Annotated in this window: 44 protein-coding genes and 1 pseudogene (2 of these 45 running past the window's edge); 20 read left to right on the forward strand and 25 right to left on the reverse strand. The window is 67.1% G+C overall.

The window, feature by feature from the left end; all coding sequences use genetic code 11:
* Nucleotides 1–153 carry the start of a GTPase Era gene (gene era, locus O5O53_RS07800; protein ID WP_269511018.1) on the reverse strand. 831 nt of this gene lie to the left of the window's left edge, so the window shows 153 of its 984 coding nt (coding positions 1–153); the start codon lies at nucleotides 151–153; its stop codon lies beyond the left edge, outside the window.
* 139 nt (nucleotides 154–292) lie between these two features.
* Here era and O5O53_RS07805 point away from each other — a divergent pair, with 139 nt between their 5' ends.
* The gene (locus O5O53_RS07805; protein ID WP_269511020.1) at nucleotides 293–1,330 is read left to right on the forward strand and encodes an HNH endonuclease signature motif containing protein; all 1,038 of its coding nucleotides are present in this window, start codon (nucleotides 293–295) and stop codon (nucleotides 1,328–1,330) included.
* Between the two features lie 59 nt (nucleotides 1,331–1,389).
* Here O5O53_RS07805 and pdxY read toward each other — a convergent pair whose 3' ends face one another.
* The 11 genes from pdxY to O5O53_RS07860 all read right to left on the reverse strand — a co-directional run bounded on the left by pdxY (nucleotide 1,390) and on the right by O5O53_RS07860 (nucleotide 12,881).
* Nucleotides 1,390–2,241, reverse strand: a complete 852-nt coding sequence (gene pdxY, locus O5O53_RS07810; protein WP_269511022.1) for a pyridoxal kinase PdxY — start codon at nucleotides 2,239–2,241, stop codon at nucleotides 1,390–1,392.
* 9 nt (nucleotides 2,242–2,250) lie between these two features.
* A complete protein-coding gene (locus O5O53_RS07815; RefSeq protein WP_269511024.1) occupies nucleotides 2,251–3,315 on the reverse strand; it encodes a 2,3-butanediol dehydrogenase in 1,065 nt (354 codons plus the stop codon).
* Between the two features lie 58 nt (nucleotides 3,316–3,373).
* A complete protein-coding gene (locus tag O5O53_RS07820) occupies nucleotides 3,374–4,690 on the reverse strand; it encodes a hemolysin family protein (protein WP_269511027.1) in 1,317 nt (438 codons plus the stop codon).
* The gene (gene ybeY, locus O5O53_RS07825) at nucleotides 4,687–5,265 is read right to left on the reverse strand and encodes an rRNA maturation RNase YbeY (protein WP_269511030.1); all 579 of its coding nucleotides are present in this window, start codon (nucleotides 5,263–5,265) and stop codon (nucleotides 4,687–4,689) included. The genes O5O53_RS07820 and ybeY overlap by 4 nt, the downstream gene beginning before the upstream one ends.
* Nucleotides 5,262–6,284 (reverse strand): PhoH family protein, encoded by a 1,023-nt coding sequence (locus O5O53_RS07830; RefSeq protein ID WP_269511033.1) that lies wholly within the window; start codon nucleotides 6,282–6,284, stop codon nucleotides 5,262–5,264. Before O5O53_RS07830 ends, ybeY begins: the two co-directional genes overlap by 4 nt.
* Before the next feature lie 11 nt (nucleotides 6,285–6,295).
* On the reverse strand, nucleotides 6,296–6,994 hold the full coding sequence (locus O5O53_RS07835) for a 16S rRNA (uracil(1498)-N(3))-methyltransferase (RefSeq protein WP_269511036.1): 699 nt from the start codon (nucleotides 6,992–6,994) through the stop codon (nucleotides 6,296–6,298).
* On the reverse strand, nucleotides 6,991–8,124 hold the full coding sequence (gene dnaJ, locus O5O53_RS07840) for a molecular chaperone DnaJ (protein ID WP_269511038.1): 1,134 nt from the start codon (nucleotides 8,122–8,124) through the stop codon (nucleotides 6,991–6,993). The genes O5O53_RS07835 and dnaJ overlap by 4 nt, the downstream gene beginning before the upstream one ends.
* A 10-nt stretch (nucleotides 8,125–8,134) precedes the next feature.
* Nucleotides 8,135–9,148, reverse strand: coding sequence for a heat-inducible transcriptional repressor HrcA (gene hrcA, locus O5O53_RS07845; protein ID WP_269511041.1), 1,014 nt, complete (start codon nucleotides 9,146–9,148; stop codon nucleotides 8,135–8,137).
* Between the two features lie 9 nt (nucleotides 9,149–9,157).
* A complete protein-coding gene (hemW, locus tag O5O53_RS07850) occupies nucleotides 9,158–10,276 on the reverse strand; it encodes a radical SAM family heme chaperone HemW (protein ID WP_269511044.1) in 1,119 nt (372 codons plus the stop codon).
* Nucleotides 10,277–10,286: 10 nt separating this feature from the next.
* Nucleotides 10,287–10,955: a hypothetical protein gene (locus O5O53_RS07855; protein ID WP_269511047.1), complete on the reverse strand. Its 669-nt coding sequence runs from the start codon at nucleotides 10,953–10,955 to the stop codon at nucleotides 10,287–10,289.
* Between the two features lie 87 nt (nucleotides 10,956–11,042).
* Nucleotides 11,043–12,881 (reverse strand): AMP-dependent synthetase/ligase, encoded by a 1,839-nt coding sequence (locus O5O53_RS07860; protein WP_269511050.1) that lies wholly within the window; start codon nucleotides 12,879–12,881, stop codon nucleotides 11,043–11,045.
* 53 nt (nucleotides 12,882–12,934) lie between these two features.
* On the opposite strand from O5O53_RS07860, the gene malQ reads away from it, so the two are divergent.
* On the forward strand, nucleotides 12,935–15,079 hold the full coding sequence (malQ, locus tag O5O53_RS07865; RefSeq protein WP_269511053.1) for a 4-alpha-glucanotransferase: 2,145 nt from the start codon (nucleotides 12,935–12,937) through the stop codon (nucleotides 15,077–15,079).
* On the opposite strand, the gene O5O53_RS07870 is transcribed toward malQ, so the two are convergent.
* The 4 genes from O5O53_RS07870 to O5O53_RS07885 form a co-directional block, all read right to left on the reverse strand.
* A complete protein-coding gene (locus tag O5O53_RS07870; protein ID WP_269511055.1) occupies nucleotides 15,076–15,216 on the reverse strand; it encodes a hypothetical protein in 141 nt (46 codons plus the stop codon). The genes malQ and O5O53_RS07870 overlap by 4 nt on opposite strands.
* Before the next feature lie 24 nt (nucleotides 15,217–15,240).
* Nucleotides 15,241–15,405 carry a hypothetical protein gene (locus O5O53_RS07875; protein ID WP_269511057.1) on the reverse strand — a complete coding sequence of 55 codons (165 nt, stop codon included), beginning with the start codon at nucleotides 15,403–15,405 and terminating at the stop codon, nucleotides 15,241–15,243.
* A complete protein-coding gene (locus tag O5O53_RS07880) occupies nucleotides 15,405–16,631 on the reverse strand; it encodes a chymotrypsin family serine protease (protein WP_269511061.1) in 1,227 nt (408 codons plus the stop codon). Before O5O53_RS07880 ends, O5O53_RS07875 begins: the two co-directional genes overlap by 1 nt.
* A gap of 63 nt (nucleotides 16,632–16,694) precedes the next feature.
* Nucleotides 16,695–18,650, reverse strand: coding sequence for a M3 family metallopeptidase (locus O5O53_RS07885; protein ID WP_269511064.1), 1,956 nt, complete (start codon nucleotides 18,648–18,650; stop codon nucleotides 16,695–16,697).
* A 32-nt stretch (nucleotides 18,651–18,682) separates the two neighbouring features.
* Between O5O53_RS07885 and O5O53_RS07890 the strand changes: the two genes are divergently transcribed.
* The gene (locus tag O5O53_RS07890; protein ID WP_269511067.1) at nucleotides 18,683–19,456 is read left to right on the forward strand and encodes a carboxylesterase family protein; all 774 of its coding nucleotides are present in this window, start codon (nucleotides 18,683–18,685) and stop codon (nucleotides 19,454–19,456) included.
* Here the strand turns inward: O5O53_RS07890 and O5O53_RS07895 are convergent.
* Nucleotides 19,453–20,049 (reverse strand): hypothetical protein, encoded by a 597-nt coding sequence (locus tag O5O53_RS07895; RefSeq protein WP_269511070.1) that lies wholly within the window; start codon nucleotides 20,047–20,049, stop codon nucleotides 19,453–19,455. The two genes, O5O53_RS07890 and O5O53_RS07895, sit on opposite strands and share 4 nt — an antisense overlap.
* A gap of 86 nt (nucleotides 20,050–20,135) precedes the next feature.
* Here O5O53_RS07895 and O5O53_RS07900 point away from each other — a divergent pair.
* From O5O53_RS07900 to O5O53_RS07950, 11 genes and pseudogenes are all read left to right on the forward strand, one after another.
* Nucleotides 20,136–21,683 (forward strand): annotated as a pseudogene (locus O5O53_RS07900) (ABC transporter ATP-binding protein); the annotation flags it as partial.
* 360 nt (nucleotides 21,684–22,043) lie between these two features.
* Nucleotides 22,044–24,560 (forward strand): glycosyltransferase 87 family protein, encoded by a 2,517-nt coding sequence (locus tag O5O53_RS07905; RefSeq protein WP_269511075.1) that lies wholly within the window; start codon nucleotides 22,044–22,046, stop codon nucleotides 24,558–24,560.
* The gene (locus tag O5O53_RS07910) at nucleotides 24,493–25,614 is read left to right on the forward strand and encodes a MalY/PatB family protein (protein WP_269511078.1); all 1,122 of its coding nucleotides are present in this window, start codon (nucleotides 24,493–24,495) and stop codon (nucleotides 25,612–25,614) included. Before O5O53_RS07905 ends, O5O53_RS07910 begins: the two co-directional genes overlap by 68 nt.
* 87 nt (nucleotides 25,615–25,701) lie before the next feature.
* The gene (gene brnQ / locus O5O53_RS07915; RefSeq protein WP_269511081.1) at nucleotides 25,702–27,132 is read left to right on the forward strand and encodes a branched-chain amino acid transport system II carrier protein; all 1,431 of its coding nucleotides are present in this window, start codon (nucleotides 25,702–25,704) and stop codon (nucleotides 27,130–27,132) included.
* Between the two features lie 13 nt (nucleotides 27,133–27,145).
* A complete protein-coding gene (locus tag O5O53_RS07920) occupies nucleotides 27,146–28,129 on the forward strand; it encodes an LLM class flavin-dependent oxidoreductase (protein ID WP_269511084.1) in 984 nt (327 codons plus the stop codon).
* Nucleotides 28,130–28,226: 97 nt separating this feature from the next.
* Nucleotides 28,227–29,006, forward strand: coding sequence for a GntR family transcriptional regulator (locus tag O5O53_RS07925; protein ID WP_269511088.1), 780 nt, complete (start codon nucleotides 28,227–28,229; stop codon nucleotides 29,004–29,006).
* A gap of 10 nt (nucleotides 29,007–29,016) precedes the next feature.
* Nucleotides 29,017–30,444 carry an ABC transporter substrate-binding protein gene (locus tag O5O53_RS07930; protein WP_269511090.1) on the forward strand — a complete coding sequence of 476 codons (1,428 nt, stop codon included), beginning with the start codon at nucleotides 29,017–29,019 and terminating at the stop codon, nucleotides 30,442–30,444.
* Entirely contained in the window at nucleotides 30,441–31,364 is a 924-nt protein-coding gene (locus O5O53_RS07935; RefSeq protein ID WP_269511093.1) for an ABC transporter permease, read from the forward strand. Before O5O53_RS07930 ends, O5O53_RS07935 begins: the two co-directional genes overlap by 4 nt.
* Nucleotides 31,361–32,140, forward strand: coding sequence for an ABC transporter permease (locus O5O53_RS07940; protein ID WP_269511096.1), 780 nt, complete (start codon nucleotides 31,361–31,363; stop codon nucleotides 32,138–32,140). The genes O5O53_RS07935 and O5O53_RS07940 overlap by 4 nt, the downstream gene beginning before the upstream one ends.
* On the forward strand, nucleotides 32,127–33,458 hold the full coding sequence (locus O5O53_RS07945; RefSeq protein ID WP_269511099.1) for an ATP-binding cassette domain-containing protein: 1,332 nt from the start codon (nucleotides 32,127–32,129) through the stop codon (nucleotides 33,456–33,458). Before O5O53_RS07940 ends, O5O53_RS07945 begins: the two co-directional genes overlap by 14 nt.
* A gap of 23 nt (nucleotides 33,459–33,481) precedes the next feature.
* Complete coding sequence (locus O5O53_RS07950) at nucleotides 33,482–34,378, forward strand: ribokinase (RefSeq protein WP_269511102.1); 897 nt, start codon at nucleotides 33,482–33,484, stop codon at nucleotides 34,376–34,378.
* A gap of 10 nt (nucleotides 34,379–34,388) precedes the next feature.
* Here O5O53_RS07950 and O5O53_RS07955 read toward each other — a convergent pair whose 3' ends face one another.
* The 5 genes from O5O53_RS07955 to O5O53_RS07975 form a co-directional block, all read right to left on the reverse strand.
* Nucleotides 34,389–35,570, reverse strand: a complete 1,182-nt coding sequence (locus O5O53_RS07955; RefSeq protein ID WP_269511104.1) for an alpha/beta fold hydrolase — start codon at nucleotides 35,568–35,570, stop codon at nucleotides 34,389–34,391.
* Entirely contained in the window at nucleotides 35,567–36,811 is a 1,245-nt protein-coding gene (gene efeB, locus O5O53_RS07960) for an iron uptake transporter deferrochelatase/peroxidase subunit (protein ID WP_269511107.1), read from the reverse strand. The genes O5O53_RS07955 and efeB overlap by 4 nt, the downstream gene beginning before the upstream one ends.
* Nucleotides 36,811–37,953 carry an EfeM/EfeO family lipoprotein gene (locus O5O53_RS07965; protein WP_269511110.1) on the reverse strand — a complete coding sequence of 381 codons (1,143 nt, stop codon included), beginning with the start codon at nucleotides 37,951–37,953 and terminating at the stop codon, nucleotides 36,811–36,813. Before O5O53_RS07965 ends, efeB begins: the two co-directional genes overlap by 1 nt.
* A gap of 10 nt (nucleotides 37,954–37,963) precedes the next feature.
* Complete coding sequence (locus tag O5O53_RS07970) at nucleotides 37,964–39,904, reverse strand: alkaline phosphatase family protein (RefSeq protein ID WP_269511113.1); 1,941 nt, start codon at nucleotides 39,902–39,904, stop codon at nucleotides 37,964–37,966.
* Nucleotides 39,905–40,166: 262 nt separating this feature from the next.
* Nucleotides 40,167–41,384 carry an alpha/beta fold hydrolase gene (locus tag O5O53_RS07975; protein WP_269511116.1) on the reverse strand — a complete coding sequence of 406 codons (1,218 nt, stop codon included), beginning with the start codon at nucleotides 41,382–41,384 and terminating at the stop codon, nucleotides 40,167–40,169.
* A 16-nt stretch (nucleotides 41,385–41,400) separates the two neighbouring features.
* Between O5O53_RS07975 and O5O53_RS07980 the strand changes: the two genes are divergently transcribed.
* Nucleotides 41,401–43,392, forward strand: a complete 1,992-nt coding sequence (locus O5O53_RS07980; RefSeq protein ID WP_269511119.1) for a hypothetical protein — start codon at nucleotides 41,401–41,403, stop codon at nucleotides 43,390–43,392.
* On the opposite strand, the gene lepA is transcribed toward O5O53_RS07980, so the two are convergent.
* Nucleotides 43,393–45,267, reverse strand: coding sequence for a translation elongation factor 4 (gene lepA / locus O5O53_RS07985; RefSeq protein WP_239306248.1), 1,875 nt, complete (start codon nucleotides 45,265–45,267; stop codon nucleotides 43,393–43,395).
* A 45-nt stretch (nucleotides 45,268–45,312) separates the two neighbouring features.
* Between lepA and O5O53_RS07990 the strand changes: the two genes are divergently transcribed.
* From O5O53_RS07990 to O5O53_RS08005, 4 genes are all read left to right on the forward strand, one after another.
* A complete protein-coding gene (locus O5O53_RS07990) occupies nucleotides 45,313–46,182 on the forward strand; it encodes a CPBP family intramembrane glutamic endopeptidase (protein WP_269511122.1) in 870 nt (289 codons plus the stop codon).
* 33 nt (nucleotides 46,183–46,215) lie between these two features.
* Nucleotides 46,216–46,722 carry a type II toxin-antitoxin system PemK/MazF family toxin gene (locus O5O53_RS07995; protein WP_239306246.1) on the forward strand — a complete coding sequence of 169 codons (507 nt, stop codon included), beginning with the start codon at nucleotides 46,216–46,218 and terminating at the stop codon, nucleotides 46,720–46,722.
* Nucleotides 46,723–46,909: 187 nt separating this feature from the next.
* On the forward strand, nucleotides 46,910–47,173 hold the full coding sequence (gene rpsT, locus O5O53_RS08000) for a 30S ribosomal protein S20 (RefSeq protein ID WP_038612735.1): 264 nt from the start codon (nucleotides 46,910–46,912) through the stop codon (nucleotides 47,171–47,173).
* Between the two features lie 90 nt (nucleotides 47,174–47,263).
* Entirely contained in the window at nucleotides 47,264–48,247 is a 984-nt protein-coding gene (locus tag O5O53_RS08005) for a CE1 family esterase (RefSeq protein WP_269511125.1), read from the forward strand.
* On the opposite strand, the gene O5O53_RS08010 is transcribed toward O5O53_RS08005, so the two are convergent.
* A complete protein-coding gene (locus O5O53_RS08010) occupies nucleotides 48,244–48,891 on the reverse strand; it encodes a LysE family translocator (RefSeq protein ID WP_269511129.1) in 648 nt (215 codons plus the stop codon). The two genes, O5O53_RS08005 and O5O53_RS08010, sit on opposite strands and share 4 nt — an antisense overlap.
* Nucleotides 48,888–49,823 (reverse strand): DNA polymerase III subunit delta, encoded by a 936-nt coding sequence (gene holA / locus O5O53_RS08015; protein WP_269511132.1) that lies wholly within the window; start codon nucleotides 49,821–49,823, stop codon nucleotides 48,888–48,890. Before holA ends, O5O53_RS08010 begins: the two co-directional genes overlap by 4 nt.
* 207 nt (nucleotides 49,824–50,030) lie before the next feature.
* Between holA and O5O53_RS08020 the strand changes: the two genes are divergently transcribed.
* Nucleotides 50,031–57,671, forward strand: partial view of a Rib/alpha-like domain-containing protein gene (locus tag O5O53_RS08020; RefSeq protein WP_269511136.1) — the 5' portion only. 1,128 nt of this gene lie beyond the right edge of the window; the window shows 7,641 of its 8,769 coding nt (coding positions 1–7,641); its start codon is at nucleotides 50,031–50,033; the stop codon falls past the right edge of the window.

The raw sequence follows: 57,671 nt of genomic DNA on the forward strand, positions 1-57,671 counted from the left end.
GGACTTGCCGGTGTTCGGGCGGCCCACAAAACTGACGAACCCCGACCTGAAGCCCTCCGGGGTGTCAGTGAAGCCGCCGGCGTCGGCGCGCTCGAAATCGTTCGCGCTGGCCTCTGCGGGCAGATCGTCCGGGAAATCGGGGAAGTCGTTCATGGCCTGGGATTCTACCTGTCAACCCCTGAGTGGTTGAGCTGTGGACAACTGTGTTGCGGCGTCAACAATCGGCGGGGGTTATCCACAGATTTCTTTTTGGCCCTTGTCGGGGTTGCGGTGCCGCCATAGCTTCTGGGCCATGAACTTCACTGACTTTGTTTCCGCAGGCGTGGCCGTGCTCGCCGACTTCGACCGCGACGTAGCCATGGCCGCCGGCCTGTCCACCGGCCGGGTGCGTGATTTGGCGCGGGTGCACCACACCTACTTCGGGCCGACCCAGTTCACCCGCAAACAACGCGACGCCCTCGCCGCCGCCGAGGGTTTACCTATCGACCAGCTCGTGCACATCGAGAAAAAACTCCTCGCCGTCGAAGGCGCCGCCGAACGCTGGCGCATTAGGTTGGATTTGGTGCGCCACCGCGGCTCCTACCGGGCGTTGACCAAGCGCATCAAACGGCTGATCAAACAACCCGTCAAACCCGCCCCACCCTCGTGCAGGTTCAGCCGCTCGAAGGCGGGCATGCGCACCATGATCCTCACCTACAACGAGCGCGACCTCGCAGACCTGGAGCACCTGCTGCGACAACTCATCGACGCCGACGACCCCGCCGCCGCCCAAATGGCCCACACACTCATCAGCATCCTGCGCGACGGCAAAGGCGTGCCGAAGGCGAATTTCCGGCCGATCATCCTGGTGCCGATCGCCGACTGGGCCCGCATCCACTCCGGCCACGCAGACGAAGTCACCCTGATCTGCACCGACGGCACCACCATGACCGGGGCCGAGTACATGGAGCACGAATTCGGCGACATACTCGAAGTCGCCGCGTTCCACCCCCAGGAAGGCCCAGTCAACCTCTACTACGGTCAGCGCTGCGCCAACCCCAAGCAGAAGGTCATGTCGAAGCTGCTCTGCCCGGCTTGCGCGTTTCCCGACTGCAAACACTCCGCCGAAACCACACAAACGCACCACATTAACGCATGGCGCTACGGGGGAATGACCAACATGGACAACCTCGCAGAACTCTGCCCCTTCCACAACGGCGTCAACGCCGACAACAGGCAAGGCCCGTTCGGCTACATCGACAACCCGAACGCGCGCATCCACTGGGTCGCCCCCAACGGCACACGCGTCCCCATGACCACCCCAGGCGCGATGGAGCTGCTCTTCGACTAACCCGCCCACACACCGAAACCCGCCCCACCGGGCGGGCACATCGGCATGCCCAAAAACGGCTAGAGGGCCTCAACCTCGAACTGGAGCTGCGGGTTGGCGTAGAAGTCCTGCGCCTCGACGAGCTTGAGCTCCTGCGAGTCGGCCTCGAGGGTGACGCGCAGCAGGTCGTACACCGAGGACGCCGTCTTGGCCAGGGCGTCCTTCGCATCGCGGCCGCGGAGGTAGTGGCCGGTGAACAGCGCGGCGGTGACGTCGCCGGAGCCGTTGCGCTTGAACGGCAGGCGCGGGGTGCGCACGATCCACTTGCCGTGGTCGTCGACGGCGATCATCTCGATGGCGTCCTCAGGCGTCTCCGGGCGCTTTACCGAGGTGACCAGCACGGTGGACGGGCCCATCTCGCGCGCGGCGTCGACGGCGGCCAGGGTGGAGTCGAGGTCGGTCACGTCACGCTCGGTCAGGTACCCCAGCTCGAACTGGTTCGGGGTGATGATGTCGGCGGCCGGCACGATCGTCGAGCGGAACAGCGGCGGGATCGAATCTGCCACGAAGCAGCCGGACGTCGCCGAACCCATCACCGGGTCGCAGGTGTAGAGCGCGTCCGGGTTTTCAGCCTTGATGTCGCGCACGGTGCCCACGATCACGTCGGCGATTTCGGGGGAAGCCTGGTAGCCGGTGAGGATGCCGTCGATAAGCGAAAATGCGCCGCGGTCCCGGATGCCGTTAAGCACCGCGGCGACGTCGTCGGCCGGAATGATCGGCCCGCCCCACGCGCCGTAGCCGGTGTGGTTGGAGTAGTTCACGGTGTACACCGGCCAGACCTCGTGGCCGATGCGCTGCAAAGGAAAGACCGCTGCCGAGTTGCCAACATGGCCATACGCGACAGCGGACTGGATGGAGAGAATGTTGCTCATACGAGCATTTTAGAGCTCCGGCGACACCAGGATCTTCACCGCGGTCTCGTTGCGGTTGATCAGGGTGTCGAAGCCCTCGTCGACGACACCGTCAAAGCCGATCTTGCCGGTGATGAACGGCTTGAGGTCGACCTTGCCCTCCTCGACGAGCTTGATGGTCTGCTCGTGGTCGTGGGCGTAGCCGATGATGCCGCGGATGGTCAGCTCCTTCATCACCACGGCGTGGATGTCCAGCTCGGCCTTCTTGGACCAGATGGACTCCACAACCAGGGTGCCCTTGAGCTTCAGGCAATCGACGAGCTGGTCGAGCACGACGTTGACGGACGTTGCCTCGAATGCGGCGTCGACGCCCTTGCCGTCGGTGATCTTCTGGACTTCTTCCTTCAGGTCCTGCTTGGACGGGTCGATGGCGTGGTCGGCGACGCCTGCGTCGAGGGCCTTCTGGCGGCGCAACTCGGACAGCTCGGAGACGACAACAGTGCAGCCGTACGCCTTAGCGACGGCAGCCGTGAGCACGCCGATCGGGCCAGCACCGCCGACCAGGACCACGTCGCCCTCGCCGGCCTCGGAGGCGGAGAATGCGTGGTGGGCGACAGACAGCGGCTCGATGAGCGCGGCCTCGTCCAGCGGGACGTCGTTCTTGATCGGGTGGACCCAGCGGCGCTGCACCGCGATCTTCTCGGAAAGGCCGCCGCCACCACCGGCAAGACCGATGAAGTTCACATCCGGGTGGAGGTTGTACGGGCCCGGCTCCTTCGGGTCGACATCGTCGGGAAGCACGTACGGCTCGACGACAACATGCTGGCCGACCTCAAGATCGTCCACACCCTCGCCCAGCGCTGCGACGACGCCGGAGAACTCGTGGCCGAGCGTGACCGGCGGCTCCTCGCCGGTGATCGGGTGCGGGTGGCCCGGCTTCGGGCAGAAGATCGGGCCTTCCAGGTACTCGTGGAGGTCGGTGCCGCAGATGCCGCACCAGGCGACGTCGATGAGCACCTCGCCCTTGCCTGCCTCTGGGGCGTCGATGTCCTCGACGCGGATGTCCTTCTGGCCGTAGTAACGTACAGCGCGCATGTGAAGCTCCTCTCGGTGAAAAACCTGCTTACGCGTACTATTCTACCGAAAAGTAAGACTAATCGCCGTGGAGCGGCTCTGTGGCCTCCGCCACCGAGACCAGCACGGTGCGGGTCTTCACCCGGCCGCGGCGGTCGCGGCCGCCCTCGGCGGTGTAGCGCACCCCGTCGCGCAGAATCGACGCGCCCGGCAGCGGCACGCGCCCCAGCTCGTAGGACAACAGCCCCGCCACCGTGTCGACGTTGTCGGTGACGTCCTCGGCGTACTCCAGCTCGTAGTCCAGGTTGTCGGCGAGGTAGTCCACCAGGTCGTCCAGCGGCAGGCGCGCCTGGACGCGGAACACGCGCGGCTCCACCTCGGTGACCGGGGCTTCCTCGTCCTCGTCGTACTCGTCGGTGATCTCGCCGACGATCTCTTCGAGCAGGTCCTCCATGGTGAGGAGGCCGGCGACGGTGCCGTATTCGTCGATAAGCATCGCAATGTGCGTGTTCGACTGCTGCATCTCTTTCAGCAGCACGTCCAGCGGCTTCGAGTCCGGGATGAACAGCGGCTCGCGCATGAACTCCGTGATCGGCGTGGCGGGGTCGAGCGGGGTGCCGCGGTCGTCGAACATGTCCTTCAGGTACGCGATGCCGACGATCTCGTCGACGCTCTCCCCGATCACCGGCACGCGCGAATGCCCCGAGCGCACCATGAGCGCGGTGGCCTGGCGGGCGGCTTTTTCGCCCTCGATCCACACCATCTCCGGGCGCGGCACCATGACCTGGCGCGCGTAGTTGGACGCGAGGTCGAAGATGTTCTGGATCATGCGGCCCTCGGTGGTTTCCACCACGCCCTTTTCCTGCGCGACCTCGACCATCTCGCGCAGCTCGATCTCGGTGGCGTAGGGGCCGTCGCGGAAGTCCTCGCCGGGGTGGAACAGGTTGCCCACCCAGATCAACAACTTTGCGACGGGCCCGAGCACCACCTGGAACGCCCCTAGCCCCTGGGCCGCTTTGAGCGAAATGGTGTAGGGGTTGCGCTTGCCCGCGGTGCGCGCGAACACCCCGACGATGGAAAATTGCAGCAGCGTGACGACGATCACCGCCACCGCAATCGCCCACCCGTCCGAGTCCAGCAGATCCATCGCGAGCATCGCCGCGGTGACGGACGCGAGGACATCCAGGACCGTTTTGACCAGCACAAGCGTGTTGACGTGGTTCGCGCGGTGGTCCACCACCCGCAGCAGCGCCTCCGCGCCCGGGGTGTCGACTTTGACCATGCCCTCCACGCGGGCGCGGGAGATCGGGGCGAGCGCGGACTCGATGGAGCCGAGCAGGCCGGACAACAGCAGCGCGGCGACGGTGACGACCGCGTAGACGAAGGTCAGCGTCACTCGGCGCCGCCAATATTGCGCTGCATCAGCTTGTCCAGCTCGTCGCGGTCCGCGGCCGACGGGAAGGCGTGCGCGCCGGTCGGCTTCGGCTGGTACTCCACGCCGCGGCGGGCGAGGTCGTCGTACCAGTCCGCCAAAATCTCGTTTTGCAGCGCGAACATCTCGCGCTCGTCTTTCGGCTCGATGTGGTCGTAGCCCAACAGGTGCAGCACGCCGTGGACGGTCAAAAGCGCCATCTCGTGCGCCAGGTCGTGGCCGGCCATTTCGGCCTGCTTGCGGTCGTAGGCCGGGCACAGGATGATGTCGCCGAGCATCGCCGGGCCGGGCATGTCCGCGTCGGGGCGGCCGCCGCCGGGGGTGAGCTCGTCCATGGGAAAGCTCATCACGTCCGTCGGGCCCTCCAGGTCCATCCAGCGCACGTGCAGGTCAGCCATCGTGGCTTCGTCGACGAGCGTGATGGTGGCCTCGGCGTCGGGGTGGACGTCCATGGAGCGCATGGCGAACGACGCGACGTCGATAAGCATTTGCTCATTGACCTCCGCCTCGCCGGACTCATTTAAGACTTCAATGCTCACTGGTTTGCCTCCGCTTCCCGCTCGGCCTCGATCGCCTGCTGGCGTTTCTCGTAGCGCAGGGCGTTCTGCGCGTCGTGGCGGTCGTACGCCGCGACGATGCGCGAAATTAGGTGGTGGCGCACCACGTCGCCGGCGCCGAGCTCCTGGAACGAAATGTCGTCGATGTCCGCGAGGATGCGACGCGCCACGCGCAGGCCCGAGACGGTGCCGCGCGGCAAATCCACCTGGGACGTGTCACCCGTGACCACCATCTTCGAACCGAAGCCGAGGCGGGTGAGAAACATCTTCATCTGCGCCCCGGTGGTGTTCTGCGCCTCATCCAGGATGACAAACGCGTCCGACAGGGTGCGCCCGCGCATGTAGGCCAGGGGCGCGACCTCGATGATGCCGGCCTCGATGAGCTTCGGGATCGCCTCCGGGTCCATCATGTCGCGCAACGAGTCGTAAAGCGGGCGCAGGTACGGGTCGATCTTGTCCGAGAGTGTGCCGGGCAAAAAGCCGAGCTTTTCGCCCGCCTCCACCGCCGGGCGGGTCAAAATGATGCGCTTGACCTCTTTGTTCTGCAGCGCCTGGACCGCCTTCGCCACCGCGAGGTACGTCTTGCCGGAGCCAGCGGGCCCAATGCCGAAGGTGATGGTGTTGTCGTCGATCGCGTCGACGTACGCGCGCTGCCCGGCCGTCTTCGGGCGGATGACCTTGCCGCGGCGCGAGATGATCTCCTCGCCGAGGATGTCGGCGACCGAGCCGGGTGCTTCGGCCTCCATGATGCGCACCGCCTGGATCACTGTGTCCACCCCCAGCGGCACACCGCGGCGCGCCATGGACTCCAGCTCCTCGACGACGCGCAGCGCGTGCGCCGCCTGCTCCGCGTGCCCCTTGACGGTCAGCTCGGTGCCGCGGGCGTGGAAGCCCACCCCGAGCTGGTCCTCTAGAACCCGCAGGTTGTCGTCGTTGATCCCTAGGACGGACTGTGCGTACGCCGAGTCGAGTTCGACCTTGCGCGTCACCATTTCTTCCATGGGGGCCAACCCTACCAGCGGGAGGTCAACGCCCCGATGGCGCAAAGCCCCGCGAACGCCGCCGAGGCGGTGCGCAGCACGTCGGGCCCGAGCTTCACCGGGCGCGCGCCGAGGATCTCCAGTTCGTCGTCGCCAATGCCGCCCTCCGGCCCGACGATCAGCCACACGTCCTCGCCGAAATCGACATCGCGGATCGAGTCGGTGGCGTCCTCGTGCAGCACCAGAGCGTGGCGCTCCTGCAGCAGCTCGGACAGCTGGTTCGTCGTCACCGGGTCGCGCACCTCCGGCACCCACGCGCGCCGCGCCTGCTTCGCGCTGGAAAGCGCCTGCGCGCGCCACTTCTCCACCTGCTTGGCCTGCTTGTTCGCCGGCCACCGCGCGATGGTGCGGTGCGAAATCCACGGCACGATCGCGTCGGCTCCGGCCTGCACCGCCAGGTCCACCGCGAGCTCCGCGCGCTCGCCCTTCGGCACCGCCTGCACCACCGTCACGCGCGGCGTGGGCTGCGGCACGAACTCTTGCCTTTCGACGACTCCATCAACCCGACCAGCCCCCACCGACGTGACGCGGGTGAGCGCGGTGGACCCTTGGCCGTCGATAAGCATGATGCGCTCGCCGGGCTCGATGCGCTTGACGTGCGCGTGCTTGGCTTCGGCGCCGGTGAGCGTGCCGGCGGCGGGGTCGTCGGTGAAAAAGTACGGCAGGCTCATCGGCGGAAGCGGTCGCGCATGCGGGAGAAGAAGCCCTCGCCGTGCTCGTCGGACTCGACGTGGACCTCCGGGTTGTCCGGGTGGCCGTCGCGGAGGTCCTGCAACGCGGCGCGCTCGTCGTTGCTCAGGGCGGTGGGCACGGTGACCTGGACGTGGGCGATCATGTCGCCGGCGCCCTCGGCGCGCAGCCGCGGCATGCCCTCGCCCTGCAGGTGGATGGTGTCGCCGGGCTGGGTGCCGCCGGGCACCTCGATGACGGTCTTCTCGCCGGCGAGGTTGTCCACGCTCAGCTCGGTGCCGAGCGCTGCGTCGTACATCGGCACGGTCAGGCGCACGTGCAGGTCGTTGTTCTCGCGCACGAACACCGGGTGCGGTTTGACCTGCACCTCCACGTAGAGGTCGCCGGCGGGGCCGCCGCCGTGGCCGACCTCGCCCTGGTCCGCCATGCGGATGCGCATGCCGGAGTTGATGCCGGCGGGGATGTTCACGGTCAGATCGCGGGTGGCGCGCACGCGGCCGTCGCCGGCGCACTGGGTGCACGGGTCCTTGATCACTTCGCCGTAGCCGTGGCAGGTGGGGCACTCGCGGGTGGTCATGACGTTGCCCAAAAACGACTGCTGCATCTCCTGGACCTGGCCCGCGCCGCCGCAGGTGCCGCAGGGCACCGGCTTCTCCTCGGTCTTGGACCCGGTGCCGTGGCACTTGTCACACAGCACGGCGGTGTCGACGGTGACGTCCTTTTTCGTGCCCGCGAAGGCCTCCTCGAGCGTGATGGCGGTGCGCAGCAGCGCGTCGTTGCCCGGCTGCACGCGCGAGCGCGGCTGGCGGGCGCCACCGCCGCCGAAGAACGCCTCGAAGATGTCGCCGAGTCCCCCGCCGCCGAAGCCGCCCGCGCCACCCATGCCGCCGCCGGCTTCCATCGGGTCGCCGCCGCGGTCCACGATGGAGCGCTTCTGCGGGTCCAGCAGCACCTCCTGCGCCGCCGCGATCTCCGCGAACTTCTCGGCCGCCTCCTCGGACGGGTTCACGTCCGGGTGGTACTTGCGCGCCAGCTTGCGGTACGCCTTCTTAATCTCCTGCTCGGTGGCTTCCCGGTCCACGCCGAGGATGCCGTAGTAATCGCGAGCCATAACTTCCCTTCTATTCGCCCCGCAGAATGCGGCTGATGTAGCGGGCCACGGTGGCAACCTTCTGCATGGTACCGGGGTAGTCCATGTGGGTCGGACCCACTACCCCGAGGCCGCCGAGTGCCTCGTCGCCCGAGCCGTACGCTGTTGTAACAATCGAGGCGCGCGAAAATTCCTCGTCCTCGTTTTCGCGCCCGATGCGCACGCTCACCCGCTCGAGTTCCTGCGCGCCGGCGAGCAGTTTCAGCACCACCACCTGCTGCTCAAGCGCGTCGATGACGCCCTGCAAGCCTCCCGACGGCACGACCAGGTTCGACGAGCCTGCAATGATCAGCCGGTCCGGCGCGGCGTCCACAAGCGTGGTGATCAGCACTTCTGCCGCGCGTGAGGTGGGGTCGGCGAGGTGGGGCGGAGCTTTCGTCGATAGGCGAGAAAGCGCCTCGGAGGCGTCGCGCATGGTTTGGCCCACCAGGGCCTCATTCAAAAGGTCGCGCAAAAGCCGCACCCCGTCCGGCCCGATCGGCGCGGAAAGCTCCACGTTGCGCTGGTCCACGCGCCCGGCGTCCGTGATCAGCACCAGCAATAGCCGCGTCGGGGTCAGCTCCACCACCTCGCAGTGCTTCACGCGCGAGACCGTCAGCGTGGGCAGCTGCACCACCGCCGCCTGGTTGGTCAGCTGGGCAAGCAGCTGCACGGAGCGGCGCAGCACGTCCTCTAAGTCCACGCCGTTTTCCAAGAAATCCAAAATGGCGTGGCGCTCGGCGGCGCTCAACGGCTTGACGTCGTGCAGCGCGTCCACGAACGCGCGGTAACCCGCCTCAGTGGGGATGCGGCCGGACGAGGCGTGCGTCTGAGAGATGTAGCCCTGCTGCTCCAGCACCGCCATGTCGTTGCGGATCGTCGCCGAGGACACCCCCATCTTGTGCCGCTCCACCAGGGACTTCGACCCCACCGGCTCCTGGCTTGCAATGTAGTCCGCCACGATCGCGCGCAGCACCGCTTGGCGCCGCTGGTCCGCAGTACCCATTACGCCTCCTTACTCGGCTGCCAGGATATCGGTGATGATGCCGTCTGCAAGCAGCCGGCCCTTGTCGGTCAGCCGCAGCCTGTCGCTTTTCTCAAGCAGCCCCGCGCGCACATGCCTATCGACGACCTCCCGTGCCCCCGCCCCGACCCAATCTGCCGGGATCCCTTCTTTCAGCCGCAGGCCGAGCATGACTGCCTCGGTGTGGGCCTCTGTTTCCGTGATGGGTTCGGTGTCCTGGATGGGCAGCGCGCCGTCGGCAAGCAACTGTGCATACTTTTCGGGGCGCTTGACGTTGAAGAAACGCTCGGCGCCGATGAAGCTGTGCGCGCCCGGGCCTGCGCCCCACCACTGCTGGTTGCGCCAGTAGATGAGGTTGTGGCGGCACTGCCCGCCCGGTTTGGCCCAGTTGGAGACCTCGTACCAGTGGTAGCCGTTGGCAGCGAGGGTGTCGGCGATGATCTCGTAGCGGTCCGCGTAGACGTCCTCCTTTGGTGCGGGCAGTTCGCCGCGGCGGATCTTGCGGGCCATGGCGGTGCCGTCCTCGACGATGAGCGAATACGCGCTGACGTGGTCGACGTCCGTGGAAAGGATGGCGTCGAGGGTGCGGCGGACGTCGTCGTCGGTTTCGGTGGGCGTACCGTAGATCATGTCCAGGTTCACGTGTTCAAACCCGGCGGCTCGGGCCTCGCGGGCGGCGGCGACGGCGCGGCCCGGGGTGTGCTGGCGGTTCAGCACCTTGAGCACCGGCGTGGAGGCGGACTGCATGCCGAGTGAGACGCGGGTGAAGCCGGCGTCCAGCAGGCCCGCGAAGTAGTCGGGGCTGGTGGATTCGGGGTTGGACTCGGTGGTCACCTCCGCGCCGGGGTTCAGGCCGAAAGTGTTGCGGACGGCGGCGAGGATGCGCCCGAGTCCGTCCGCGCCGAGCAAGCTCGGGGTGCCGCCGCCGATGAACACGGTGTCGGCTTGGGGCAGGCCGCGCGCGGCGGCGAGCTCGAGTTCTTTCTCGAGCGCGTCTAAGTACTGGGCGTGGGAGGAATCCACCTCGGTGGGTGTGTAGGTGTTGAAGTCGCAGTACCCGCAGCGAGTGGCGCAAAACGGGACGTGGACGTAAACGCCGAATGAATCCATGGCCTTAAGGCTAGGCGCCGCGGCGGGAACGCTTCGCGGCGACCTTGGCCACGATCCGGTCGATGCGGGCGCGCTCCTCCAAAAACTCCGGCGGGTTGGACCCGCGCATGGTGCGCACGAACGCCGGGTGGTCCACGCAGACGGTTTCCACCCAGCCCACCACGGCTTCCTCGACGATTTCGCCGACACGGGCGTACATCTGCGGCAGCGACACCACGCCGAGCTCGCGGGCGACCATGTCGGTCTGCTCCAGACAGTACGACACAATCTCGCCTAAGTGCTGCACCACCAGGTCGGTGCGGCCGGTCAGCGCGTCCTGCATCGTCTGCACCGAAAACGGGGCTTGTAAGGGGAAGAGGTCGTTCAGGCCGGAGGCGTCGAGAAGCTCGGGCTCCGGAATGCGCTCCTCCGGCTTCGCGCCCGCGGACAGGTGGCCGGCGGCGCGGCCGGAGGTCAGCGCCTGGCGCAGGCCGATCAGCTCAGCGACGACGCGGCGGGCGTCCTGGCGGGCGTCGTCGACAATCTCGACGAACTCGGCGAGGCAGTCCTCGGTGAGCTCCCCGTCGTAATCCGCAATCGCCTCCGCGAGGTGCTCGGTGTACTCCGCCACCTCGTCGCCGATGTTGTAAATCTCCTGCGTGAGCTCGCGGTGGCGCAGCACGGCGGCAGTCTTGTGCATCGCGAGCCCTCCTTGGAAACGCCTGTGGGAAGTGACAAATTGGCATGCTATGCCACAGCCGCACGCGTTAAAGGAAGGCGCGCCGTGTTAACGCTGATACAGCTTGTCGATGTCCTCCTGGAACCGCTGGAACACCACGTTGCGCTTCACCTTCATCGTCGGGGTCATCTCGTCGTGCTGCTCGGACAGGTCGCGGTCCAGGATGCGGAACTTCTTGATCGCCTCGGTGCGCGAGACGGTGGCGTTGGCCAGGTTCACCGCGTCCTGAACCTCCGCGCGCAGCGCCGGGTCCTGGGCGAGCTCGGCAACCTTCTTGTTCGCCGGGATGTTGTGGTTGGCCTTCCAGCGCTTGAGCTCCTCCTCGTCCAGGGTGACCAGCACGCCGACGAACGGCTTGCCGTCGCCGACCACCAGCGCGTTGGAGATCAGCGGGTCCTGGCGGATGATCTCCTCCATCGGGCCCGGCGAGATGTTCTTGCCGCCGGCGGTGACAATCAGGTCCTTCTTGCGGCCGGTGATGGAGACGTAGCCGTCCTCGTCCACCTCGCCCAAGTCGCCGGTGTTGAACCAGCCGTCCGTGAGCGCCTCCTCGGTGGCGGCCGGGTTGCGCCAGTACTTCTCAAACACGCCGGGGCCTTTGAACTCGATCTCGCCGTCGTCGTTGATGCGCACCGAGTAGCCGTTGACCGGCCGGCCCACGGTGCCGATCGTGTTGGCGTGGGCGTTGTTCACGCACGCCGCCGCGCAGGTCTCGGTCAGGCCGTAGCCCTCGTAGATGGGCACGCCCATGCCGCGGAAGAAGTGCGACAGGTCGGCGCTCATGGCCGACCCGCCGGTAATCCCGTACCAGACGGAGCCGCCCATGGCCTCCTTGATCTTGCCGTAGACGACCTTGTCGTAGACCGCGCGCTTCGCCTTCTGCACCCGCGACGGGCCCTCCGGGGTGTCCAGCGCCTTCGAGTACTCAATCGCGGCCTTCTCGGCCTCCAAGAACATGCGCTTGCCAATCGCGGAGCCGTCCGCGGCCTTGTTGTAGGCGCCCTCGCGCACCTTCTCAAACACGCGCGGCACGCCGACGACCAGGTTCGGGCGCACGCGCTGCAGCTCCACCATCATCGTCGACGTGTCGGACCAGTGCGACTGGGTTGCGCCCGAGATCGTCCACGCCAGCGACACCGCGCGCGCCAGCACGTGCGCCAGCGGCAAAAACGTGACCATGCGCTGGCCGGGGAAGGACACCGAGCCGATCTCGTTTTCAAGCAGCGCCCAGCACTGGTACGCCCAGTTGCCGTGGGAAATCTCCACGCCCTTCGGCCGGCCGGTGGTGCCGGAGGTGTACACGATGGAGCCCAGGGTGTGGTGGCGGATGGCGGCCACGCGTTCGTCGATAAGCGATTGCTCGACGTCGCGCCCCTCGAACTTCAGCGTCTCTACACCCGCGGCGTTGAACTCGTAGATGCGCTCGAGCTTTGATGGGGAGTCCGCGAACTTCGCCTTGCCGGTCTCGTCCAGCAGGAACGGGCTCATCAGCTGGGTGTGGTCGCGCGTTTCGGTAAAGGCGATCTTCGCGCCGGAGTCCTCCAGGATCCACTGGATCTGGTGCATCGAACTCGACGGGTAAATCGGCACCGAGGCGGCGCCGGCGGCCCAGATGGCGAAGTCCACGAGCGACCACTCGTAGCGCGTCGACGACAAAATGGCCACGCGGTCCCCCGGCTCCACGCCCGCGGCGACGAGCCCCTTGGCGACCTCGTAGACCTCCTCCAAAAACTCCGCCGCCGTGACCGAAACCCACTCGTAGTTGCGCGGCCGGTAGTACAGCACCAGGTGGGGGCTCTGCTCGCAGGTGCGAATCAGCCGACTGAGGCACGTGTCCGTGTCGTTGAGCGTGAATCCAAGTTCCGTGGTGTGCGCGTTTGAAGGCATGGTGTCCAAGACTACCCCAGCGTGCTGGCCTTAGCTTTGGCACAATGCGTGGCGTGACCAACGTTGCCCTGCTCCACGCCCTCGCCGAGGCTTACGGCTTCGGCACGTCCTACCGTGCCTCGAATGGGCTGGTCACCGAGCCGCCCGCCGAGTCGTTTATCAAGTTGCTGCGGGCCTTGGGGCTTTCGCTTAACGACGACCCGTCGGACGAAGAACTCCAATTCCACCTCGATGCCCGCCGCGAATTTTGGGCGACCAGGCCCATGCCGCCGTGCGTGGTGGCCACCGAGGGCGCCGAGAAACACTTCAACGTCCACGTGCACGACGGGCACTGGGCGCACTGCTGGATCCGGCTGGAGGACGGCTCCTCGCGTGACGCGTACCAGGACGAGAACTGGGCCCCGCCGTTCACCGCCGCCGACGGCGTGGTCTGGGGCGAGGCCACGTTCCACGTGCCGGGCGATCTGCCGGCCGGCTACCACGAGCTGCGCTTAGAGTCCGACAACTTGGACGAGGTCTGCCCGCTGATCGTGGTGCCGGCGTCCTTGTCCACCAACGCCGAGGTGGTGCAAGAACCGGTGTGGGGCGTGATGGCGCAGCTGTACTCGGTGCGCTCGCTGGACTCCTGGGGCATCGGCGACTTCCACGACCTCGGCGCGATCGCCGAAGCGGTGGCGGCCGAGGGCGCGGACTACTTGCTGATCAACCCGGTGCACGCCGCCGAGCCCGTCCCGCCGATCGAGGACTCGCCGTACCTTCCCACCTCACGCCGCTTTGTCAACCCGATCTACATCGCGGTGGAGCAGGTGCCGGAATATGGGCTGTTGGACGAGGGGGACCGGGAGGACGTCGCAAAGCTTGCTGCGGAGTTCAAGGCGATGAACCACACTGCAGACCCCTTGGAGCGCGACCGGATTTTCGCCGCGAAGCTGGCGGCGCTGCGCACGCTGTTTTTTGTGGCGGCGGCGGATGAGGCGCGCACGCGGGACTTCGAGCTGTTCTGCGAGGTTGAGGGCGAGGGGCTGCGCCAGTTCGCCGAGTGGTGCGCGGCGCAGGCGAGCGAGTCGGAGCACCACGGCGCGCCGAAGCACGCCGGCGAGGACCCGCAGGAGCTGGTGCAGTTCTACATGTGGCTGCAGTTCATCGCCGACGAGCAGCGCCGCGTCGCGCAGGAGCGGGCGGTGGCGGCCGGGATGCGGCTGGGCATCATGACCGACCTGGCAGTGGGCATCCACCCCGGCGGGGCAGACGCGGCGACGTTGCACGAGGTGCTGGTGCCCGACGCCTCGGTGGGGGCACCGCCGGACCAGTACTCGCAGCAGGGCCAGGACTGGTCGCAGCCGCCGTGGAACCCGCAGCAGCTGGCGGAGGCCGGCTACGGGCCGTGGCGCGATTTGCTTCGCACCGTGCTGCGCCACTCCGGCGGGATCCGCGTGGACCACGTTTTGGGGCTGTTCCGCCTGTTCTGGCTGCCGCGCATGGACACCCCGTTGCACGGCGCCTACATGAACTACGACTTCGAGGCCATGGTCGGCGTGTTAGTGCTGGAGGCGCAGCGCGCGGGTGCTGTGGTGGTGGGCGAAGACCTGGGCACGTTCGAGCCGTGGGTCCAGGACGTGCTTCGCGACAAGGGCATCCTCGGCACCTCTGTGCTGTGGTTCGAGTCCGTGCCGCCGGAAGCGCCGCGCCCGTCGCAGCAGTACCGCAACCTCGCGCTGACCGCGGTGGGCACCCACGACCTGCCGCCCACCGCCGGGTATTTGGAGGGCGCGCACAACGCGCTGCGCCACAAGCTCGGGCTGGTCAAGGAGTCGCTAGACGAGCTCAACGCCACCGACGCCGTGTGGATCTCGCAGGTGCTCGCCGCCGCGCAGGCGGAGGGGGCGTTCGACAACTCCCCGCTCGCTGACGTGGACTTTCTCGACCGGGACTTGGGCGAGTACGACGACGTGGAGGCCCTCGTCGAGGGGCTGACGCGGTTTATCGCCTCCACCCCGTCCGCGATGACGTGCACGAACCTCGTGGACATGGTCGGCGACACGCGCATTCAAAACCAGCCGGGCACCAACCACGAGATGTATTCCAACTGGTGCATTCCGCTTTGCGACGCCTCCGGTACCCCCGTCCTCATCGAAGACCTCCCCGACGTCGCACTGTTCACGCGCATCGCCAAAGCCAGCGCGCGGAGCGAACGCTAGAGGGCGCTGACGATCGCCGCGAAGACGACGAGCGCGATGAGCACCCACATCACCTGGGTCACCCGCGACTGCGGGTACTTGCGCTGCGGCTTGGGCAGCTTCTGGTCCTGCTTGCGCAGCTCTTCCGGGTTGGCCATGGTGTGTAAGCCTAGCGCCGCGGGCTAGCGGCGGGAAACCAGGCGCGCGGCGGCCCGGGCGACACCGTCGACGATGCGCAGCAGCGTGTAGCCGGCCGCGGCGCACACCGGCGCGGCCGCGGCGAGGATCGCGGGGACCTGCAGCCAAGGGCTTAGGCCCATCACCCAGCCGAGCAGCGCGTTGCTCATCAGATCAGGCCCATCGCGTAGCCGATCGCCGGCACCAGCACCGCCACAGCGGCCACGACGCCGAGGGTGATCAGCAGCGCCTTGGCGATGTTGTTGTCGCGGGTCTCCTCCGCGGCGTCCTCGCTGCTTTGCTCCTGAGCCTCAGGCGTGACGACGGGCGCCTCGCTCGGCACACTCGACGGCGTCGCCGCGCCGACCGGGATGGCCGGCTGCAACGTCGCGGCTGGGACCACCACGGTCTTTTTCTTCGGCCCGGAGATGTGGATGGTGTTGCCGGACACCGACGTCACGGCCGGCGCCGGCTCGCGGGGAGTCTGCGGCGAGGCCCCTGGCGCCTCAGAGGCAGGCGCGGGCTCGCGCGTGACCTCCGCAACGGGGTTCACCACGGTGCTGCGCACCGGAGTAGGCACCGCCGGCGTGGACGTTTTCTTGCTCGGCGAGGCCGGCTTTGCCGACGCGCCGTAGTGGGAGCGGAGGAACGTGTCGATGGCGGAGTCGTCGTAAAGCGCGCCGCTTTGAAGCGAACTGGCGCGCTCGAAGCCCACGACCTCCTCGCCGCGCTCGTCCACAAGCGCGTTCGCCCCGGACATCACGCCGACGAGCCCGCGGCCCGGCGCGTAGACCGGCCCGCCGGAGTCGCCGTAGTCCGGCATGCCGGGGGCGTCGAAGTAGATGGTTTTCTCGATCATGCCCACGAACGGCCCACAGGTGGCGCGGTTTGTGCCGCCGTGCGAGGCGTAGCCGTGGTAGCACAGCGTCTCGCCGGGCTCGATGTCTTCGATGGGCACGTACTCGCCGCCGAAGGGGTTGGCCTCCACCTCGACGCCGTTGAACCAGTAGATCACCGCCCAGTCGTTGGCGTTGGAGGCGCCGTAGTAGGCGGCGGCCGGGTAGATCATGCCGGCAGGGGTGGTCATTTCGCGGCCCTTGCTGTCGGCGAGGTAGACCAGCGAGCCGGTTTGCCACCCGTAGTCGCCGTTGTCGGCGCAGTGTCCGGCGGTGTAGCTGCGGCGTTGCTTCGAGTCGTTGTAGCCGATGGTGCAGGCGGTGAGGTTGTCGTTGCCGAGGTTGTCCACGAACATGCGGGCACCTTGCTTGACGACGAGCCGCTCCGCCGCCGGCGCCTCCACCCCACCGACGAGACCAGAAGCTGCCAGCGCGGACGCCGCGGCGAGCGCAGCGACGCATGCGCCCACGCGGGGGCATCGCACTGTACCGTTCGCCATGCAGCTTTCCTTGTCTTGTCTTTTAACGGTTTCCCCGGAACTGTACAGCACGAACCTGTGCAACTACACGTCGGAGCCAGCGAGCCCGCGGCGCTGAAGCAGCGGGCGGGTGTCCTTGTCGCGGCCGCGGAAGGCGCGGTAGGCCTCCGCGTAGTCGCGCGAGGATCCCTTGGACAGAATCGTCTCGCGGAACTTCGCGCCGGTCTGCCGGTTGATTCCCTCCTCGGCGACGAGTTCGTAGCCGTCGGCGTCGAGCGCTTCGGCCCACAGGTAGGAGTAGTAGCCCGCGGAGTAGCCGCCGGCGAAGATGTGGTTGAACCAGGTGGAGCGGTAGCGCGGCTCCAGCCCTTCGACGTTCAGGCCGTACTCGCGTAGGACGTTGTCTTCGAAGGCGTCGATGTCCGACGGGATCTCGCCCGCAAGCGAGTGCCACGCAAGGTCGATCGCGGAAGCCGCGAGGTACTCGGCGGTGGTGAAGCCCTGGCCGAACTGGCGCGAGGCCTCCATCGCCTGCAGAAGCGGCGCCGGGATGACTTCGCCGGTGTCCACGTGGCGCGCGTAGTTGCGGGCGATTTCCGGGGCGAACGCGTAGTTCTCGTTGATCTGGGAGGGGAACTCCACCCAGTCGCGCGGGACGTTGGTGCCGGAGTGCGACGGGTAGCGCACGTCGGAAAGCAGGCCGTGCAGGGCGTGGCCGAACTCGTGGAACAGGGTGGTCACCTCGTCGATGGTGAGCAGGTTCGAGCTGATGGACATGACGTTGACCACCACCGGCTTCGTGCCGGCGAGGTGGGACTGGTCCACAAACGAGCTCATCCACGCGCCGCCGCGTTTCGACGGGCGGGCGTTGTAGTCCGTGAGCAACAGCCCGATGCCGGTGCCGTCTTCCTCCTTGACCTCCCAGACGTCCACGTCCTCGCGGTAGCCGGCCAAATCCTCGCGCTTTTCCACCGTGATGCCGTAGAGCAGGTTGGCGGCGTAGAAGACGCCGTCGGTGAGCACCTGCTCGAGCGGGAAGTACTTGCGCAGCTCCGCCTCGTCGATGCCCAGTTCCTCCTCGCGGCGCTTGGCCTGCCAGTACGGCCAGTCCGCGCCGCCGAGCTCCTCGCCAGCCAGTTCGCCGGCGAGTTTGCGCTCCGCCTCGGCATTCGCGGCCGCCGCCGGCGCCAGGTCCGCGATGAGCTGGCGGGCGGCCGCGGCGGTGCCGGCGGTCTCTTCCGCGATGACGTAGTCGGCGTGCGTGTCGAAGCCGAGCAGCTTCGCGCGCTCCTGGCGCAACTTCACGGACTCCAGCACGATGTCCGGGTTGGTGTCGCGGCCGCGGGCACGGGAGGCGTCGAAAAGCTTGCGGCGCGAAGAAGAGGTGTCCAGCTCCGACTGCAGCGCCTGGGTGGTGGGCAGTTCGATCGGCACGACGTAGCGGCCGCCGTCCTCGTAGGCGGCGAGCTGGTCGTCGGAAAGCCCGGCGAGCTCCTCGCGCGAAAACTCCACGGCGAGCTTCTTCGTGTCCGCGAGCAGGTTGCGGCCGAAGCGCTCCGACAGCTCAGACAAACGCTGGTTGATCTCCTGCAGGCGCGACTTCCCGGCGGCGTTAAGGTCCGCGCCGCGGCGGGTGAAGCGGCGCAGCCGCTCGCTGTGAAGCCTCTGCGACTCCGCGTCCGCCGGCACCTCGACGCCCTTGATGCGCTGGTAGAGCGCGTCGTTCTGGTAGATCGAGTCCACGTGCGCGGACAGCTTCGGCACGATGCGGTCTGCCACCGCGTCGAACTCGTCGGTGGCGTCGGTGCCCTGCAGGTTGAAAAACCACGACATCACCCGGTCCAGGTCCTGCCCGGCCAGCTCGAAGGCTTCGACGGTGTTGGCCCACGTCGGCGCGTCAGCGGTGGTGATCTCGGCGATTTCCGCGGCGTGGCGCTTCAGCGCCTCTTCGAACGCGGGCTCCACGTGTTCCAGCCGGATCGCGGCGAAGTCCGGCAGGTTGTACGGCAAGGTCGAGGGGGTCAGAAGCGGGTTTGTCATGGCGGTCAGTGTATGCGGATACGATCTGCCGCATGGGCGAAACGGAGATCACATGCGCGGCCGGCACCATCGTGGGCACTGTCCGCGATAACGCGAGGCTTTTCGACGCCATCCCGTTCCTGGAAAAGGCGCACCCCTTCGACGACCCGGTGGCTTTGAAGCAGGGATTGCTTATCGACGCCACCGCGCCGCACCCCAACGCCCTCTCCATCAGTGCCCCGCTTAGCGCGCGGGCGGGGACGGACTGCCCGGTGGTGGTGTGGCTGTCAGCGCCGGCCGAGCTCGGCGACGGATTCATCCACGTGCACGTGCCCCACCGCGACGGCTTCGAAGGGTTTCTCCCCTTTGCCGCCGACGCCATCGGACACTTCCGCGGCGTCGCAGACGTGAAGCTCGCGCTGCGATGGATCCAGCGCAACATCGAGGCCTTCGGCGGCGATCCCACCAACGTCACCGTCGTCGGCGCCGGCGAGGAGGCGGCGGTGGCGCTGTGGCTGTGCCGCCGCGATCACTACGCCGGCGAGTTCCGCCGCGTCTGGGCCGCGGACCCGGTGTTCCCGCGCGCGCCGTACGAGAAGCGCAAGTGGATCGTGCGTTACCTGCTGTCCGCGCCGCTCACTCGCGCCAAGCTCAACGAGTTGGCGGAGAATCGGCCTGGCAGGGTGGGGCGGAGCTACCGTCGATACGCAAAGTTCTTCGGACCTATGGGCCCGCAGCCCCACGACGCCTCCGAGCTCGCAGAGCTCGCGGTAGTGCGAGTGGAAGACGCGCTGGACCCCGGCGCGATCGCGGAATTTGCCCGCTAGTTGTTCAGGTTGCCTTTGAAGGTGACGTTGCCGATGGTGAACTCCGCGTCCCACAGGTTGCCGGTGGACACGTCGAAGGGGAACTTCGCGTTCACGGTCGCGCCCGGGCCCAGCGGGCGGTCCAGGCCCACGATGTCCACGCCGGCCTCCTCCGCGATGGGGACGAACTTCGCGTCCTTCATGTCCGGGTTGGAGGTGGAGTTGACGTTGTAGCGCAGCTTCGGCTCGAGCGCGTCCGCAGGCAGCGGCGCGTCCGACTCGTTGGTGATCGCAACCACCACAACCGAGCCGCCGTTCGGCGCGTACGAGGAGCCCTGCCACTTGTAGGACAGCTCCATCGCCGGGTCCTTCACACGGTCGCCGTTGGTTTTGTCGCTGACCAACGGGTCCGCCTCGTTGACCTCGAAGGGCTTGCGCTGCACACCAATGCGGTCGTCCGCCTGGCCCTGCGGGGCATCCTCGGCGGCGGTGACCTGGGTGGAGCTGATGGTGTCCTCCCCCAGCTGGGCGTCCGCGCAGGCAGAAAGCGCAAAGGCGGCTGCCAGGGCTGCGGCGGCCAGTGCGGCCTTGGGGCGGCGGGTGCGGTGGGACATGTGCGCCTCTTCTTGTGTCGCGGTGGTTTTGACGGTTCTGCCCCACTTTACAGCCCTAGTAGGGTGTCGAAATTATGCAGTCTTTGATGCGCGTGATCCGCAGTGCCTCCGCCCTCTGGCCGTTCTATATCGCCGTGGTTGCGGTCTCCACGCTGGTGGCGGCTCTTGGGTTGGTCACGCCGTTTCTGCTGCGGGAGGCGACGGACACCATCGTGGCAAAGCTTGGCGACGCCTCCCTGCCCGACCCCACCCGCACCGTCATTTGGCTCGCCGTTGCGCTCTTCGCCGCCGAAGCGCTGGCCTCGGTGCTGCGCAACGTCTCCGGGTACTTAGGCGACGTGATGGTCGCGCGGATCCGCCAGATTTTGTCCACGCGCTACTTTGCCAAGCTGCTCGCGCTGCCGCAGCGCTACTACGACAACCAGGTCACCGGCACGATCATCGCCAGGCTGGACCGCTCGATCGCGAACGTCACGCAGTTCATCCAGTCCTTCACCAACAACTTCCTGCCCATGCTGATGCAGGTGGTGGCGATTCTGGGCATCACCGCCTACTACTACCGGCCGCTGACGGTGCTGCTGGCGCTGCTGTTCCCGCTCTACACCTGGCTCACCGCGCTGACGTCGAAGCGCTGGCAGGTCTTTGAAAAGGAGAAAAACGCCAACATCGACGAAGGCAACGGCCGCTTCGCCGAGGTCGTGGGACAAGTGAAGGTGACCAAGTCCTACGGCGCCGAGGTGCGCGAGCTGGAGAAGTTCGGCCGCCACTACACCAACACCGTGGACATCACCCGCCCCCAGTCACGCTGGTGGCACTCCATGGACACCCTGCGCGGCGTGGCCATGAACCTGATCTTCTTGGGCATCTACCTCATCTTGTTCACCCGCACGCTGCACGGGCACTTCACGGTCGGCGAGATGGTCATGCTCATCCAGATGGTCACCATGGCACGCCAGCCGGTGACGATGATGAGCTGGATCGTGGATTCCGCCCAGCGCGCCATCGCCGGCTCGCGCGACTACTTCAAGGTGATGGACGAGCCGGTCGAGCCGACCGCGAACCGGCAGCTGGTCGAGGCGACGAAGGCGTCGGGCATGCCGGAGGTCGTCGTCAAGCAGCAGGCTCCTTTGCAGGTGCGCGAGCCGGTCATCGCGTTCGAGGACGTCACCTTCGAGTATTTGGAGGGCGAGCCTGTGCTTCACAGCGTCAACTTCGCCGCCCACGAAGGCGAAACCATCGCGCTTGTCGGCGAATCCGGCGGCGGCAAGTCCACGATCGTGAACCTGCTGTTGGGCCTCTACCCCATCACCCGCGGCCGGCTGCGCGTGTGCGGCGAGGAGATCTCGGAGCTGGACGTGGAAAAGCTGCGCGCCACCACCGGTGTGGTGTTCCAGGAGGCGGCGCTGTTCTCCGGGTCGGTGTTTGAAAACATCGCCTACGGCAAGCCCGACGCCACGCTGGAGGAAGTCGTGGAGGTGGCGAAGCGGGCGAACGCGCACGAGTTCATCATGAAGTTCACCGACGGCTACGACACCGTCATCGGTGAGCGCGGCCTGCGCCTTTCCGGCGGGCAGCGCCAGCGCGTGGCCGTGGCGCGCGCCATGCTCAAGGACGCGCCGATCCTGATCCTCGACGAGGCCACCTCCGCCCTGGACACCAAGGCCGAGCGCGCCGTGCAGGCCGGCCTGGACCAGCTGATGGAGGGACGCACCACCATCATGATCGCGCACCGGTTGTCCACCATCGCGGGTGTGGACACAATCATCACACTTCGCGACGGCCACGTCGACGAGATCGGCTCGCCTTCCGAACTGGCCGTCTCCGGCGGCATCTACTCCGAGCTGTTGCGCCTGACGGCGTCTTCGTCCGCTGCGGACAGGGAACGCCTGAAGGCGTTCGGGTTCCACGTCGACGGCGGGGACGAAGAAGATGCGGAAGCCGAACAGTAGGCGCTAGCCCGCGGGCGGCGCGCTCACCCCCTACTATGCCCATTTGTGCGAAAAGTAATCCTCTCTGTGCCGATGATGGCGGTGGCGCTCGTACTGTGCCTGCTCAGCTTGTTGGTGGGCTGGTACCAGCACAGCTACGTGCCGTTTTACAGCCGGGACCGGCGCGAGGTGGAGGACTTTTTGGTCTACTACCGCGGCGCGAAGGCGTTCTGGGACAGCCCGAACGTCTACGAGTCCCTGATCAACACGGGTACGGCGGGTGATTTGCCGTACTCGTACCCGCCGTCGTCGCTGCTGTTTTTCTCCCCGCTGACGCTGTTCGGGGAGACGGCGGGCCTGGTGCTGTTTTCGCTGGTGTCCCTGGCGGCGCTGTGGTGGGTGATCACGCTGACGCTGCGCAAGTGCCGCATCGACGACGCCGGCAAGTGGGCCCTGGTGGCGCTGCCGCTGGCGTTCTGGGTCGACCCGATCCACAACACCTTCCACCACGGCCAGGTCAACATCGTGCTCATGGCGCTGGTGCTCACGGACCTGTGGTGGGATTCGCCGAGGCGCAAGTACCTGCCCGCGGGCGTGCTCACCGGCATCGCGGCCGCGGTGAAGATGACGCCGGCGCTGTTCGGGCTGTACTTCATCTTCACCCGCAACTGGAAGGCGCTGGCCGCGGCGTTTCTCACCGGCGTGATGTCGCTGGGTGTTGCGGGTGCGGTGAAACCGGAGGCGCTGGCGTACTACTTCACCACCCAGATCGGGCAGATGTCCGGCGTGCTGGGGCTGAACCGCTCGCACAACCAGTCCGCCCGCGGCCTGGTGGCCCGGTACGTGCCGGAAGCGGCGCAGACCTACTTCACCGCGATCATGTTCGCCGGCATCATCGCGCTCGCGCTGCTGGCCTTGCGACGCCTGCTGGCCGCCCGCGCCAACGAGGCGGCGGTGCTGTGCGTCGCGCTGCTGTCGCTGCTCGTCGCCCCGATTACCTGGCAGCACCACTACGTGTGGGTGGTGCCCCTGTGCATCATCATGGCCGCCGGCGGCATCCGCAACGCCAACCCGTGGCCGCCGTTTCTGGTGGCGGTGTATCTGACCATCTCCACGATCTTCATCCCGCACAAGCAGATCATGAACCCGATGTCCACCACGCCGGACGCGTACACCGTGCGCGACTTGGCACAGTCAAGCCTGGTCGTGTGGGCGATTCTGGTGGTGTTTGTGATGTGGGTGCAGGCGCGGGGATTCGTGCTCGTCGATAGGCAAAAGCCCCTGCGGTTCACCCAGTTTGTGGCCTTCCCGCCGCTGGTGGCCTACGCGGTGCTGTGCACGTTCGCCACGGCCTGGTGGCGCAAGATGGAATCGCCGATGCTGTCGGCGTACGAGGGGGTGTTCCACCCGCTGGAGCACCTGCAGATGCTGCGCGGGGCGGGCGACGGGTTCTTCGCCGAACCGGACATTTACTCGGTGGCGTTCAGCTACCCCGACGGGCGGCAGGACTTCTTCCTGCACCCGCCGGTGACCATGCTGTTTGGTCGGCTGCTCGGCGTCGGCGAGATGGGCACGTGGGAGGCGCTGCACACCATCGCGGGCACGCTGGCGGTGTGGTGGATTATCTACCTGCTGTTCAGGCGATTCCGGTGGCCGTCGCCGGTCGCCTGCGCGACGGTGCTGCTGCCGGCTGTGCTGTGGCTGGACCCGGTGCGGTTCAACTTCTACTACGGCGAGCTGGCCATTTTCGCCGTAGCGTTCGTGGTCACGGACCTGTGGTGGACCCGCCCCGAGCGGTGGAAACCATGGGTACCCAAGGGAATGCTCACCGGCATCGCCGCGGCGTTCACCCTACGGCCTGCGGTGTTCGCGCTGTATTTCCTGTTCCGCAAGGACTACCGGGCGCTCGGCTGGATGGGCGGCGCGTTCGCCTCCCTCACCGCGCTGGGTGCGGTGGCGCGCCCGGGCATGACCGCCGCGTACTTCACGGACTACCTGCTGAACATCGGCGAGCGCTACGACCTCTCCCAGGCGCAGAACCTCACGCTGTTCGGCGCCGCACAGCGGTTTACCGGCGCAGACGGCGCGAGCGCACTGTGGGTGCTCGCGGTGCTCGTCGTCGGCGGCGCGCTGATCTACGCCGCCCGCGTTTTTATTCAGCGCGGCGAGGCCCCGATGGGCGCGGTCAGCCTGGCGCTCGCGGCACTGACAGTCTCCTCCTGGGCCCCGCCGTACGCGTGGGCGTGGATGCTGCCGGGCGTGTTCATCATCGGCGAGTTCGCGTGGCGCCGCCGCGACGTTGCCGCGCTGCTGACCATGCTCACCTACCTGGGCCTTTCCACCGTGTTCGTGCCGCACTCGCAGTTTAAAAACATGGACACCATCGCCGGACGCGACCGGGTGCTCGGTGACTGGGTCATGTCGTCGGTGGTGTGGTGGACGCTGCTCGCCGCCGCGGTGTTCGCCGCGTGGGCGCTGACCCAACGCAGAGAAGATGATGGCTACCGTAGGCCCCATGCAATTCCCCGATCTTCACACCCTGCAAGCCCGCGGCACGAGGAAGTGGACGCAGTTCAACCCTGACGTGTTGCCGCTGTTTATCGCGGAGAGCGATTTTCCCACCGCGCCCGCTGTGAAGCAGGCGATCGTGGAAGCCGCCGAGCGCGAGATGTTCGGCTACACCCCCGCCCCGCACGCGCACCGCCTCGGCGAGGCCGTCTCCGACTTCTACGCGGAGCGCTACGGCTGGCGTCCGGACGCGGAGAAGATCTTCCCGGTCGCGGACGTGGTGCGCGGCGTGATGCTGGCCATCCAGTACTTCACTGAGGGCGATGTGGTGGTCCCGGTCCCTGCCTACTTCCCCTTCCTCGACGTCGCGGAGGTCGCGGGGCGCAAGCGTGTCGACGTCAGCTCCGCCGGGGGCCTCGACCTGGCAGAAGTGGAAACCGCGTTCCAAAACGGCGCGGGCAGCATCATCGTGACCAACCCGTTCAACCCGGGCGGCTACGTGTTCACCGAAGCGCAGCTCGACGAGGTCTGCGCGCTGGCGCGGAAGTACGGCGCCCGGGTGATCGTGGACGAGATTCACGCCCCGCTGGTTTACGACGGCGCCCACGTCTGCGCCGCGGCGAACAACCCGGACGTGTGCATCACGGTCACCGCGACGTCCAAGGCGTGGAACGTCGCGGGCCTGAAGTGCGCGCAGATGATCTTCTCCGACGACGAGGACGTGCGAACCTGGAACGCGATGTCGGGCGTGGCCAAGGACGGCGTGGGCACCCTGGGCATCGTCGCGGCGGAGGCCTGCTACGACCACGGCCGCGAGTTTTTGGACGAGGAGATCGCGCAGCTCAAGGCCAACCGCGACTGGCTGGTGGAAAACCTGCCGAAGGCGGTGCCGGGCATCGAGATCGAGGTGCCGGCCGCGACCTACCTGATGTTTTTGAACTTCAAGAACACCAAGCTTGTCGACGAAAAACCCGCCGCGTGGCTGCGCCGCCACGCGAAGGTGGCCATGAACGAGGGCGTGGACTTCGGACCCGGAGGCGAGCACCGCGCGCGGCTGAATTTTGCCACGTCGCCGGAGATCCTGGAGGAAGCGGTGCGGCGGATTGGCGGAGCCGTCGCAAAGCTTTAGCGTTTCACTTTATGGAACCTTATTCCCATCTGGCGGTCGGGTGGTTTAAACTCTAGGGAACCTCAACCCAACTAGAGAGGAACGACCATGGGTTCCACAGTGGCATCACAGCCCGAAGGCGGCTCGAAGCGCTCCACCAGCGCGATCGTCGTCACCGGGCTGGCGCTGTTTTCGATGTTCTTCGGCGCGGGCAACCTCATCTTCCCGCCCATGCTGGCCGTGGAGGCGGGCGACAACTTCTGGCCGGCGCTGTTCGGCTTCCTCACCACCGCATCGCTTTTGCCGGTGCTGGCCGTGATCGCCATTGCGCTGTCCGGCTCGAACCTCCGCGACCTGGCGCAGCGCGCCGGCTCCATCTTCGGTGTGGTCTTCCCGGTGCTGGCGTACTTGTCCATCGGCGCGTTCTACGCCCTGCCGCGCACCGGCGCCGTCTCCTTCGAAACGGCGATCACCCCGCTGTTCGGCCTCGAATCCTTTGCCTCGTCCGCCGTGTTCAACGTGGTGTTCTTCGGCATCGCGCTGGCGCTGTCCTGGAACCCCACCACCATCATGGAGAAGCTGGGCAAGTTCCTCACCCCGGCGCTTCTGGTGCTGCTGGTCGTGATGATTTCCGTGGCCGCGTTCCGCTGGAGCGCCGAACCGGCCGCGCCAAACGAGCCCTACAACGACGGCCCGCTGACCGCCGGCCTGCTCGAGGGCTACCTCACCATGGACTCCATCGCCGCGCTGGCGTTTTCCATCGTGGTCATCTCCACCCTGCGCCACCGCGGCTTCAACGAGGGCAAGGAGCTGGTCGGCGGCACCATCGCCGCGGGTGTCGGCGCCGGCATCATGCTGGGCCTGGTCTACATCGGCTTGGGCCTGATCGGCCGTGTCATGCCGAACGCCGGCGACTTCGACAACGGCGCCGGCCTTTTGGCCGAGGCCGCGAACCTGACCATGGGCGGCGCCGGCCAGGCGGTGTTCTCCGCCATCGTGCTGCTGGCCTGCCTGACCACCGCGGTGGGCCTGATCACCGCGACCGGCGAGTACTTCTCCGAGCAGTTCCCCGGCTCCTACCACGTCTGGGCCGTCATCTTCGCGGTTGCGTCCATGGTGATCGCCACCCAGGGCCTGGAGTTCGTCATGGCTATCGCCGCGCCGGTGATCGGCTTCCTCTACCCGCCGGCGATCACCCTGATCGTGCTGACGCTGATCGAGCCGGCCTTCCGCGCCCGCACCCGTTTCAGCTGGGCGTTCTTCCTGCCGCTGTGGACGGCCGTGGTGTGGTCCGCGATCGAGACGTTGATCTCCCTGGAGTGGGGCGCGGACGCCCTGACCCCGATTGTGCAGTGGGCGCCGATGTTCGACGCCGGGCTCGGCTGGGTCGTGCCGGTGGTCATCGCCTTCGTCATCGGCCTGGTTGTGGACTTCGCCCGCCCCAAGCCCGCCATGATCCCGGGCACCATGGAATCCGTCGAGGGCGAGGACCTCTCGGCGGAGGGCGACGCTGTCCCCGTTCTGCAAACCAGGGACTAGTACGGTGGGGCGCATGAACGCCCCACTTTCCCTCATCGATTTCTGCACCCGCTACCCCGGCGAATCCGTCGGCGAGGCGACGCAGCGCTCCGTGGCCTTCGCCCAGCAGGCGGAGGCCTTAGGTTATTCACGCATCTGGTACGCGGAGCACCACAATATGTCCAGCATCGTCTCCTCGTCGCCGGCGGTGCTGATCAGCCACATCGGTGCGAAGACCAGCCGCATCCGCCTCGGCGCCGGCGGCGTGATGTTGCCGAACCACTCCCCGTACGTCATCGCCGAGCAGTTCGGCATGCTGGAGGAGCTCTACCCCGGCCGCATCGACCTGGGCCTGGGCCGCGCGCCCGGCACCGACCAGCAGACCCTGGGCCGGGCGCTGCGCCGCGACCCCCGCGCAGCCGAGAACTTCCCGCAGGACGTGAAAGAGCTGCAGGCGTGGCTGTCCAACCAATCGCCGCTTCCCGGCGTGACCGCCATGCCGGGCTTCAACACCAACGTGCCGCTGATCATCCTGGGCTCGTCCATGTTCGGCGCGTCCTTGGCCGCGCAGCTGGGTCTGCCGTACGCGTTCGCCTCCCATTTCGCCCCGCAGCACCTGGAGCAGGCCACCTCCTACTACCGCGAGAACTACCAGCCGTCCGAGCGCCACCCGGAGCCGTACTGCATTGCCGCGGTCAACGTCACCGCCGCCGACACCGAGGAGGACGCGAAGCGCCAGACGAAGGTGGTGCACCGCAACCGCGTGCGCGCGTTTATGGGGCGCCAGGGCAAGCAGCTTTCCGACGACCAGCTGGACACCGTGGTCAACTCCTACCAGGGCCGCCAGATCATCGACATGCTTCGGTACACCGCCGAGGGCACCGGCGAGCAGGTCGCCGAGTACTTGGAGGCGTTCCGCAAGACTGCCCAGGCCGACGAGCTGATGATCTCGCTGCAGGCCGGCAGCCACGATGAGGTGAGCCGGTCCATGGAAATCCTCGCCGAAGCCTGGGGTTAATCGGGACAGGCCTCCAACTAATAGGAGTTATTCGTCGGCTGGTTTAGTATCGGGGGTCGTTACATTCCCGGTTGTCTAAGAAGGACGTGATCCCGCCATGGCGCAACTGCCTACCGGCCCACTCCGCCGCCCGCAGCAGCACGAGGAGATCGCGGACTACCTGCGCGACGAGATCTTCGCGGGCCACATTCCGGCCGGCGAGTCGCTGCCCAGCGAGGTGGAGCTGTGCGAGCAGTTCAACACCTCCCGCGGCCCGGTGCGCCAGGCCGTGGCCACCCTGCGCGCCGAGGGCCTGCTGTCCTCCGGCCGCGGCCGCCGCTCCCTGGTGCTGTCGAACACGCGCACCGAGACGTTCGAGGAGATCCTGTCCAACACCTCCTGGATCTTCCGCATGGGCAAGGACCCGAGCGAGGACATGGAGCAGTTCGGCCTGGACACCGCCAGCGAAGAGCTGGCGGAGTGCATGCGCATCACCCCCGGCGACGAGGTCTTCGTTGTCCGCCGCGTGCGCAGCGCCGACGGCGAGCCCATGGTGATTGAGCAGATGGCGTTTCTGCCGGTGCTCTCGGAGGTCATCGAATCCGTGGACACGTCGGAGCAGTCCATCCACCGCGAGCTCATCCGCGCCGGCGCGGACTTCAACAACATCTCCCGCGCCTTCACTATCGAGCAGGCGGATGCCGGCGTCGCCGGCAAGCTGGGCATCGCCGAAGGCGCCCCGGTGCTGCGCGTGAAGATCAAGGCGCTGACCCACAACGGCGACGTGCTCGAGGCCGCGGTGCACACCTTCCGCGTGGACAAGCTTTCTTTCGGCCTGAACAACGTGCGCGGGCACTCTTCCCCACTCTGGTTCCAGGCTGAATCCGAGATCCGCTAACCTCTCCTCCATGCATGTAAGGACTCTGGCGGCCGCGGTCGCCGTGGCCCTCCCCTTAGTATCGTGCGGCGATTCGGCGCCGCGCGACAACGTGGTCGTGGCCGCCTCCGGCGCACCGGCCGGGCTGGATTTCACCACCACCGGCGGCGCGGCCGCGCCCCAGGCGCTCGTGGGCAATGTCTACGAAACGCTCGTGCGTATCGACGCCTCCGGTGCCCCCGTGCCCCACCTCGCCGAACGCGTCGAGCGCGCAGGCGGCACGTTCACCTTCCACCTGCGCGACGGCGTGACCTTCGCCAACGGCAAACCGTTTACTGCGGACGATGCCGCGTTTTCCATCCACTACGTGCAAAACGAGTGGACCAACGGGCTGAAGGCCCAGATGGACCCGGTCACAGACGTCGAGGTGGTGGACGAACGCACGCTGCGCGTGACCGTCGAGGGCGGGACCGCTGCCGAGGACGCGTGGCTGTGGTCCATGGGCACCTTGACGGGGGCGATGATGACACCGGCAGGCGTCGATAAGCTTGCGACCGCTCCCCTGGGCACCGGGCCGTACACCGTGAAGCGCTTCGACGTGGGCGAGGCCATCGAGTTCGACGCGAGGGAGGACTACTGGGGTGGCGATGTCGCGCGCGACGGGCTGATCCGCTACTTCGACGACCCGGTCTCCGCTGTGAACGCCTTGCGCGTGGGCGATGCGGACGTGGTGTGGGGCATGCAGGCGCCGCAGCTGATCGACACGCTGCCCGAGGACATCCGCGTCGAGGTCGGCACCACCAACGGCGAAGTGCTGCTGTCCATGAACAACACCCGCGCGCCTTTCGACGACCCGGACGTGCGCCGCGCCGTGGCCTACGCGGTGGACCGGACGGCGGTCAACCAAGTGGTCTACAACGGCCTGGCCACCGACACCGGCGGCGCGCCCGTGCCGCCGACGGACCCCTGGTACCCGGGCCGCGACTTCTACCCCTTCGACCCGGACAAGGCCCGCGAGCTGCTCGCCGGGCGCACCCCCGAGATCACCATCACCGTGCCAAACCGGCCCTACGCCCAGGAAGCGAGCGAGCTGATCTACTCGCAGCTTCGAGACGTCGGCTTCCGCGTGCGCCTCGAAACCGTTGAGTTCCCCGCGGTCTGGCTGAACCAGGTGCTCAAGGGCCACGACTACCAGGCCTCGCTGGTGGCCCACGTGGAGCCGCGCGACGTGCCCATGCTCTTTGGCAACCCGGAGTACTACCTGGGCTACGACAACGCGGTGGTGCGCGAGCGCATCGCCGCCGGCGACATGGCGGGTGCCGTCGAGCAAATCATGGACGACGCCGCCGCCCTGACCCTGGCCAACGCGCCGAACATCGTGCTCTACGCCCCCGGGGTTTCCGGCCTGGACCCGAACGTGGTCACCGACTCGCTTCCGTTGAACGAGGTGGAGAAATGATCCGCACTCTGGCCAAACACATCCTGCGCTTCGTGCTGCTGCTCGCCGCCGCCAGCGTGGTCATTTTCACCCTGCTGCGCGCCGTGCCCGGCGACCCGGCGCGCGTGGCACTGGGCGTCTCGGCCACCGAGGAGGCCGTCGCGGAGCTGTCGGCGCGCCTCGGGCTGGATCAGCCTCTGCCGGTGCAGTACTTCGACTGGGTTTCAGGCCTGCTCACCGGCGACTTCGGCATCTCCATGTCGTCGGGCAAAGACATCACCGACACGGTGATCGAGCGCGCCGGGGTGTCGCTCACCCTTACCCTTGTGGCCATGGCGGTCTCGCTCGCCGTTGCGGTGCCGGTGGGCGTGTACCTGGCGCGGCGCACCCACTCCCCCGACGGCGCGGTCGTCGGGGCACTGTCGCAGGTGGGCATCATCGTGCCGTCGTTTCTGGTCGGCATCGCGCTCGTCGCGCTGTTTTCGGTGCGCCTGGGCTGGCTGCCGGCCAACGGCTGGGGCACGCCGGCGCACGCGGTGCTGCCGGTGGCCTCGCTCGCGCTGGTGCAGGCCTCGATTCTCACGCGCTACGTCGCAGCCTCGGTGCGCGAGGAGATGGGCAAGGATTATGTGAGGACGGGCAGGGCCCTTGGTGCGTCGATAGGCAATGTGCTGTTCACCTCGGCGCTTCGAAACGCCGCGCTGCCGGTGATCACGGTCGTCGGCGTGCAGCTGGCGTCGCTGGTGGTGGGCGCGGTAGTGATCGAGCGGGTGTTCACCATCCCCGGTTTGGGCACCATGCTTCTCGACGCAGTAGGCAACCGCGACCTGGCCACCGTGCAGACCGTGATGATGGTCATCGTGGCGTTCACCCTGGTGGTGAACCTGATCGTGGACCTGACCTACACGGTGGTGGACCCACGGATTCGGAGGCAGGCATGAGCTGGCAGCGCAAAGTTGGCGCGGTGATCGTCGCGGTGGTGGCCGTCGCGGCGCTGCTGTCGCTTGCGTGGACGCCCTACGACCCGCTGCAGACGGAAGTCGCCGCGCGTTTGCAGGGCACCTCCACGGCGCACTGGATGGGCACCGACCAGTTCGGCCGCGACATCCTCTCGCGCGTGATGGACGGCGCGCGGCTGACGCTGACAGTGGCCGTGGGCGCGGTCGCGCTGTCCGGCCTGGTTGGTGTGCCGCTGGGGATCTGGGCCGGCATGCAGCGCGGCGCGTCGCGGTTTGTCATGGCCGGCGCCGACCTGCTGCTCGCCTTCCCCGCGCTGCTTTTGGCGATCGTGTTCACCGCCGTGTTCGGCGCCTCCATCTGGATTGTGGTGCTGGCCATCGGCATCGCAGGCATCCCCGCCTTCGTGCGCGTGGCGCGCGCCGGGACCATGCAGGTCATGCAGCACGACTACATCCTGGCTGCGCGCATCGCCAAGGTCTCCGGCCCTGCGATCGCGTGGCGGCACGTGCTGCCGAACATCTGGCCGCTCGTGCTCACCCAGGTCTCCGTCGCGGTCGCGCTGGCCATCCTGGCGGAAGCCGGCCTGTCGTTTCTGGGGCTCGGCGCGCCCGCGCCCTACGCCTCCTGGGGCCGCATGCTGCAGGCCTCCCAGCCGTACCTGGCCACCTCCCCGCACCTGGCGCTGTGGCCGGGTGCCGCGATCGCGCTGACCGTGCTGGGCTTCAACCTTCTGGGACACGCTGATGATCGACGTTAAGTACCTTTCTATCCCCGGCATCCTGGACGACATCACCTTTTCCGTCGCACCCGGCGAGCGCGTGGGCATCATCGGCGAGTCCGGCTCCGGCAAGTCCGTCACCGCCCTGTCCATCATGGGCTTGAGCGACCTGCCGGCAGCTGGTTCCATCACCGTCGACGGCACCGAGATGGTGGGCACCCCGGACCGGGTGCGGCGGCGCGTGCGAGGCAAAAAGGTCGCGATGGTGTTCCAGGAGCCGATGACGGCGCTGGACCCGCTGAAGAAGATAGGCAAACTCGTCTCCCGCGAGCTTCTGCGCGAAGTTGGCGTGGACCGGCCCGGCGCCTACCCGCACGAGCTGTCCGGCGGGCAGCGCCAGCGCGTGCTGATCGCGCTGGCGCTGTCGCAAAACCCGGACGTGCTGATTTGCGACGAGCCCACCACCGCGCTCGATGCCATCGTGCAGGCGGAAATCCTGGAGCTTTTGGACCGCCTCGTGCGCGAGCGCGGCATGGCGCTGCTGTTTATCTCCCACGACCTCGCCGTGGTGCGCCGCATGACCGACCGGGTGCTCGTGTTCAAGGGCGGGCGCATGATGACGCCGGACTCGGACTACGCCAAGGCCCTCGCCGCCGCTGCCGTGCCCGGCCCGCCCGCAGCACCCGTCGCGCTCGGCGAGCCGGTGGTCACACTCGACGGGGTCTCGCTGCGGCGGGGGCAAACGCTCGCCGTCGATGGCGTGGATCTGACCGTGCGCGCCGGCGAGCGCCTGGCCATCGTCGGCGGGTCCGGCTCCGGCAAGACGTCGCTTTTGCACCTCATCGCGGGCCTGCGCGAGCCGACCGCCGGAACCGTCAACGTTGCGGGCGACGTGCAGATGGTCTTCCAGGACCCGTACTCGTCGCTGGATCCGCGGATGGCCGTGAGGACGTCGATACGCGAGGCAGGCGTCGATGCCGCCCGCGCCGACGAAGTGCTCGCGCGCGTTGGGCTCGAGGGCACCGGCGACCGCACGCCACGGCAATTTTCCGGCGGGCAGCGCCAGCGCATCTCCATTGCGCGCGCCGCGGCCCCACGCCCGAGCATTTTGCTTGCCGACGAGCCCGTCTCCGCCCTCGACGCCACCATCCAAGACCATGTGCTGGAGCTGCTGCGCGATACCGTCGGCAAGCACACGCTCATTTTTGTCACCCACGACCTGAGGGTCGCGCGCGAGCTGTGCCCCACCGTGGCGGTGATGCGGCACGGGCGCATCGTGGAGCAGGGCGCGACCGAAGAGATCTGGGCGGCACCGAAGCACCCGTACACGCGCGAGTTACTCGACGCTGTGCTGTAACCGGGTGCTGTAAGTTAGCGCACATGAGTATGTGCGTCGTCGGATCCATCAACGCCGACCTGACCGTCAACGTCGAGCGCCACCCAACCCCGGGCGAGACCCTGCTGGGCTCAGGCGGCGGGATCACCGCCGGCGGCAAGGGCGCGAACCAGGCCGTCGCCGCGGCGAAGCTGGGCACCCCGGTTGTGCTCGTCGGCGCGACCGGCACCGACGCCAACGCCGACCCAGCCACCGCGATCCTTCGCGAGGCCGGGGTGGACATGCGCCACGTCGAAGAGGTCGAGGAGGTCACCGGCCTGGCCGTGATCACCGTCGCCGCCAACGGCGAGAACACCGTGCTGGTGGTGCCGGGGGCGAACGCGCTGGTGGGCGCGGCATTCGTAGACAGGCACGCCGAGGCCGTGGAGACCGCCGAGCTGGTGCTGCTGCAGGGCGAGATCCCTGCCGACGGCTTCGCGCGCGCCGTGGAGCTAGCGCGCGGGCGCGTGGTGATCAACCTCGCGCCCGTGGTCGACGTGCCGCGCGAGGCGCTGCTCAAAGCCGATCCCCTCATGGCCAACGAGCACGAAGCCGGCCTGATCCTGGAGCAGCTCGGTCTCGACGGCGCGGGCACCCCGGAGGAGCTCGCCCGCCGCCTGATGGACGCCGGGTTCGCCTCCGTGGTGCTCACCCTCGGCTCCGCCGGCGCGCTGGTGGCCACTGCAGAAGAGCTCACCCATATCGACTCGCCCAAGGTGGAGGCGGTGGACACCGTCGGCGCCGGCGACTCGTTTGCAGGCGCGTTCTGCCACCGCATCCTCGAAGGCGACAGCATGGAAGACGCCGCCGCCTTCGCCTCCCGCGTCGGCGCGTTTTCCGTCACCCGGCCCGGCGCGCAGCCGTCCTACCCCTCCGTGGGCGACGAGCTGCCGGAGCTCTAGGCCCCCTGCTCTAGGCCCCAGCCATGTCCAGCAGGCGGCCCAGCACCGCCTCGCCGTGGCGGCGCAGCCCGTCGTGCTGGTAGGCGTCCGTCTCAAACACCTGCGCGCCGATCGCCGAGGCGGTCTGAAGCGACAGCTCGCGCGGGACGAAGATGTCGTCGGTGTACACCGCCGCGTAGGCGTCGTAGTCGCCGCGAAGCCCCGCGTACAGGTTGGACCAGTCGTCCTTTGCCGCCAGCTCGTGCGCGACCTGTGTAAACGGGCGCAGCGCCGGGTCCTCATCGAATTGGAACGGGAAGATGTGCTCGCCGGTGAGGTAGAACTCCGCATCGTCCGGGCTGGCTTCCGGCGCAAACCCGTCCAGCTCGCGAGATACCCGCTCAGCCGCCCAGTTGGTCGCGCCCGGCACCGTCCCGCCGTAGATGCTCTCGTGCACCGCGGCATACAGCGGCCCCTTGGCGAAGCTGACCCGCTCGCCCACCTCCGCCAGAAAATCGGTGCGCAGCCGCCCGTTGGGGTGAAATGGCGCCTCGAACAGCCGCGCCAGCGACTCGAAGCCGCCCTCGCGCCCCAGTTCGATGCCCACGGTGCGCAGCCGGCGCGCGCTCAGCCGCTCGCCCGTCGGCAGCAGCTCCTCCTGCGCCTCGAGGTGGCGGCACACCTCGCGCACCATCCGCTCGGCGTCCGGGTAGGCCTCGTCGAACTGCAGGTGGCGGCGCTTCAGCTTCGCAAACGTCGCCCGGTAGACCTCGTCTGCGCCTTCGCCTATCGACGGCACTCCTCCGGTAAACAACGCTTTGCCCACCCCCTCCGGGCGCGCGGCCAGGTAGTGCATAAGGCAGAACCCGCCGAAGGACTGGCCCAGCACGTCCCAGCGGTCAAGCCCCATCTCTTCGCGCAGCGCTTCGGCGTCGGCGACGATCTCGTCGGCGCGCAGCTGCGTGAGCACTTTAGCGTCGATAAGCGAAGGTGTCGCGGCGTCGATGCGAGTGGAGCAGCCGGTGCCGCGCTGGTCCAGCAGCACCACCTGGTAGCCGCGCTCAAGCGCGTGGGTGACCCACTCGAAGCGCTGGCGCGGCGCCGGAAAACCGGGCCCGCCCTGCAGGTACAAAAGCGCCGGCGCTGCCGGGTCGCCCAGCACGCGGGCGAAGACGGTGAACCCGCCGCGGGTGATTTCGATCTCGCGCATCATGCAAGTAGGGTACGGCCGAGGAAGTCGTCCTCGTCGAGCACACCCGGCAATGCGAAGAAGTAGCCGCCGCCGTAGGGACGGATATAGTCCGCGAGAGGCTCGCCCTCGAGCCGTTGTTGCACGGTGACAAACTGACGCTGCAGATCCTGTTGGAAGCACACAAACAGCAGGCCGATATCGAGGGTGCCATTGTCGCGCACGCCGTTGTCGTAGTTGTACGCCCGGCGCAGCATGAGTTGGTCCGCAGTCTCCGCAGTGCGCGGATTGGCCAGACGAATGTGCGCGTCAGTGGGGATGACATCGCCGTTCGCGTCGTCCAAATAATCCGGCTCGGCGTACTCGTCGCCTCCGGACAGCGGCCCGCCGGTGGCGCGGTCGCGGCCGAAGATCTGCTCCTGCTCCGCAATGGAGATCCGATCCCAGAACTCCGAATACATGGCAATCAGGCGGACCACCATGTAACTGCCTCCCGCAGTCCAGGATGGCTCGTCGGCGCCAGCCCACACCAGGCGGTCGAACTCGTCGGGGCTGGGGTTGACTATCCCGTCCTTAAACCCGAAGTGGTTGCGCTGCGTGCCGGTCGGGCGCGGCTCGTTCATGTACCCGTTCTGGCGCCACTTCACCGCGACATCGCCACGAGTGTGGCGCAAAATGTCGCGCAGCGCATGGGTGACCGTGTCGTGCTGGTCCGCGCACAGCTGCAGCACCAGATCGCCGTGGCACTTCTCCGCAACGAGCGTGTCGTCGGCGAAGGCTTCCATCTCCCGCAAGTGCGCCGGCTTCTTGCTTGACAGACCGAACCGGCCGTCGAACAACGAATCGCCTACCGCCACCGTGATGGAGAGGTTGTCGGTGGGTAGCTCCGGGCCGAGCTCCCCGGAATCCCCAGCGGGAAACGCGATGCCGTCCGGCGGGGTTGCACCGCCGGCGGTCAAGGCGCGGGCGCGGTCGGTGATGGTGCGCAGCAGCTGCTCCAGCCGCTGCTTTCCGGTGCATTGGAGGTCGAGGGCCACCACCTCCGCGTACTTCTGCGGTTGGTTGACTATTCCCTGCTGGTGGTCGCCGTGGAACTCCAGCCGCGCATCGGGGTCGTTGGTGTGAGAGTGGTCTGAGCGCGGCGTGCCTGCGTCACGCGAACGCGCAGAAATCCCCTGCGCCGTCGCCTGCGCCCCCAACGCGGCGCTCGCGGCGGCCGCACCGGTCAAAAACGTGCGGCGGGAAAAAGTAAACGGGCAAGGCACTAGTTCATCCTCCGGATCACGGTCATTGTTGCCACGGGTGCAAGCAGTTCATTGGCTTTTGCCACTTCCGCTTGCAAGCGCAGACGATCTTCTTGCGGCCACTGGTCGAACGCGGTGTCGTACTTGCCGTCAAAATCGCCAGCGAGGCTGTCCAACACATCCAGCTGGTCGTAAATTGGCGCGGTATCGAGACCGCGGCTTTCCACCAGCTCGCGCAACGGATCCAGCGTTTCGCGGGTAGCTCGCACACTCCCCCGCAGCGCGGCACTCATCGCGTGAGCTCCGTAGTCGCGCTCGCCGCGGAGGTCGAAGCGTTCGAATTCCTCCATCACCTCGTGCGTGCGCAAACCGTAATCCGGTGCGGGGATGGCAAAGTGCTCTGTCTCCAGCGCGTGCGCCGTTTGATCCACCGCAGCTGCGAGCGCGTCGGCGGGTTCGGCGGATAACGCACGGCCAGAAAACAGCATCCGTTCCACCTCCGCGTATCCGTCGAGGCCCTCCCCCGGCCACATCTCGCTTGCGTCGTCGAAGGAGCGGTAGGTTTCCAAATAGGTCAAATAGGCGCGCTGGGCCGCGGAGCGGTCGCCGGACCGGATAGCGTCGGCAAGCGCGTGCGCCTGCGTCTGCAGCTCAGGCAGGCGCTTTTTCTGCGCTGCAGCCTGGGTGATCGATACAGCGGAGACTTCCCGGTCCGTAATCGGCGCCATCTTCGGCGCACCGGTAAACGGCGAGTCGGCGACAGTGAAGCCCTCCGATTTCACCGCCGAGTCGCTGTGGAACACGCACGTCAGGTGGTAGGAACCGTCTTCGAGCTTGGGGGTCCAGGCACGCTCCGCGGGAGAGCCGATGCGCTCGAGGACTTGGTAGGCGTTTCCCTCCTCGTCGGAGACGTAGAGGGTCAACGGCAACCCGGATGTGTTGTACACCTGCCAGTGCGCAGTTGCGTCCACATCCCCGGGAGTCGGGCAGTTGTAGACGTCGCGGACATGAAGCCGCGTGTCCGCCTGCTCCACCTCCGGCTGGGGCTGCATGTCCCCTCCGGAGCTGGATCCGCTTGATCCCGTCTGCGGTGCGTGGATAACGGCGGCCACGATCGCAAGGACCGCGGCCAGCGCCGCCATAGCGTACTGGTAGGTGTCCATACTTCAGGTTTTAGAACGGCAGCTTGAAGTTCTCGACCATCTTCGGGTCGACACCAGGCATGCCGTTCATGTACCAGCTGCCGATGCCGACCGCGATGGCCAGCGCCAGCACCACAGCGGCGATGATGCCGCCCTTGGAGGAACCATCGGCATCGCTGGACTCGGAGGAGTTGCTCTGCTGCTCGGCCGGGGAGGCGTCCTTCTTAGCCAGCGTGGTGTAGGCCGGCACCCCCTTCTCCGTCACCAGCGGGTTGTTCATGCCTTCGACAACCGGCTTGAGGTTGGTGGTCTCGCGGGAGGTGTTGTCCAGGCGCTCGATGGAGGCGTAGTCCTTCGCCACGGTGCCGTCGGTTTCGTTGAGGAACACTTTCGGCGCCTTCGCGCCGCTGAAGTCGAACATCGAATTCAGCTCGCCGGCGCGCTCGTCGAAGGCGATGCCGCCGAGACGGCCCAAGCCCCAGTTGTCCTGGATGAACTTGGTGATGGAGGTTTGCTCCGTGTAGGTCGAGTCGATGTGGTTGACCTTGGAGTACGGCGAAACCACCAGCAACGGCTGACGGGTGCCCGGTCCGCACTGGCCGTGCTTGTCGCCGGCGACGCCGACCTTCTTCGCCGCGGCGGTGCAGATTTCCTTGTCCTGGTGCGGATCGTTGGAGCCGTTGAGGATCTCGGGCGCCTTGTGGTCGTACCAGCCGTCGGAGTCGTCGTACGCGATGACCACGGCGGTGGAGTCCCACTGCGGGGAGTTCTGCAGCTCGTTGATGTAGTGGGTGATAAACGCCTGCTCATCCAGCGGGTTGGAGTAGCCGGCGTGGCCGTCCTGGTAGTTCGCGGCCTTGAGGAAGGACACGGCCGGCAGGTTGCCCTGCTCCAACGCGGTGTCGAAATCCTTCAGGTCGTACTGGTGGTTCGCGCGGTCCGTCTTGCCGATCATCTCGTCCGACGACGGGGCGAGGTGATGCGGGTTCGCGGTCGAGGCGTAGTACTGGAACGGCTGGTGGTGCGGGTTGTAGTCCGTTTGATCCTGGCCGCTCAACGTCTTGTGCGCCGCGCCGCAGCGAGCACGGCTGTTGTCGGTGGCTTCCTCAGTCGGGCGGAAGCCACCCTGGAACCAGCCCCAGGTCACATCCTTTTCATTGAGCTGATCGCCGATGTTCTTCGAGTGCATCGCCGTGACCTGGTTGGTGCCTGCCGAGGACTTGTTGGAGCAGTCGTCGAACAGCGGGTCCGGGTCGCCCACCACGGTGGCTGTCATGCCGTCTTCAGACACCCCCGCGAGTGCGTGGTTCTCCCCGTCCTTGATCTTCTGCTGCTCGCCGGTGGCGGGATCGTGCATGGTGCCGTCGGCCACGGTGCCCGCAATCAGGTTCAGCGCACCCGGAGTGGAAGGGCCGAAGATGGTGGAGAAGCTGTTGTCGTTCATCGCGAAGTTCTGCGCGTAGTTCCACAGACCCGTCACAGTGTTGCCGTCGTAGTAGCCCATGGTCATGCCAGGGGTGGCAAACGCGTCCTGTCCGTACTTGTCGATGTCGGTGGACACCGTCTCCGGGAACATATCCATCTTGCCGCCGTTGTAGGCAGCCTGCTCATCACCGTAGTGGTGGTTCTGGTCGGTGGTCACCGCATTGCCCGGGCCGATGCGGAACGGCTTGATCGAGTTCGGGTTCTTCTCGCCCAGAAGGTCCGCGTTTTCCAGGTTGTCGGCCTTCGGGGTGTTCGGCTTCGCCTGAAACTTCGGCGCAGCCTTGCCGCTGCCCTGCAGCGTCTCTCCGTCCTTGTTCAGCGCGTTGGGGTAGGTGGCGAAGTAGTGGTCGAAGGAGATGTTCTCCGAAAAGATCACCACAACGTGTTCGATCGGTGTCTTGGTTGCGGCGTCTGCGATGCCGGGGAAAAACGGGGCTGTTGCGGCAGCTGCAGCGCAAGCTGCGATGGCGCGGGTGCGGAGCTTCATGGTGTCCAACTTTCAGTCAGGCGAGGATGAAAACGACGAAAGCTGCGGGGGCCTCCAGCAAGAGGTCCGGGCCCTTTCAGCAACGATTAAATGCCCGCTGAACTTACTGTGCAAAACCTGAGATTCCCGCGGCCGAACACGGGTTTTCACCCAAATCCCCAGCTCCTGGGCATGGCGCGCGCAGCGCCGCCCCATCAACCGTTTCCCTAGAATTTACCTTCGGTTCAACTTTCGGGGTTGCGCCGGGGGCGCTCGCTCACGGCTAGTCCAGCATCTCAAACAGGCCGCGGGCGACCTCGGCGCCGTGCACCCAGATGCCGTCGTGGAACCACTCCGGGTGCGTCCACACCTTCAGGTTCGGGGTCTTGCCCGCGGAGCGCGCGGTGAGCTCGTACGGGATGAACACGTCCTTTTCGTACAGAATCGCCGCTGCAGGCACCTCGTTGCCTGCAGGGTCCTTCGCCTGCGCCTTGAGGTCGGTGCGCTGGTGCACCTGATCCACCGCCTCGTAGAAGGGGGTCAGCGCGGGGTCTTCCTCGAAGTGGGTGCGGAAGAAGTGGTTGCCAAGCAGGGGCAGATCATAGAACTCCTCGCGCCAGATGCGGTCCGCGGACCAGTTCACCGCGCGGCCCGGCCGCGCCATCACGGTCTCGTGGATTACGGCCCACAGCGGCATGGTCTCCAGCGAAATGATGCTGCCGAGCTGCGCCAGGAAGTCTCCGCGCAGGCGCTTCTCGCCGCCGCGGGTGGTAAACGGTGCCTCGAACAGGTTGGCCAGCCGGGCGAAATCGTCCTCCTCGCCCAGCAGCACGCCTGCCATCTTCATCCTTGCTGCGGACAGACGCTCCCCGGTGGGCATGCGCTCGTCGTGGTTGTCCAGGTGGTCGGCAACTTCTTCGACCCTGTCCTTTATCCACGGAATCGCGCGAAAAAGCTGCTGCTGCCTCTGCGTGAGCAATCGGAACGTCAGGCGGTTGAACGCGTCGACGTCCATCTCCGGCTCCGGCACCGCGCCCGCCAGGTGCACGCGGCGCAGGCCTGACGGGAAGTAGGACAGGTACGAGCTCGCGCACGCCGCACCGAAGGAATTGCCCAACAGGTCCCACTGCTCAAGGCCCAAATGTTGGCGCATCGCCTCGGCGTCGGCGGCCACATCCGGCGGGCGCAGGTGCGCAAGCATGTCCGCGGTGATGCGCTCGGGCGTGGTGCGGTCGATCTTGTGGGAGCGCCCCGTGCCGCGCTCATCCATTAAAAACACGCGGTAGCGCTTCAGCGCTTCCGGAATCCAGTCCATCAGCATCCGGGGGCCGGGCTTGCCGGGACCACCCTGGAAATACGCGAGGGCCGGCAAAGAGTCGTCGGTAGAAAGCTCGCGACAAAAGACGCTGATATTGCCTAGCGACGCATCCTCACGGCTCACCGGCACCTCAATCTCATGCTCCCGCACGGTGACATCCGGGAAGAAAACAGTGGAGCCCATGGGATACCCTCCAAATATGAAAGTGCGTTCTTACCAGGACCTTGGATACGACTTCCTCGTCCCAGAATCGTTCAGTGCAACGATGTTACCGGAGTGGCGGTTGGCGTCTTTTTCTCTGGTGCTTCCCATCCCGGAAGCCGCGAGCCTGACTGCGGACGGCAAACCGTTCGACCTCGGTGCACACGGCTGGGCTTACGGCCGCGACAAGGGGCTGCGCACCATCGAAAACCCGATGTGGGACCCGGCGCGCGGCGTTTTCCGCAAGCCGGACGAGCGCGAGGGCTACTACGGCGATGTCATCGTCGAAGGTGGCAGGCCGTATTACAACGACGCGCGCAACCGGTTTTTGGAGCCGGTGCACGACGCCGTGGGTGCAGGCTCCGTGGACGCGGACGTGAAGCGCACCGCCGACGCCCGCCCGCACGCGAACCGGGAGGTGTTCAACCACTCGGAGCTGGATGAGGTGGTGGAGGCTAACCGGAGGCGTCGGAAAGCAAATGCCACCGCCGCCGAAGAGATGGACCTTGCTGACGCGGGCTGGGACCCCGCTATCGCCGCGCACCACTTTGTCTTCGACGAAGTGCCCAACGAAACCGCCTTCGAGCTGGTCAACTACGACCACCAGGTGGCGTGGGAGGACCAGGTGCGCGGCACGCGCGGAAGCCACGGCACCGCGACGCTGCGGTTGCTGTCGGCGGAGGTGCTGCAGTTCCACGACCTGCACCTGACCAACCTGGCCGCCAAGGTGCCGGAGCCGGCGCACGTGGTCAGCGACTTCTTGGTGCTCAACGTCGTGGCGGAAAACCTCTCCTCGGCCACGCTGGGTTTTTTAAGCGCCGCGTTGACCAAGCCGCGCAACTCGGTGCAGTTCTACGACCGCGCAGGCGACTACGACTACAGCCCGCCGCAGCTGTACGCCCTGACCAAGTTCGTCAACCTCGCCGTGCGCGAAATCGACGCCGCCATGGGGCGTGAAACCTCCATGAAGCTGTCCACCAGCGGCGGGCTCGTGGCCACCTGCGAAGGCGGTTGCTCGAGCACATTCACGTTGCCCGCCCCGCAGCGCGTGGCCATGGCCATCCCCAACCCCGCGAAGCCGCAGTCGGTGCTGGACACCTTGAGCGAGGGCAACAACGGCTCGGTGCCTTCGCGTATCGACGCTCCGTTCGTCCTCGACGACCCGGACAGCACCTGGAAGTGGCACGAGCAATGGGCCTGGCAGATCCTCACCGGGGCGGACTCCTACCCCGAGCAGGTGCCGCTGCAAACGCCCGAGGCGCTAAGCGGGTTCGTGGCGGCGAAGCTGTCTTCCTGGACCGTGATGACCTCTGAGGCCGGCGTGGGCATGGTGCGCAGCAAATCCGCCAGCCGCGAAGGCATGCGCTACTGGTCGTTGGCCAACACCCGGTTCGTGGACCTGGTGATGCTGCAGATGCGCGCCCAGGCGGGCGAAACACACCTGCGCAAGTCCCTGAAAATCATCGGCGACTCCGCGGCGCACACCAGCCGTGCGGATGGCGCCGCCGGTTCGGAGCAGGTGCAGCGCCAAGCGTTGCAGGCGGATCTGGAGCGCCTGGAGAAGCTGCAGCTGGACCACATTGAGATCCGCGACAAGCTGTGGTTTAGGCGCGTGCCGGGCCGCGACATCGACACCCGCGTGCTCAAAGGGCTGCAGCGCACCACCGGCTTCGACCAGCTACGCGACGACTTCGACACCAAGGTCAAGTCCCGCCAAGGCGTGATCCGTACCCAGTTCGAGCAGGTCTCCGGCGAAATCGCCGAGGCGGAGGCGAAGCGCTCCGAGGCGATGAACCTGATTCTGGGCTTCGTCGCCGCGGCCATCGGTGCCCCGGACTGGGCCCAGGCCGCCGGCTGGGAGGGCCTGTGGGGCAACCTCGGCATGGGGCTGATCATCTTCGTGCTGATGTTCGCCCTGGTGGGCGCCCTGCAGGCGGTGTTCAGGAAGGCCACGAAGCAGGGCCGGCACCTCCGCCTCGTGGAGGAGTAACTACTCCTCGCCGTCGGTGGACAGCGCAGCCACGAACGCTTCCTGCGGCACGGTGACAGAGCCGATGTTCTTCATGCGCTTCTTACCGGCCTTCTGCTTCTCCAAAAGCTTGCGCTTGCGGGAGATGTCGCCGCCGTAGCACTTGGACAGCACGTCCTTGCGCAGCGCACGGATGTTTTCGCGGGCGATGATCTTCGAGCCGATGGCGGCCTGGACCGGCACCTCGAACTGCTGGCGCGGGATGAGCTCCTTGAGCTTCTTGGTCATCTTGTTGCCGTACCACTGCGCGGAATCCTTGTGCACGATGGCGGAGAAGGCGTCCACCGGCTCGCCCTGCAGCAGGATGTCCACCTTGACCAGGTCGGCGAGCTGCTCGCCGGCCTCCTCGTAATTCAGCGACGCGTAGCCCTTGGTGCGGGACTTCAGCATGTCGAAGAAGTCGAAGATGATCTCGCCGAGCGGCATGATGTAGCGCAACTCCACGCGGTCCTCAGACAGGTACTCCATGTTCTTCATCTGGCCGCGCTTGGACTGGCACAGCTCCATCGTGGAGCCCACGAACTCCTGGGGCACGATGATGGTCATGTTCACGATCGGCTCGTAGACCTCGGGGATCTTGCCGCTGGGCCAGTCCGACGGGTTGTGCACGATCTGCTCGGTGCCGTCCTCGGCCACCACGCGGTAGGTCACGGACGGTGCGGTGGAGATCAGGTCCAGGTCGAACTCGCGCTCCAAGCGGGTGCGGGTGATCTCCATGTGCAGCAGGCCCAAAAATCCACAACGGAAGCCGAAGCCCAGCGCAACGGAGGTTTCCGGCTCCCAGGTCAAGGAAGCGTCGTTAAGCTGCAGCTTCTCCAAGCTCTCGCGCAGCGTGGGGAAGTCTTCCTGGCTCACCGGGAACAGGCCCGAGTAGACCATGGGCTTGACGTCTTCGAAGCCCTCCAACGGCTCCTCGGCGCCCTTGGAGGCCCAGGTGACGGTGTCGCCGACTCGGGTGTCGCGCACGTCTTTCACGCCGGTGATGAGGTAGCCCACCTCGCCGGGGCCCAAACCCTTCGTCTTTTTCATGGTGGGCGAGACGACGCCGATTTCGAGGATCTCCAGCGTCTTGCCGGTGTTCATCATCTGCACCTTCTGGTTCGGCTCGAGCTTGCCGTCCATCATGCGGATGTAGGTGACCACGCCGCGGTAGGTGTCATACACCGAGTCGAAGATCAGCGCGCGGGCCGGTGCGTCGGCGTCGGTCGCTGCCGCGCCCGAAGGGGAGGAAGGAGAAGGAATCAGGTCCACCACGCGGTCCAACAGCTCCGGCACGCCCTCGCCCGTCTTGCCGGAAACGCGCAGCACGTCCTCCGGCTCGCAGCCGATGATGTTGGCGATCTCCAGGGCGTACTTCTCCGGGTCCGCCGCCGGCAGGTCGATCTTGTTCAGCACCGGGATGATCTCGAGGTCGTTGTCGATGGCCATGTAGAGGTTGGCCAGGGTTTGCGCCTCGATGCCCTGGGCAGCGTCGACAAGCAAAATTGCCCCCTCGCAGGCGTCCAAACTGCGGGCGACCTCGTAGGAGAAGTCCACGTGGCCTGGGGTGTCGATCATCTGCAGCACCATCTGCTCGCCGACGTGATCGCCGGTCTTCGGCACCCACGGCAGGCGCACGTTCTGCGCCTTGATGGTGATGCCGCGTTCGCGCTCGATATCCATGTTGTCGAGGTACTGGTCGCGCATCTCGCGCTCGTCGACAACGTTGGACAGCTGCAAAATGCGGTCTGCCAGCGTGGACTTGCCGTGGTCGATGTGCGCGATGATGCAGAAGTTGCGGATCCGGGCGGGGTCCGTGAACGTTTCCTCTGCAAAGTTTTTCGATTTGGCGGCCATAGTTGCCACATCCTACTTTGCGAGCCCCGCGCTACGGTATGCACCATGCCTTACCACCGTTTAGGACTTGTCTCCCGCTACCGGCCCGCTACGTGGTGGCGGGCACTGATCGAGCTCGTGGTGCTGGTCGCGTTCGTGGCCCTGTTTGCGGTTGCGTCGGTGATCGCCCTCGGGCTGGCCGCCGGGTCCTCCGGCCGCGACTTCGAAATGCTCGTCGAGGGCTCGACGGACCCGCTCAGCCCGCTCGTGCAGGTGCTGATCATCGCGGCGATCCTGCCGGCGCCGTTTCTCGCCGCGCGCATCGCCGGGCGCCGCCCATCGGCGCTGTTCAGCACCGCGCTTGGAATGCGGTGGGGTGTGCTCGGGCGCGCGCTTGTAGTCGTCGGCGCGGTCTACGGGGCGCAAGTGCTTATCGACGCCTTCCGGGGCGCCCACGCCGAAGCCACCGTCAACCCGTTCCGGCTGACCCTCCTCGCGGCGCTGCTGATCGCCGTGCCGCTGCAGTCCGCCGCCGAGGAGTTCCTCTTCCGCGGCGCGCTGCCGCAGATCCTCGGGCAGTGGCGGGCGCCCGCGTGGCTGGCCTACCTGCTGCCGGGCATCGCCTTTGTGGCGGGCCACGCCTACAACTGGGTCGGGCTCATCGACATCGCCATATTCGCCGTGTGCACCGCGGTGCTGACCTGGCGCACGGGCGGGCTCGAGGCGTCGATTGCGCTGCACGCCGTGAGCAACACGATCTTCTTCGGCTACGGGGCGCTGGACATGGTGGACCCGAACGCGACGGAGATCGGTTGGCAGCAGATGCTGGGCGCCTCGCTGATGACCGTCGTGTGCACCGCCCTCCTTCTGTGGGCGCTGCGGGGGATTTCAGCAGAACAGCAGAAACCCCTTGTCCCGGCAGACACGAAAGCTTAAGGTTGCAGATAACTGCAATGTGGAGGTGCCAACGTGGCGTTCGAGCGATTTAAGCGCAAAGGCGCGCGACCCCGCACGGCATCGCTCGACCAAGGCCTGGCCCTGCTGCACGACCGGGTGACCAACCAGATTGAGATGCGCCGCAAGCGCGCCTCGCGCGTGGACGTGCGCCCCACCGGCTCGGTGCCCCGCAACGTCTACTACGCCCCCGACATGGACGGCGGCGCCGAACCCGGCGAGGTGGTGTGGGTGACCGTGCCGTCGCACCCGCCGAAAGAGCGCTCCATGCTGGTGGTGGGCCGCGAGCACAGCGACATCTTGGGCCTGCTCATCTCCCCGGAAGAGGAGCACGCGGAGGACGACCGCTGGTTTGAAATCGGCCCCGGCGACTGGGACGCCTCAGGCCATCCGTGCTGGGTGCGCCTGGACAAAACGCTCGTGGTACCGGAGGCCGACGTGCACCGGCGCGGCACCACCGTGCCGCAGCGCCGCTTCGAGCGGGTGGCAAACACGCTGCGTGAGCGCTTCCAGTGGTTGTAAGGGCAGTTTGGCCCGCACCGCCGGTGCTGTTATCCTGCTCGAGTTGACCGTTACCGGCCACCTACGGGTGCGCACTGCTACGCGGGCAGGACCTTGGGTTCGCGTTCATAGCCAAAGCAGTGCGCGAAATACCCCGGCTGGGACGACGACATCCATGTTCGATTGAGAAACCAAGAGGTATTTCATAATGGCTAACATCAAGCAGCAGAAGAAGCGCGTCCTCACCAACGAGAAGCGCCGCATGCGCAACAAGTCCGTCCGCTCCGCCACCCGCACGGAGATCCGCAAGTTCCGCGAGGCTGTGGAGTCCGGCGACAAGGCTGCCGCTGAGGCGCAGCTGCGCGTGGCTTCCCGCAAGCTGGACAAGGCTGTGACCAAGGGCGTGTTCCACCGCAACTCCGCAGCGAACAAGAAGTCCAACATGGCCCGCGCCCTGAACAAGATGGACTAATTCCGTCATGTTCCGCCCCGTGCATCGTTGAATCGGTGCGCGGGGCGTTTCGTGTATCAAGACCCCATTTGAAGAGAAAAGAATACTGCCGTGAAACACTCCCGCCGCGCGCTGGCTGCCGCGCTTGCCACTTCCCTGTCTCTGTCGTTGCCGGTACCGGCCGAGGCGCAGCAGCTGAGCTCCTCGCCCGAATTTGAGGAGCTTCTGGCCCGCTACGCCCCGGGCGTGGACCCGGAGCAGGTGCGTGCGCTCGGGGTGCTGGCCGCACTTGTGGCCAGCATCGCGATTGCGATTCCGATGGTGAAAAACGGCAAGGTCACATCGCCGTCGCGCGAGCACACCCACTCGCTGCAGGTGGACGGGCGCAGCCGCACCTACGACGTGGTGCTGCCGCGCGGCTATGACTCAGAGAAGTCCTACCCGGTGGTGCTGGGCTTCGGCGGCTGGCACCACACCTCTGCCAACATGCACGACTACTCCAACTTGGAGAGCCAGTTCACGGACGCGATCGTGGTCTACGGCCAGGGCGTGGACAACGCGTGGGGCGGCGCGCCGTACGCGGACACCAGCATCGACGAGGATGTCGCGTACACCAAGGCCGTGCTTCGCGACGTCGCTTCGCGCTACAACGCCGACACCTCCCGCACCGTCGCCGTGGGCCTGTCCAACGGCGGCGGCATGGTCGCCGCGCTCGCCTGCCACGCCCCGGAGACAGTGCGCGGTGTCGCGTCGGTGGCGGGCGCGTTCTACTCCCCCACCGTCACCGGCTGCACATCCGGCGAGGTGCCCACGATGATCATGCACGGCACCAACGACGGCGTTGTCGGCTACAACGGCGGTTTCCGCCACGGCGCGCCTTTCGAGTCCGTCGAATCGGTGGCGCGCACCTTCGCCCGCAAGAACGATTGCTCCACGACGGCGTCGCAGTCGCGCTCGGGCAGCATCACCACCTTCGACTTCGAGCACTGCTCCGCACCTGTGCGCATCGAGCGCGTCGAGGGCGGCGGCCACACCTGGTTCGACTCGCCTAGCGCGACGCGCCAGACGGCGCAGTTTTTGCACCGCTACCTCTAGATCACGCTGACCAGCCCGCGGGCAATGAGCACAGCGCCGACCACCATGAAAAACGCGCCCGCGACGATGTCGATGTAGGGCCCGGCGCGGAGGAACTTCCGGCGCACGCGTTCTGCCGAGGTGATCTGCGCGACCGCCCCGAACAGGGCGAACGAGCTGAGCCAGAGCGCGGCGATGACAATCACCGCGGTTGCCAGTGAGGGGTTCGCGGGCAAAAGCGGCGCGATCATGGCGGTCAGCGCGACCACGATTTTGGGGTTGGCCAGGTTGGTGGCCAGACCTCGTCGATAGGCAGCTTGCACCGAGCCCAACCGCTGCACCGCTTCCTCCAGATCCGCGGGTGGATCGTGCCTGTCGCGCAGCCCGCCGCGCAGGTTGTGCTGGCCCATCCAGATCAGCGCCGCGCCACCGAGAATCTGGATGGCGGCGACGGCCTGCGGCACCGCGTGCAACAGCGCCGCCGCGCCCACGACGGTGAGCGTGAACCACAGCGCGGCGCCGGTGTGGATACCCAGGTTGGTCGCCCAGGCGTGCTTTCGCGAGCGGGTCGCCGTGCGCATGAGCAGGACCATGTCCGGGCCGGGGGCGGCGGCGCCAACCAGGTTGAGCCCGACGATGACCGCAAGATCGCCCGGCGCGATCATGCCAGCTCCGCGATGCGCCGCACCGCGTTTTCGAGGGCGAACTCCGGGTCGCCGCCTTGGCCCTTCACCTCGGCGTCGAGGTCAGAGACGATGATCACGGCGTGGGACACCGCATCCCCGCTCCACTGGCGCGCCACCTGCATGGTCTTTTTCGCCACGTACGGGTGCATGCCGACGGTGCGCGCCAACTGATCCGGGTTGCCGCGCACGCCGTGCAGTTTGGCAATGTCGCCGACCTTGCGCGCGAGCGCCGCCGCGATGGACACCGGGCTGGTGCCCAGCTGCAGCGCGCGGCGCGTGGAGGCGAGCGCCCGGTCCGCGCGTCCCGCCACTGCCTGGTCCGCGATGTCGAAACCGGCGACCTCAGCCACGCCCACGTAGTAGGCACGCACCGATTCGACGGTGAGCTCGCCCTCGGTGTCGCTGACCAGCTGGCTGACGGCGGAGGCGAGCTCGCGCAGGTCCGAGCCGACCGATTCAAGCACGGCCGCCGCCACATCCGGGGTGGGGCGCACGCCGTGGCTGCGGAACTCCTCCATCAGCCACGAGCGGCGCTCGTTGTCTTTCAGCGGATCGGCCTTGTGCACCTCGGCGACCTTGGCGAACTTCTTCACCATCGCCTTTTGGCGCCCGCCACCGGTGTGCTCGACGATCAGCGTGATGCCCGGCGCGGGGTTCACACACGCCTGCAGGAGGATCTCGGTGGGCTCCTTGCCGGCGAGTTCTGCGTGCTTGACCACCACTACGCGGTCCTCCGCGAACAGCGACGGGCTGGTTGCCATCGCGATCTCCCCTTCGGAGACGTCGCCGGCGCGCAGGGTCGTCACCTCCATGCCTTCGCCGGCTTGGGCGACGATGGCTTTGGTTGCGCGCTCGGCGAGGAAATCGTCCTCGCCGAGCACCAGGTGCACGGGGTTGAGCATGCGCGCCATCTTACGTCCTGCTCCCGTGCCGCACCGAGTCCTGCACCTCGCGTGAACCGCCGAATGATTTCAGCGATTTTCTTTCGGATAACCCTGGCAAATTGATCACGAAGGCTTCATACTTTTATAGGAGTCTCTGCCGGGCGTCACTGCCCGGTAGCGCACCTGCTGCTTCGCACCGGACTGACACCATCAAACGGAAAAGGACCCCCTCTTTTGAGCACGCACGTCACTTCCCGCCACCGCGGCACGTCCATCGCGGCCGCCGCACTCGCCATCGCCACCGTTGCCCCACTCACCCACGCGGTGGTCTCCCCGGAGTCCACCCCCGACGCCGAAGCCGTCACTAACAGCAACCCTGCCGACCCGAAGTGGGCTGCCCCGGCCGGAACGATTGACGCAGACGCGATCAAAAACGGCTATGTCAACAGCGCCATCGACCTCACCAATGCCGCAAACCTGCTATCGGGGCGCGTCGGCGTGATGGAAACGACCGCGCCGTCGAGCATCTCCGACACCATGGGTCTCAACGGCGTGACGGTGTTCATGCAGTTCCGCGACAAGGACGGCACGCTTTCGCCCGTCTACGCGGCCCAGTCCCAGCGCCTGGCAGGGCAGGATGCCGGCGCGTATGCCTTCGACCTCCGCATGCGCGACGCCAAGGGCAACCTGGTCAAGGACAAAAAGGGCAACTACGTCTCCTTCTACGACGCCAACGGCAATCCCCACCTATTCGACGCCTCCGGCGTGGGCAACGGCCAGCAGGCCTACCGCCTGTGGGTGGCGGAGAAAGACCTGGTCAACCCGGAGACCGGAAACCCGTACGTCTACACCCGCCAATCCGGCGGCATCGTGCCCAACTCCTGGGTTGGAGTTGCCCCGGGCTCCGGCCAGTACCCGGCGGACGCGTCCGGCATGTTCCAGCTGGTCGGCACCAACATGCAGCGCACCGGCATCTTCCTCACAGAGGCGGTGGACCCCGCCAAGAACTACATGTCCGCCCCCAACGTCAAGGTGGACCCGCTCGGCCCACTGTCCAACCCGGCCGTCACCTTGTCGGTGACGGACACTATCTCCGGCTTTGTGTGGATGGACACGCTCAAGGGCGACCGCACGGTCGGTCCGCCCACCCGCAACACAGGCGACGGCGACACCAACCTCGAGGGCTACAACGTCTTCGCTTCGGTGCTGACTCCGGAGGCTCAGAAACGTGTCGAGGCGATCGAAAACGACTCCAAGATCACGCTGGCGCAGCGCGCCGGCGCGATCCAGGCCATGCTCAAGGACATGCGGGCAGCTGGCAAAGAGCCGATCGCGGTGACCGTCACCGGCAAAACCGACGCGAACGGACAGTACACCCTGCGCACCGGCTACAAGGACCTCACCGGCAACTCGCGCATGTACATGTGGGTCACGGACCCGAACGGCCAGCAGGTCAACGCTTACTCGCCGTTCCCCACCCCCGTGTTCCAGAAGTACAACGACAACGCAGGCGAAGCGCCCCGCCCGGCCGCGGCAATTGTGCCGAGCATGAACCCGGCGCCGGACAACTTCTACAACTTCGGTTTCGCGGTCCTGCCCTACGGCCCGGTGAAGCTGGACATCCCCAATTACGACCAGCTGCTCAACCCCGCGCCGCTGGGCGGCACCGCGCAGCTCAACGTCACCGGCACCCTCCCGCCGGTGAAGGGCAACCGCATCGTCTGGCGCAATGAAACCACCGGCAAGGTCGTCAAGGAATGCCCGGTGTCCTCCCTCGCCGAGGCGAACGCCTGCACCTTCCAGGTGTCCTCGGACCCGTCTGCGGCCGCCGGCACCGTGTACTCCGCGACGCTGTACAGCGGCGTCGGCGATCTGCTCGCCTCCGACTCCTTCATCGTCGCCCAGGGCCAAAACGCGGTGAGCCAGCCGGCCTACACCGCCAAGGAAACCTTCCCCGGCAGCGCCGTCACGCTGAATCAGACGGACACGTCGGTGCCGGCGGGCACGAAGTTCACCTACGGCACGCCTGTCGACGCCTCCGGAAACCCCGTTTCCGGCTGGACCACGCAACCCGCGTCGGACGCGGGGACCGGCGGGTTCTCCGCCACCCCGCCGGCGGGCGCCGAGCCGGGCGAGTACAAGATTCCCGTGCAGGTGGTCTACCCGGACGGCTCCCAGGAGACGGTCTACGCCACCGTCACCGTCAAGCCGACCCCGCAGGCGGACACGTTCACCCCACAGGGCCAGACCACCGAGGCTGTCGAGGGCACGTCCGTGCCAGAGGCCCGCTCCGCCATCGCGAACGTGGCGGACCTGCCCGGCGGTGCAACGTACACCTGGGAGGAGGCTCCCTCCACCGACAACGTCGGCGACGTCCCGGCCGTGGTGGTTGTGACCTACCCCGACGGCTCCGTGGACCGCGTGCCGGTGACTGTGCGCATCACCCCGGCCCCAGCGAAGCCGCTGAACCAGACCAACGACCCGGCCGGCCAGGACCAGACGGTAAACCTGGACGACACTCCGGTCGCGCGAGCTTCCATCGCCGACGCTGACCACATGCCGGCAGGCACGTTCTTCCGCTTCGAGTCGCCGGTGGACACCTCCACGTCCGGCGACAAGCAGGCCGACGTCATTGTCACCTACCCCGACGACACCGTGGACCGCGTGCCGGTGACGGTGCACGTGCGCTCCCAGGCGGAGCAGTTCGACCCGTCCGGGACGCAGCAGACGCTGGACAATGGTGCTGAGGTGGACCCGGAGGCGTCGATAAGCAACGCAGGCGACCTCCCCGAGGGCACCACCTTCGAGTTTGAGAAGGCGCCGGACACCTCCACGCCGGGCACCAAGGATGCCGTTGTGGTTGTGACGTACCCGGACGGCAGCGTGGACAAGGTTCCCGTGAAGGTCTCGGTGACGGCGCAAAACGAGCAGTACGACCCGCAGCCCGCGGTGCAGGTGGTGGACCAGAACACGGAACTCGACCCGGCGCTGTCGCTGCTTCCGAACCAGCAGCTTCCCGACGGCACCCGCATCGAATGGGCCACCACCCCGGACACCTCCACGCCGGGCACCAAGGACGGCGTGGTGCGCGTGACCTACCCCGACGGCACGACCGACGAAGTCAAGGTGCAGGTGGAGGTCCGCACCCAGGCGGACCAGTACGCCCCGGCGGCGAAGACGCAGACCGTGGACAACGGCACCACCCCGAAGGCGGAAGACTCCATCGCGGACGCAGGGTCGCTGCCGGAGGGCACCAAGATTGCCTGGGAGAGCGCACCCGACACCTCCTCCCCGGGTTCGAAGGACGCCGTGGTGGTGGTCACCTACCCCGACGGCTCCACCGAGAAGATCCCGGTGAGCGTGGTCGTGCGCACGCAGGCCGACGCGCTTAACCCCGAGGGCCAGGAGCGGACCGTGGACAACGGCAGCACGTTGGACCCGAAGGAGTCCATCACCAACGCCGGCGACCTGCCGGAGGGCACCAAGTTCACCTTTGAGACGCAGCCGTCGACCGATAAGCCCGGCACGTACACCACCAACGTCATCGTCACCTACCCCGACGGCAGCGTGGACACAGTGCCGGTGAAGGTCACCGTGCGCCCGCTTTCGGACACCACCGACCCGCAGGGCGCCGACGTCACCGTCGACAACGGCAGCCATGTCACAGCAGAAGACCTGCTGGCCAATGAGGACACGCTGCCGGAAGGCACCACGCTCGCGCTGGAGAACCCGGTGGACACCTCGAAGCCGGGGCAGCAGCAGGTCACCGTGGTGGTGACGTACCCGGACGGCTCCACCGATAAGGTCACCAAGACCGTGACGGTGCGCCCGCAGGCCGACACCAACACGCCTGAAAGCCAAACCATCGACGTGGTCAAAGGTGCGAAGGCGTACCCCGAGTCGGCGATCACCAACATCGGCGACCTGCCCGCCGGCACCACGTTCACCTGGGCCACCGAACCTGACACCTCGTCGTCCGGCACCCAAGACGCGGTGGTGCGCGTGACCTACCCGGACGGCTCCACCGAGGACGTGCCGGTGCAGGTCAACGTGACGCCGAAGCCGGCAGAGCCGATGAACACGACCAACGACCCCAACGGCCAAGACGTCACGGTCAAGGCGAAGAATGCGCTCGACGCCCGCACTGCCGTGGCGAATGCGGACTCGCTGCCGGCCGGCACGCACTTCGAGTTCGTCAACCCGCCGTCGACGGACGAACCCGGCACGTTCAACAACGTCGAGGTGCGGGTCGTGTACCCGGACGACACGGTCGACACCATCACCGTGACCGTCACGGTCACCCCGCTTGCCGACGACTACGCCCCCACCCCCGCGGAACAGACCGTGGACAACGGCGCCACCCCGGACGCGGCCGCGTCCATCGGCAACCTTGCCGACCTGCCGGCAGGAACCAAGGTCGAGTGGGACAGCGCCCCCGACACCTCCACCCCCGGCGACAAGCCCGGCAAGGTGAAGGTGACCTACCCGGACGGCTCCACCGACACCGTCGACGTCACCGTCACCGTGCGCCCGCAGGCCGACACCCTCACCCCCGCGCCCAAGGTGCGCACCGTGGAAAACGGCGCCAAGGACCTGCGCCCGGAGGACTCCATCGCGAACACGGACGAGCTGCCCGGCGCCACCTACACCTGGGAGACACAGCCGGACACCACCAAACCTGGCGTCCAGGATGTCGCTATCACCGTCACCTACCCGGACGGCTCCTCCGAGGTGGTCACAACCCAGATTGTGGTCAGCTCACTTGCGGACGCGAACGAGCCGAAGGCCCAGCCGCAGACGGTGAATAGAGATGCTGCGGTGGACCCGGAGGCGTCGATAAGCAACGCAGGCGACCTGCCGGAAGGCACCACCTTCACCTTCGAATCCCCCGTGGACACCTCGACGTCCGGCACCAAGGACGCGGTGGTGCTGGTGACCTACCCGGATGGCTCCGTCGACCGAGTTGCCGTCAAGGTCAGCGTGCGCACCGACGAGCAGTACTACGCACCGGCCGGCAGGACCCAGACCGTCAACATCGGCGACGAGCCGGCGCCCGCCGCCTCCATCGTCCACCCGGATTCGCTGCCGGTGGGCACCAAGCTGACCTGGGAGACAGCGCCGGACACCTCGAGCGCCGGCGTGAAAGACGCCGTCGTGCGCGTGGAATACCCGGACGGTACCTCCGAGACCGTCAGCGTCAGCGTGAACGTCCGCTCCAACGAGCAGCAGTACACCCCGCACGCGGGGTTGCAGGTGGTGGACAAGGGCGCAGAACCGGCCGCTGCCGACTCCGTCGACAACGCCGGCGATCTTCCCGAGGGCACCGAGATCACCTGGGTGACCGCGCCCGTCACTTCCTCGCCCGGCCAGAAGACCGGCGAGGTCCTGGTGACCTACCCCGACGGCACCTCCGAGACCCTCCCGGTCGTGGTGCGGGTGCGCGACGACGCCGCGATGCACGAGCCCACCTCTACCGATCAGGTGGTTAACCAGGGCGACTCCGCCGACCCGCGCAACTCCCTCACCGGCGACTTGCCGGAGGGCACGAACCTCAGCTGGGAACAGCCGGTGGACACCTCCACCTCCGGTGTGAAGGACGCCGTAGTGGTGGTGACCTACCCGGACGGCTCCGTGGACCGCGTGCCGGCGAAGGTCATCGTGCGCACCCACACTGACCAGCACGACGCGACCGGCCAGGACATCACCGCCGTCGAAGGCGTGGACGCGCCGCCGGCCCGCACCGCCATCGCCAACGTGGCGGACCTGCCCGCCGACGCCACCTACACCTGGTCGGTGGCCCCCGATACCTCCGCCACCGGCGACGTCCCGGCAGTGGTGCTGGTGACCTACCCCGACGGCACGGTCGACCGCGTCCCGGTCACCGTCCACGTCGTCGCGGCACCGAAAACCCCGATGAACGAGGAGCACACGCCGAAACCCGCCGAGCAGACGGTCAACGTCGGCGACAGCGTCGTGCCGCGCGCTTCCGTGGACAACGTCTCCGACCTGCCTGCCGGCTCCTACTACGAGTTCGAGCAGCCGGTGGACACCTCCACCCCGGGTTCCAAGAACGCCACGGTGGTGGTGACCTACCCCGACGGCACCACCGACAAGGTCGACGTCACCGTCGTCGTGCGCTCCCAGGCCGACCAGTTCACCCCAGAGGGCCAGCCGCAGAGCACCAACCACGGGCAGGTGCCGGCGGCCACCGGCTCCATCGTCAACGCTGCCGGGCTGCCCGCCGGCACTACTGTGACCTGGAAGACCGAGCCGGACGTGTCCGCGCCGGGCACCAAGGACGCCGAGGTGCTGGTGACCTACCCGGACGGCTCCAGCGAGACCGTGAAGGTCAAGGTTGACGTCCGCGAGCAGTCGCAGCAGTTCAACCCGCAGGGCAAGGACCAGTCCGTGAAGGAGGGCGAGGCCCCTGAGGCTTCCGGGTCCATCGCCAACCCGAAGCTGCTGCCCGAAGGAACCACCATCACCTGGGAATCCGCGCCGGACACCTCCACCCCGGGCGTGAAGGACGCCACCGTGGTGGTGACCTACCCGGACGGCACCACCGACAAGGTCAACGTCAAGGTCACTGTCGGCTCCATGGCGGACCAGCACGACCCGGTGGGTCAGGACCAGACCGTCAATAGCGGCGACGTGCCGCAGGCCGGCAACTCCGTGGCCAACCTCTCCGACCTGCCGGCCGGCACCACAACCGGTTGGGAATCCGCCCCGGACACCTCCACCCCGGGTGCGAAGGACGCCACGGTGGTGGTGACCTACCCGGACGGCTCCACGGACACCGTCGATGTCACCATCGACGTTGCAAGCCAGGCCGAGCAGCAGGACCCGCAGGGCCAGGGCATCCAGGCCGTGGTGGACACACCCGCGCCGAACGCCGCCACCGCAATCAAAAACGCCTCCGACCTGCCGGCCGGCACCACCATCACCTGGGATGAGGAGCCCGACACCTCCAAGCCGGGCACCGTCCCTGCGACGGCGGTGGTGACTTACCCGGACAAGACCGAGGACCGCGTGCCGGTCGAGGTCACCGTCGTGGAAGCTCCCGCGACGCCGATGAACGAGTCCTACCAGCCCGACACCCGCCCGGTGTTTACGAAGCAGTTTGTGGACGCCCCTGCGGCCGCCACCGCCGTCATCAACGCCGACACCTTCCCGCCGGGCACCCACATCGAGTGGACCGCTAAACCGGACACCTCCGTGCCCGGCGAACAAACCGTGTCCGTCTCCGTGACGTACCCGGACGGCACGAAGGACGTCGCGGAGACCACCCTCACCGTGGGCCAGTCCCTGGCCACTACGCACACGCCGTTCTGGGACCAGACCCACGCCCAGCCGGGCGCGCGTGTGACCCTGCCGCAGGTCGGCGACCGCTCCTTGCCGGCCGGCACCACGTTCACCGTGGACAACCCGGCGTTTGTCATCGCCGACGCCGGCACTGCGTACTTCACCGTGCCGGCGGACGCGAAGCCCGGCGACGTGTTCACGACCACCGTGACCATCCGCTACCCGGACGGCTCCTACGAGACGGAGGAAATCCGTGTCACGGCGGGGATGGCCTACAACCCGAGCTACGGCGATCCCGTCGCCGCGGCACTCGGCGGCTCCGGCACCGCGCTGCTGACCTTCGAGGTTGTCCCGGACGTGTCCGAGGCCCACATCACCGCGGCCAACGACCACAACGGGCTGTGGCACATCTCCGACCCGGACGCGCACGGCAACATCACCGCAGTCGGGCCGACGCTGGAGACGCTGGCGAAGATGTACACCGGCAAGGAGTCGATCGCGGAGCTCGCATCGCTTTTCGACGCCTCCGCCGACGTCACCGTCACCTACCGCCCGGGCGTCCCTGCCGACGAG

The organism is Corynebacterium faecium (assembly GCF_027257105.1).
In the GTDB taxonomy this organism is placed as follows: Bacteria; Actinomycetota; Actinomycetes; order Mycobacteriales; family Mycobacteriaceae; genus Corynebacterium; species Corynebacterium lehmanniae.

Bases quoted from the DNA above. Each gene is read 5' to 3' on its own strand.
- O5O53_RS07805 (WP_269511020.1), top strand. From the start codon at position 293: ATGAACTTCACTGACTTTGTTTCCGCAGGCGTGGCCGTGCTCGCCGAC.
- pdxY (WP_269511022.1), bottom strand. From the start codon at position 2,241: ATGAGCAACATTCTCTCCATCCAGTCCGCTGTCGCGTATGGCCATGTT.
- O5O53_RS07815 (WP_269511024.1), bottom strand. From the start codon at position 3,315: ATGCGCGCTGTACGTTACTACGGCCAGAAGGACATCCGCGTCGAGGAC.
- O5O53_RS07830 (WP_269511033.1), bottom strand. From the start codon at position 6,284: ATGGAAGAAATGGTGACGCGCAAGGTCGAACTCGACTCGGCGTACGCA.
- O5O53_RS07835 (WP_269511036.1), bottom strand. From the start codon at position 6,994: ATGAGCCTGCCGTACTTTTTCACCGACGACCCCGCCGCCGGCACGCTC.
- dnaJ (WP_269511038.1), bottom strand. From the start codon at position 8,124: ATGGCTCGCGATTACTACGGCATCCTCGGCGTGGACCGGGAAGCCACC.
- hrcA (WP_269511041.1), bottom strand. From the start codon at position 9,148: ATGGGTACTGCGGACCAGCGGCGCCAAGCGGTGCTGCGCGCGATCGTG.
- hemW (WP_269511044.1), bottom strand. From the start codon at position 10,276: ATGGATTCATTCGGCGTTTACGTCCACGTCCCGTTTTGCGCCACTCGC.
- O5O53_RS07855 (WP_269511047.1), bottom strand. From the start codon at position 10,955: ATGCACAAGACTGCCGCCGTGCTGCGCCACCGCGAGCTCACGCAGGAG.
- O5O53_RS07860 (WP_269511050.1), bottom strand. From the start codon at position 12,881: ATGCCTTCAAACGCGCACACCACGGAACTTGGATTCACGCTCAACGAC.
- O5O53_RS07870 (WP_269511055.1), bottom strand. From the start codon at position 15,216: ATGGCCAACCCGGAAGAGCTGCGCAAGCAGGACCAGAAGCTGCCCAAG.
- O5O53_RS07875 (WP_269511057.1), bottom strand. From the start codon at position 15,405: ATGAGCAACGCGCTGCTCGGCTGGGTGATGGGCCTAAGCCCTTGGCTG.
- O5O53_RS07880 (WP_269511061.1), bottom strand. From the start codon at position 16,631: ATGGCGAACGGTACAGTGCGATGCCCCCGCGTGGGCGCATGCGTCGCT.
- O5O53_RS07885 (WP_269511064.1), bottom strand. From the start codon at position 18,650: ATGACAAACCCGCTTCTGACCCCCTCGACCTTGCCGTACAACCTGCCG.
- O5O53_RS07890 (WP_269511067.1), top strand. From the start codon at position 18,683: ATGGGCGAAACGGAGATCACATGCGCGGCCGGCACCATCGTGGGCACT.
- O5O53_RS07895 (WP_269511070.1), bottom strand. From the start codon at position 20,049: ATGTCCCACCGCACCCGCCGCCCCAAGGCCGCACTGGCCGCCGCAGCC.
- O5O53_RS07910 (WP_269511078.1), top strand. From the start codon at position 24,493: ATGCAATTCCCCGATCTTCACACCCTGCAAGCCCGCGGCACGAGGAAG.
- brnQ (WP_269511081.1), top strand. From the start codon at position 25,702: ATGGGTTCCACAGTGGCATCACAGCCCGAAGGCGGCTCGAAGCGCTCC.
- O5O53_RS07920 (WP_269511084.1), top strand. From the start codon at position 27,146: ATGAACGCCCCACTTTCCCTCATCGATTTCTGCACCCGCTACCCCGGC.
- O5O53_RS07925 (WP_269511088.1), top strand. From the start codon at position 28,227: ATGGCGCAACTGCCTACCGGCCCACTCCGCCGCCCGCAGCAGCACGAG.
- O5O53_RS07930 (WP_269511090.1), top strand. From the start codon at position 29,017: ATGCATGTAAGGACTCTGGCGGCCGCGGTCGCCGTGGCCCTCCCCTTA.
- O5O53_RS07935 (WP_269511093.1), top strand. From the start codon at position 30,441: ATGATCCGCACTCTGGCCAAACACATCCTGCGCTTCGTGCTGCTGCTC.
- O5O53_RS07940 (WP_269511096.1), top strand. From the start codon at position 31,361: ATGAGCTGGCAGCGCAAAGTTGGCGCGGTGATCGTCGCGGTGGTGGCC.
- O5O53_RS07945 (WP_269511099.1), top strand. From the start codon at position 32,127: ATGATCGACGTTAAGTACCTTTCTATCCCCGGCATCCTGGACGACATC.
- O5O53_RS07950 (WP_269511102.1), top strand. From the start codon at position 33,482: ATGAGTATGTGCGTCGTCGGATCCATCAACGCCGACCTGACCGTCAAC.
- O5O53_RS07955 (WP_269511104.1), bottom strand. From the start codon at position 35,570: ATGATGCGCGAGATCGAAATCACCCGCGGCGGGTTCACCGTCTTCGCC.
- O5O53_RS07965 (WP_269511110.1), bottom strand. From the start codon at position 37,953: ATGGACACCTACCAGTACGCTATGGCGGCGCTGGCCGCGGTCCTTGCG.
- O5O53_RS07970 (WP_269511113.1), bottom strand. From the start codon at position 39,904: ATGAAGCTCCGCACCCGCGCCATCGCAGCTTGCGCTGCAGCTGCCGCA.
- O5O53_RS07975 (WP_269511116.1), bottom strand. From the start codon at position 41,384: ATGGGCTCCACTGTTTTCTTCCCGGATGTCACCGTGCGGGAGCATGAG.
- O5O53_RS07980 (WP_269511119.1), top strand. From the start codon at position 41,401: ATGAAAGTGCGTTCTTACCAGGACCTTGGATACGACTTCCTCGTCCCA.
- lepA (WP_239306248.1), bottom strand. From the start codon at position 45,267: ATGGCCGCCAAATCGAAAAACTTTGCAGAGGAAACGTTCACGGACCCC.
- O5O53_RS07990 (WP_269511122.1), top strand. From the start codon at position 45,313: ATGCCTTACCACCGTTTAGGACTTGTCTCCCGCTACCGGCCCGCTACG.
- rpsT (WP_038612735.1), top strand. From the start codon at position 46,910: ATGGCTAACATCAAGCAGCAGAAGAAGCGCGTCCTCACCAACGAGAAG.
- O5O53_RS08010 (WP_269511129.1), bottom strand. From the start codon at position 48,891: ATGATCGCGCCGGGCGATCTTGCGGTCATCGTCGGGCTCAACCTGGTT.
- holA (WP_269511132.1), bottom strand. From the start codon at position 49,823: ATGGCGCGCATGCTCAACCCCGTGCACCTGGTGCTCGGCGAGGACGAT.